At 38.7% G+C, this 57671-nt stretch carries 56 protein-coding genes, 2 pseudogenes and 1 riboswitch; of the genes and pseudogenes, 31 read left to right on the top strand and 27 right to left on the bottom strand.

The features are described from left to right. Positions 1-68 precede the first annotated feature (68 nt). A complete protein-coding gene (locus NG743_RS11265) occupies positions 69-1382 on the top strand; it encodes a pentapeptide repeat-containing protein (protein ID WP_027402890.1) in 1314 nt (437 codons plus the stop codon). A 29-nt stretch (positions 1383-1411) separates the two neighbouring features. On the opposite strand, the gene NG743_RS11260 is transcribed toward NG743_RS11265, so the two are convergent. Beyond that, positions 1412-1744: a HepT-like ribonuclease domain-containing protein gene (locus NG743_RS11260; protein ID WP_027402889.1), complete on the bottom strand. Its 333-nt coding sequence runs from the start codon at positions 1742-1744 to the stop codon at positions 1412-1414. Further along, on the bottom strand, positions 1731-2039 hold the full coding sequence (locus NG743_RS11255) for a nucleotidyltransferase family protein (protein WP_027402888.1): 309 nt from the start codon (positions 2037-2039) through the stop codon (positions 1731-1733). Before NG743_RS11255 ends, NG743_RS11260 begins: the two co-directional genes overlap by 14 nt. A gap of 1283 nt (positions 2040-3322) precedes the next feature. Between NG743_RS11255 and NG743_RS11250 the strand changes: the two genes are divergently transcribed. Together NG743_RS11250 and NG743_RS11245 are read left to right on the top strand one after the other, a co-directional pair. Further along, positions 3323-4510 (top strand): C1 family peptidase, encoded by a 1188-nt coding sequence (locus NG743_RS11250; protein WP_193962197.1) that lies wholly within the window; start codon positions 3323-3325, stop codon positions 4508-4510. A 321-nt stretch (positions 4511-4831) separates the two neighbouring features. Then, positions 4832-5206, top strand: coding sequence for a protease inhibitor I42 family protein (locus tag NG743_RS11245; protein WP_257121997.1), 375 nt, complete (start codon positions 4832-4834; stop codon positions 5204-5206). A 78-nt stretch (positions 5207-5284) separates the two neighbouring features. Here NG743_RS11245 and map read toward each other — a convergent pair whose 3' ends face one another. Together map and NG743_RS11235 are read right to left on the bottom strand one after the other, a co-directional pair. Further along, on the bottom strand, positions 5285-6052 hold the full coding sequence (gene map, locus NG743_RS11240) for a type I methionyl aminopeptidase (RefSeq protein WP_027402885.1): 768 nt from the start codon (positions 6050-6052) through the stop codon (positions 5285-5287). 11 nt (positions 6053-6063) lie between these two features. Then, a complete protein-coding gene (locus NG743_RS11235; RefSeq protein WP_027402884.1) occupies positions 6064-7062 on the bottom strand; it encodes a Gfo/Idh/MocA family protein in 999 nt (332 codons plus the stop codon). A 682-nt stretch (positions 7063-7744) separates the two neighbouring features. On the opposite strand from NG743_RS11235, the gene NG743_RS11230 reads away from it, so the two are divergent. From NG743_RS11230 to NG743_RS11195, 9 genes are all read left to right on the top strand, one after another. Beyond that, the gene (locus NG743_RS11230; RefSeq protein ID WP_257121996.1) at positions 7745-8716 is read left to right on the top strand and encodes a sterol desaturase family protein; all 972 of its coding nucleotides are present in this window, start codon (positions 7745-7747) and stop codon (positions 8714-8716) included. A gap of 161 nt (positions 8717-8877) precedes the next feature. Beyond that, positions 8878-15279, top strand: coding sequence for a non-ribosomal peptide synthetase (locus tag NG743_RS11225; protein WP_257121995.1), 6402 nt, complete (start codon positions 8878-8880; stop codon positions 15277-15279). A 236-nt stretch (positions 15280-15515) separates the two neighbouring features. Beyond that, positions 15516-16529, top strand: coding sequence for a DMT family transporter (locus NG743_RS11220; RefSeq protein ID WP_228043835.1), 1014 nt, complete (start codon positions 15516-15518; stop codon positions 16527-16529). Positions 16530-16588: 59 nt separating this feature from the next. Beyond that, a complete protein-coding gene (locus tag NG743_RS11215; protein ID WP_051424353.1) occupies positions 16589-17008 on the top strand; it encodes a class II aldolase/adducin family protein in 420 nt (139 codons plus the stop codon). 263 nt (positions 17009-17271) lie between these two features. Further along, complete coding sequence (locus tag NG743_RS11210) at positions 17272-18657, top strand: MFS transporter (protein ID WP_257121994.1); 1386 nt, start codon at positions 17272-17274, stop codon at positions 18655-18657. Positions 18658-18768: 111 nt separating this feature from the next. Continuing rightward, positions 18769-18849 carry a four helix bundle protein gene (locus NG743_RS26690; protein ID WP_306459850.1) on the top strand — a complete coding sequence of 27 codons (81 nt, stop codon included), beginning with the start codon at positions 18769-18771 and terminating at the stop codon, positions 18847-18849. A gap of 16 nt (positions 18850-18865) precedes the next feature. Beyond that, positions 18866-19108: a four helix bundle protein gene (locus NG743_RS26685; RefSeq protein WP_306459841.1), complete on the top strand. Its 243-nt coding sequence runs from the start codon at positions 18866-18868 to the stop codon at positions 19106-19108. A gap of 190 nt (positions 19109-19298) precedes the next feature. Further along, a complete protein-coding gene (locus NG743_RS11200) occupies positions 19299-19604 on the top strand; it encodes a ferredoxin (protein WP_027402881.1) in 306 nt (101 codons plus the stop codon). A 292-nt stretch (positions 19605-19896) separates the two neighbouring features. Next, positions 19897-20196 carry a ferredoxin gene (locus tag NG743_RS11195; protein WP_257121993.1) on the top strand — a complete coding sequence of 100 codons (300 nt, stop codon included), beginning with the start codon at positions 19897-19899 and terminating at the stop codon, positions 20194-20196. A gap of 75 nt (positions 20197-20271) precedes the next feature. Here the strand turns inward: NG743_RS11195 and NG743_RS11190 are convergent, their stop codons facing one another. Next, positions 20272-21849 (bottom strand): SpoIID/LytB domain-containing protein, encoded by a 1578-nt coding sequence (locus NG743_RS11190; protein ID WP_027402879.1) that lies wholly within the window; start codon positions 21847-21849, stop codon positions 20272-20274. A 1040-nt stretch (positions 21850-22889) separates the two neighbouring features. On the opposite strand from NG743_RS11190, the gene grpE reads away from it, so the two are divergent. Beyond that, on the top strand, positions 22890-23558 hold the full coding sequence (gene grpE / locus NG743_RS11185; RefSeq protein ID WP_027402878.1) for a nucleotide exchange factor GrpE: 669 nt from the start codon (positions 22890-22892) through the stop codon (positions 23556-23558). 203 nt (positions 23559-23761) lie between these two features. Then, positions 23762-24088 (top strand): STAS domain-containing protein, encoded by a 327-nt coding sequence (locus NG743_RS11180; protein WP_027402877.1) that lies wholly within the window; start codon positions 23762-23764, stop codon positions 24086-24088. A 142-nt stretch (positions 24089-24230) separates the two neighbouring features. Here NG743_RS11180 and NG743_RS11175 read toward each other — a convergent pair whose 3' ends face one another. The 8 genes from NG743_RS11175 to NG743_RS11140 all read right to left on the bottom strand — a co-directional run bounded on the left by NG743_RS11175 (position 24231) and on the right by NG743_RS11140 (position 29674). After that, positions 24231-25367 (bottom strand): PP2C family protein-serine/threonine phosphatase, encoded by a 1137-nt coding sequence (locus NG743_RS11175; RefSeq protein WP_027402876.1) that lies wholly within the window; start codon positions 25365-25367, stop codon positions 24231-24233. 7 nt (positions 25368-25374) lie between these two features. After that, complete coding sequence (locus NG743_RS11170) at positions 25375-26148, bottom strand: DUF1350 family protein (protein ID WP_257121992.1); 774 nt, start codon at positions 26146-26148, stop codon at positions 25375-25377. 85 nt (positions 26149-26233) lie between these two features. Further along, on the bottom strand, positions 26234-26920 hold the full coding sequence (locus NG743_RS11165) for a hypothetical protein (protein ID WP_257121991.1): 687 nt from the start codon (positions 26918-26920) through the stop codon (positions 26234-26236). A gap of 129 nt (positions 26921-27049) precedes the next feature. Further along, the gene (locus NG743_RS11160; RefSeq protein ID WP_027402873.1) at positions 27050-27241 is read right to left on the bottom strand and encodes a hypothetical protein; all 192 of its coding nucleotides are present in this window, start codon (positions 27239-27241) and stop codon (positions 27050-27052) included. A gap of 99 nt (positions 27242-27340) precedes the next feature. Continuing rightward, a complete protein-coding gene (gene hisF, locus NG743_RS11155; RefSeq protein WP_039203271.1) occupies positions 27341-28114 on the bottom strand; it encodes an imidazole glycerol phosphate synthase subunit HisF in 774 nt (257 codons plus the stop codon). 700 nt (positions 28115-28814) lie between these two features. After that, positions 28815-29042, bottom strand: coding sequence for a hypothetical protein (locus tag NG743_RS11150; protein ID WP_257121990.1), 228 nt, complete (start codon positions 29040-29042; stop codon positions 28815-28817). A 13-nt stretch (positions 29043-29055) separates the two neighbouring features. Continuing rightward, positions 29056-29469 (bottom strand): hypothetical protein, encoded by a 414-nt coding sequence (locus NG743_RS11145; protein WP_035082501.1) that lies wholly within the window; start codon positions 29467-29469, stop codon positions 29056-29058. Further along, positions 29462-29674, bottom strand: coding sequence for a hypothetical protein (locus NG743_RS11140; RefSeq protein ID WP_027402869.1), 213 nt, complete (start codon positions 29672-29674; stop codon positions 29462-29464). Before NG743_RS11140 ends, NG743_RS11145 begins: the two co-directional genes overlap by 8 nt. A 13-nt stretch (positions 29675-29687) precedes the next feature. On the opposite strand from NG743_RS11140, the gene NG743_RS11135 reads away from it, so the two are divergent. Both NG743_RS11135 and NG743_RS11130 read left to right on the top strand, forming a co-directional pair. Then, entirely contained in the window at positions 29688-29921 is a 234-nt protein-coding gene (locus NG743_RS11135) for a hypothetical protein (protein ID WP_027402868.1), read from the top strand. A gap of 431 nt (positions 29922-30352) precedes the next feature. Continuing rightward, positions 30353-31600 (top strand): L-lactate MFS transporter, encoded by a 1248-nt coding sequence (locus tag NG743_RS11130; RefSeq protein ID WP_027402867.1) that lies wholly within the window; start codon positions 30353-30355, stop codon positions 31598-31600. 167 nt (positions 31601-31767) lie between these two features. Here the strand turns inward: NG743_RS11130 and NG743_RS11125 are convergent. Continuing rightward, a pseudogene (locus NG743_RS11125) lies at positions 31768-32685 on the bottom strand (hypothetical protein). Positions 32686-32733: 48 nt separating this feature from the next. On the opposite strand from NG743_RS11125, the gene NG743_RS11120 reads away from it, so the two are divergent. Further along, positions 32734-32967, top strand: coding sequence for a DUF433 domain-containing protein (locus tag NG743_RS11120; RefSeq protein ID WP_027402866.1), 234 nt, complete (start codon positions 32734-32736; stop codon positions 32965-32967). A gap of 15 nt (positions 32968-32982) precedes the next feature. On the opposite strand, the gene NG743_RS11115 is transcribed toward NG743_RS11120, so the two are convergent. From NG743_RS11115 to NG743_RS11095, 5 genes and pseudogenes are all read right to left on the bottom strand, one after another. Then, on the bottom strand, positions 32983-33429 hold the full coding sequence (locus NG743_RS11115; RefSeq protein WP_035082499.1) for a type II toxin-antitoxin system VapC family toxin: 447 nt from the start codon (positions 33427-33429) through the stop codon (positions 32983-32985). An 11-nt stretch (positions 33430-33440) separates the two neighbouring features. Further along, positions 33441-33701: a hypothetical protein gene (locus tag NG743_RS11110; protein ID WP_027402864.1), complete on the bottom strand. Its 261-nt coding sequence runs from the start codon at positions 33699-33701 to the stop codon at positions 33441-33443. A gap of 176 nt (positions 33702-33877) precedes the next feature. Then, a complete protein-coding gene (locus NG743_RS11105) occupies positions 33878-34558 on the bottom strand; it encodes a hypothetical protein (RefSeq protein WP_257121989.1) in 681 nt (226 codons plus the stop codon). Between the two features lie 183 nt (positions 34559-34741). Beyond that, positions 34742-36288 (bottom strand): annotated as a pseudogene (locus tag NG743_RS11100) (group II intron reverse transcriptase/maturase). A 522-nt stretch (positions 36289-36810) separates the two neighbouring features. Further along, a complete protein-coding gene (locus NG743_RS11095) occupies positions 36811-37125 on the bottom strand; it encodes a PDDEXK family nuclease (RefSeq protein WP_257121988.1) in 315 nt (104 codons plus the stop codon). Between the two features lie 338 nt (positions 37126-37463). Between NG743_RS11095 and NG743_RS11090 the strand changes: the two genes are divergently transcribed. Together NG743_RS11090 and NG743_RS11085 are read left to right on the top strand one after the other, a co-directional pair. After that, positions 37464-37694 (top strand): hypothetical protein, encoded by a 231-nt coding sequence (locus NG743_RS11090; RefSeq protein ID WP_027402862.1) that lies wholly within the window; start codon positions 37464-37466, stop codon positions 37692-37694. Further along, positions 37684-38031: a type II toxin-antitoxin system PemK/MazF family toxin gene (locus tag NG743_RS11085; RefSeq protein WP_027402861.1), complete on the top strand. Its 348-nt coding sequence runs from the start codon at positions 37684-37686 to the stop codon at positions 38029-38031. Before NG743_RS11090 ends, NG743_RS11085 begins: the two co-directional genes overlap by 11 nt. A gap of 460 nt (positions 38032-38491) precedes the next feature. Here NG743_RS11085 and thiC read toward each other — a convergent pair whose 3' ends face one another. From thiC to NG743_RS11070, 3 genes are all read right to left on the bottom strand, one after another. After that, positions 38492-39865, bottom strand: a complete 1374-nt coding sequence (thiC, locus tag NG743_RS11080; protein WP_027402860.1) for a phosphomethylpyrimidine synthase — start codon at positions 39863-39865, stop codon at positions 38492-38494. A gap of 7 nt (positions 39866-39872) precedes the next feature. Beyond that, positions 39873-39969, bottom strand: a riboswitch (TPP riboswitch). 217 nt (positions 39970-40186) lie between these two features. After that, complete coding sequence (locus tag NG743_RS11075; protein WP_035082792.1) at positions 40187-40624, bottom strand: DUF2726 domain-containing protein; 438 nt, start codon at positions 40622-40624, stop codon at positions 40187-40189. Further along, a complete protein-coding gene (locus NG743_RS11070) occupies positions 40624-41265 on the bottom strand; it encodes a hypothetical protein (protein WP_193963301.1) in 642 nt (213 codons plus the stop codon). The genes NG743_RS11075 and NG743_RS11070 overlap by 1 nt, the downstream gene beginning before the upstream one ends. Positions 41266-41508: 243 nt before the next feature. On the opposite strand from NG743_RS11070, the gene NG743_RS11065 reads away from it, so the two are divergent. From NG743_RS11065 to psbN, 5 genes are all read left to right on the top strand, one after another. Then, complete coding sequence (locus NG743_RS11065; protein ID WP_015078232.1) at positions 41509-41934, top strand: GxxExxY protein; 426 nt, start codon at positions 41509-41511, stop codon at positions 41932-41934. A 379-nt stretch (positions 41935-42313) separates the two neighbouring features. Then, entirely contained in the window at positions 42314-42517 is a 204-nt protein-coding gene (psbH, locus tag NG743_RS11060; RefSeq protein ID WP_027402858.1) for a photosystem II reaction center phosphoprotein PsbH, read from the top strand. A 157-nt stretch (positions 42518-42674) separates the two neighbouring features. Further along, entirely contained in the window at positions 42675-42929 is a 255-nt protein-coding gene (locus NG743_RS11055; protein WP_027402857.1) for a TatA/E family twin arginine-targeting protein translocase, read from the top strand. A 2-nt stretch (positions 42930-42931) separates the two neighbouring features. Beyond that, positions 42932-43576 carry an aminoacyl-tRNA hydrolase gene (pth, locus tag NG743_RS11050; protein WP_027402856.1) on the top strand — a complete coding sequence of 215 codons (645 nt, stop codon included), beginning with the start codon at positions 42932-42934 and terminating at the stop codon, positions 43574-43576. A gap of 123 nt (positions 43577-43699) precedes the next feature. Next, positions 43700-43837 (top strand): photosystem II reaction center protein PsbN, encoded by a 138-nt coding sequence (psbN, locus tag NG743_RS11045; protein ID WP_027402855.1) that lies wholly within the window; start codon positions 43700-43702, stop codon positions 43835-43837. A gap of 77 nt (positions 43838-43914) precedes the next feature. Here psbN and NG743_RS11040 read toward each other — a convergent pair whose 3' ends face one another. After that, complete coding sequence (locus NG743_RS11040; RefSeq protein WP_257121987.1) at positions 43915-44901, bottom strand: glycosyltransferase family 2 protein; 987 nt, start codon at positions 44899-44901, stop codon at positions 43915-43917. Positions 44902-45010: 109 nt separating this feature from the next. Between NG743_RS11040 and NG743_RS11035 the strand changes: the two genes are divergently transcribed. Continuing rightward, positions 45011-46210, top strand: a complete 1200-nt coding sequence (locus NG743_RS11035; protein WP_027402853.1) for an argininosuccinate synthase — start codon at positions 45011-45013, stop codon at positions 46208-46210. A 308-nt stretch (positions 46211-46518) separates the two neighbouring features. Here NG743_RS11035 and NG743_RS11030 read toward each other — a convergent pair whose 3' ends face one another. After that, entirely contained in the window at positions 46519-47148 is a 630-nt protein-coding gene (locus NG743_RS11030) for a DedA family protein (protein ID WP_027402852.1), read from the bottom strand. Positions 47149-47736: 588 nt separating this feature from the next. On the opposite strand from NG743_RS11030, the gene NG743_RS11025 reads away from it, so the two are divergent. Then, entirely contained in the window at positions 47737-48093 is a 357-nt protein-coding gene (locus NG743_RS11025) for an STAS domain-containing protein (RefSeq protein WP_027402851.1), read from the top strand. A gap of 64 nt (positions 48094-48157) precedes the next feature. On the opposite strand, the gene ruvB is transcribed toward NG743_RS11025, so the two are convergent. Both ruvB and NG743_RS11015 read right to left on the bottom strand, forming a co-directional pair. Next, entirely contained in the window at positions 48158-49258 is a 1101-nt protein-coding gene (gene ruvB / locus NG743_RS11020; RefSeq protein ID WP_027402850.1) for a Holliday junction branch migration DNA helicase RuvB, read from the bottom strand. Positions 49259-49639: 381 nt separating this feature from the next. After that, positions 49640-50776 (bottom strand): cob(I)yrinic acid a,c-diamide adenosyltransferase, encoded by a 1137-nt coding sequence (locus tag NG743_RS11015; RefSeq protein ID WP_027402849.1) that lies wholly within the window; start codon positions 50774-50776, stop codon positions 49640-49642. A 377-nt stretch (positions 50777-51153) separates the two neighbouring features. On the opposite strand from NG743_RS11015, the gene fraC reads away from it, so the two are divergent. From fraC to NG743_RS10990, 5 genes are all read left to right on the top strand, one after another. Next, positions 51154-51690, top strand: coding sequence for a filament integrity protein FraC (fraC, locus tag NG743_RS11010; RefSeq protein WP_193963405.1), 537 nt, complete (start codon positions 51154-51156; stop codon positions 51688-51690). Between the two features lie 41 nt (positions 51691-51731). Further along, on the top strand, positions 51732-52748 hold the full coding sequence (fraD, locus tag NG743_RS11005; RefSeq protein ID WP_027402847.1) for a septal junction protein FraD: 1017 nt from the start codon (positions 51732-51734) through the stop codon (positions 52746-52748). A 16-nt stretch (positions 52749-52764) separates the two neighbouring features. Beyond that, on the top strand, positions 52765-53544 hold the full coding sequence (locus tag NG743_RS11000) for an ABC transporter permease (protein ID WP_027402846.1): 780 nt from the start codon (positions 52765-52767) through the stop codon (positions 53542-53544). A gap of 131 nt (positions 53545-53675) precedes the next feature. Then, positions 53676-54317 carry a phosphoribosylglycinamide formyltransferase gene (purN, locus tag NG743_RS10995; protein WP_257121986.1) on the top strand — a complete coding sequence of 214 codons (642 nt, stop codon included), beginning with the start codon at positions 53676-53678 and terminating at the stop codon, positions 54315-54317. A gap of 128 nt (positions 54318-54445) precedes the next feature. Then, a complete protein-coding gene (locus tag NG743_RS10990) occupies positions 54446-55888 on the top strand; it encodes a phosphoglucomutase/phosphomannomutase family protein (RefSeq protein WP_193963409.1) in 1443 nt (480 codons plus the stop codon). 348 nt (positions 55889-56236) lie between these two features. On the opposite strand, the gene NG743_RS10985 is transcribed toward NG743_RS10990, so the two are convergent. Next, positions 56237-57223 (bottom strand): metal ABC transporter solute-binding protein, Zn/Mn family, encoded by a 987-nt coding sequence (locus tag NG743_RS10985; protein ID WP_257121985.1) that lies wholly within the window; start codon positions 57221-57223, stop codon positions 56237-56239. Positions 57224-57671 lie beyond the last annotated feature (448 nt).

The following is a 57671-nucleotide window of genomic DNA, read 5'->3' as shown; positions in this document are numbered from 1 at the left end:
TACTGTGAAGACAGGTGTTTTGACAGCGATTAAATTGATAATGAGACGATGGGAGGAAATTAAAAAATATGAGTATTGAACCTGACTCATCCAACTCAGAAATAAATCAAAAAGATGAATTAGAACCTGGTGGTAGTGATCAATCATTACTAACAGCAGGATTAGGAAAAAAACAAATATTCGGACAATCTGCATTCAAGGCGAACATGAGCAAGGGGGCTGCGTTTCTTGTGGAAAGTAACTCCAGTTTGCAAACTGCTATTACCCCAAGAATTTTATTATTTACCAGTTTGGCGATCGCCACAACTATCATTAGTATTGTCATTAATAACTCATTTCTGGGGATTTTGGGAACTTTAGCAACCTTGATTTTATCACTGTTAATCCTGTTCCCCTGGCTGCAAAATATCATTCAAGAATGGTTTTCACCCCAAGATAGAAATGTATTCATTGGCTTAATAGGAGTAATAGTAGCAATAATTGGCTTATTCAGATTTACTAATTTGGGTAGTGGTTTACTGAGTTGGGGAAAAAGAGTTAACTGGGATGCTTCTGGAACTTTAGCAGAATGGTTTGGAGCATTGGGACAAATTGCCATTGCTATTATCGCCGTTTATGTAGCATGGCGACAATATGTAATTTCCAAAGACCTCACCATTCAACAAAACCTGCTAACTGTACAGCAAAACATTATTACCCAACAGCAAACCATAGATTCCTACTTTCAAGGAATTTCTGACCTAGTCTTAGATGAAGAAGGATTATTAGAAGATTGGCCACAAGAAAGAGCGATCGCTGAAGGACGCACCGCCGCTATATTTAGTAGTGTAGATGGCAGTGGTAAAGCCAAAATTCTGCGATTTCTCTCCCGTTCCAAATTACTCTCTCCCCTCCAGCGCGATCGCCGACTAGGAAGAGCTATTCTAGATGGTAGTGGTGGTTATGCCGAAGATCGTTTAGAAGGAGTGCGCGTCATTGACTTAGGTGTCATGTTAGCAGGTGCAGATTTAGCCGACAATGATTTACGCTGGACAGATTTAAGTGAAGCTAACCTCATTCGTGCTAATCTTAGCAATTGCGATTTAGTCAAAGCCAACCTTTCCCGCACAATCTTATATGATGCCAATTTAAGCAACGCCGACTTAAATGGAGTCCGCCTATTTTATGGTTTACCTGAACAGGCATCCCCCCGCAGTCGCAGCGAACCACCCAACTACGAAACAGGAGAACAGACCGGCGCAGTTATCGAAAATGCCGACTTCACCAACGCTCAAAGAATGTCCGAATCTACCCGTTACTATTGCTGTACTTGGTGTGGAGAAAAAACCAGACAGACAATTCCCGGTGGTTGTGAAGGGATTCCCAATAAATTAGGGAGATAAAATTTAGTATTCTTTAAGTTTCTAAATCTTTAATTGCCCTTTTCAACCTCAATTAAAAGTAAAGGTAAATCTTTAGTGATTACTTGCCAGACAATATCTAAATCAACATCAAAATACGCATGAACCATACGGTTTCTCATGCCGATGATTTGTCGCCAAGGTATTTTTAAATACTTAGATTGGCAAGATTCAGAAACATGATTAGCCGCTTCACCCATAATTTCAACTAATCTTACTAGAGCTAAAGATAGCATTCTATCATCATCTAAATCCTCTCTCCTGCGACTCTTTACAAAATATAACGCTTCCCTTGCCGAATCTTTGATGTGTTTTAGCCGAGTTAAATCATCAATTTTGCTCATAAATAACCATGGCTTCTATTAAGACTTGCTCACGAAAATAACGACTTAAATCGGCTGCTGTTCTTAAATCTATCTGCCTATTTATTATCCTTGATAACTCATCCTCCATCGTAATAATAGCTAAACCAGGAGTTTTTCCCGGTGCAAATTCTACTAAAACATCAACATCACTCTCTTTTGTAAAATCATCTCTTAATACTGAACCAAATAAAGACAACTTGCGAATCGAGTGACTTTGACAAAAATGATTAATTTCTTCTTGAGACAAATTAATAGGAAGAGTATTTTGTTTCATAAGAATACCCGGTAAGTGGGAAACGAGCGCGTCTTTAGACCTGAGAGGGAAACGACACGAGCGATTTTAACCGCTGTGGATATTAAAATTGAAGCCAGATTTTTGATTGGAACCTGGAAACCAACTCCCATTTCTGGGGTAATGTTAGCTAGATGCCTCCGGCACGCTGCGCGAACGACCTGTTATAAGAGCTTGCTTGAGCTTGCAACACTGTTCCAGTGACCTTAGAACTGTTTAATCACAAGCGACAGAGCAGGGAACTAGCTTCGCATTCCGGGGTGTCGTGACTCAAATAACGGCTACCCTTCGACTCCCTTCGACTTCGCTACCTCGACTTCGCTCGGCACAAGTCAGGGCAAGTCGCTCAGGGTGGTCTGGTCAGTACGGCTTGCTTGATTACTCTTGCAAGCCCAGTCCCTTTAGGGCTGGGTTACTGACCCTTAAAACTCCTGATTGATGATTTTATTTTCATAATAACTAGAATTTTGAATAAAAATCAACGAAAATGCTAAGTAGGTTGGCGTTGAAAATTGTCGTTATGGCAAGGCAAGAGGCAAGAGGGTTTGGGCGATTTTACGTTTCTTTACACAGTTTGGTTTTATTGTGTTCACCTACTTATATTAAATCAACCTTGTATAAAGTATTCAACTTAACAAGTATAGCCTTACTTGAACTTTAGTTGTATAGTTATAACGTTACAACTTACGCAAGTGCCACACCAAAAATCTGTTTATTTGCAGGATTTATGTAGTCTGACGCACCCTACCAATGTACCAGTTGCGTAATTCCTCAAACTTTCTCTTTGACCTATCTAAGAGGGTGTTTGAAAAGTTATGGTTGATGTATCAAATATTTTTTACCCCTCCCTAACCCTCCCCTTTACAAGGGGAGGGAACTGGATTTTTATTGTTACCCCCCTTTACAAGGGGAAAGGGGGGTAGCAATGTGATGAAAATTACGGAACACCACTTTTAAAACATCCTCTAACAGGAAATTGACAATTCTTAATATTCAAAAATCTTGGAACTAAACCTATAAACCACAGGTCAACGGCAATAAGTAATTGGACAAAAATATTTACAGTCATTGCGAGGGAAGGGAAGCAATCACAACCATTGGAATTGCTTTATTTCACTTCGTTCCATATGGCTAACGCCACGCAACGCTAACGCAATGACATTGTGTAATTAATTCTGTCTCACTACTTACCCTGTAATGGGTAAAAAAATCTTTAAAAAACAGAACTAAAACTGAACTAACAAGTTTAAGGAGCATTTAACTTGATGAAAAGTTCCAAATTTCTGCAAATATCTACTGCGGCTTTATTGAGTTTAGGAATCTTCCAGAACATAGCCCTTGCTCAACCAGTTAAAACCCAAATAAGAATCCCCGCATCTCAAACTGTAGATAAAAATTTATCGCCAATCAAAATCAATCCCCTTTATCTGGAGCGCGAACAAAAAGCTCCCTTAATCATTAAAAATCAATTACTGGAATTACGCCGGGATATCCAGTTAAAAAACCTCACCTTTCAAGTAGGTTACACCACAGCCTTAGATTATAAACTAGAGCAACTAGCCGCCACCCAAGCACCGGATGATTTACCGACACAGGCTAACATCCAAAACGCCGTTGCTGCACAAATCTTAAATCTTGATTCAGCCGAACGTGAGAAATTTGAACGGATCAATCCCGGCGTAATCCCTGAATTACAATTAATTAAACGTAATAGCTGTTTTGCCTCAGCCAAATCCTTTGACTGGCGGAATTTAAATAAAGTTACCCCAGTTCGTAACCAAGGAGGTTGCGGTAGTTGTTGGGCATTTGCTACCTTGGGAGCTTACGAAGGGAATAACCTCATTCGCAATAACTCCACTGCTGATGCTTCCGAACAGCAAATTATTAACTGGGGTGGTGCAGGTAGTTGTGGTGGGGGTTGGTGGTCCAAAGCATTTGATTTCCTCATTAACAAAGGCACAGCCACAGAAGCCACCGTACCCTACACCGCCACCAACAATCCCTACAATCCCAGCGTAGACGCTCCTTACCGTTCCATAGCCTGGGGATATGTTAAACCCAACGGCGGTATTCCCACAGTTGCAGAAATGAAACAGGCTATGTGTAAATATGGACCCTTAACAGTTGCAGTGCGGGTTACTCCGGCTTTCCAAGGTTATGTTAGCGGCGTATTTAACGAGCAAGCAAATGGTCCTATTAATCATGGTGTCACCCTCATTGGTTGGGATGATCAAAAACAAGCCTGGTTAATCAAGAATTCTTGGGGTACAGGTTGGGGTGATAATGGTTATATGTGGATTGGCTATAACAGCAATAGCATTGGTTATGGCGCAGCTTGGACTCAAGCTAGAAGCAATTTCTACAAGCTTTCTCCTGACTTGTTGAAAAAAATCACTCCGTTAAAAATCAATCCAGAATTAATTAAAGTTAATTCCAAAAACATCTCTCGATAATTGTTTTGACTTTAGCTGTCAACTTAAGCTCAAATCCCTACCACATTTCGTTCCTAGTCTCTGACTAGGAATGCAGTTGATGAGGCTCTGCCTCAATACTTGAAAAGGTAATAACTTGCGTTTTTACATCCATATATTACCTTTAAGCAAAAGCTCGATTTATTCCCTTGCGGAGTATAATCTCATTGAAGGCAGAGCCTTCTAGAATTCGTTCCCAGTCAGAGACTGGGAACGAGATGAAAAAAAATCACTCCTAACATCAGAAAGTGCTGTATGTCCCTTAGCAAGCGAGTTTTTTTAATTATTTCTCTGTTAACTAGCTTGACTATTATTTTTCAAGTTAGTAATGCGGCTAATCCTCCTATGTCTAAATCAGAAATCACTGTGAATGATGCTAACAATAACAGTCAGATTATTATTCAAAAAGGTAATATGATGATTGTTGAATTGTTAACTAATCCAGGAACAGGCTACAGTTGGCAAATTATTAAAAATGATCCTGACAAACTCAAACCTTTGGGAGATTCAGTATTAAAACCGTTAGAGACAGAAGTCCCAGGAGCATCTGAAAATCAGGTTTTCCGGTTTTTAGCCCAAAATTCGGGTTTAGCAGTGCTAGAACTTCATTATTTACGTCCCTGGGAAAGAAATATTCCGCCCTTAAAAACCTATCAAATCAACGTCCAAATTCGTTGACAGTAAACAGCGTTTTCTGTTTCTACCCCCTCCTTCTTCCTCCTGACTCCTGACTCCTGACTCCTGACTCCTGCAATATTAATTTTCTGGTAAAGTCAGAATTTCTACGCCATCTTCGGTGACAGCAATGGTATGCTCAAATTGAGCAGACAGGAGGCGATCGCTTGTTACCGCAGTCCAACCATCTCCAAGCATTTGGGCTTCATGAGTTCCTTCATTAATCATCGGTTCAATGGTAAACACCATCCCGGCTCTCAGTTTCTTCCCTCTACCCCTAATGCCATAATGGGGAACATCTGGTGCAGTATGGAAAATATTACTAATTCCATGTCCCACAAAATCCCGCACCACTGAAAAACCAAAAGATTCCGCATATTCTTGAATTGCTGCGCCAATATCTCCAATTTTTGCCCCTGGTTTAACCTCTGCAATTCCCAACCGCAGACACTCTTGAGTTACTTCTACTAATTTTTGGGCTGTGGGGGAAGGATTACCCACTAGAAATGTTTTTGATGTATCACCATGATAACCCTCAACAATGGGTGTAACATCTATATTAATAATGTCCCCATCCTTGAGAATTTGTTTAGCATTGGGAATACCGTGACAAATCACCTCATTCACACTTGTACAAATAGACTTAGGATAACCTTTATAACCTAAAGGTGCGCTCTTTGCTCCATGCTTCTGAGTCCATCTTTCCGCTTCATCATTTAATTGCAGAGTGCTAACTCCCGGTTTAACTAAAGGTTCTAGATGTTGTAACAACTTAGCCGCTAAACTGCCAGCACGGCGCATTTTTTCGATTTCTCGCTGGGATAAAATGACTATGGTTTCGGTTTTCATCAATTTTCTATCTACTCTTTTAAAAATATAGTTAATCCAGTTGTCGCTGCCCTGCTTGCAGCATCTGCTACCTTTAGAGTATACAAGCTTTGTTCTGGGGTGATATATAAAGGACTACCATCGCATAGATGATCTAATACCATAGTCGTATCTTTAGCAAATAAACCCCGACGAGTACCCACTTCAATCAACTTTGTTCCGGCTGCTGACACTAGCATTCCCGTATCACCATCGAGAATTATCTCCCCTTTTTCACCTTGAACTTCTAATTTACGTTCTGATTGCCACAAAGTTTCACCTTTGCCATAAATTACCTGTGCCAGTAGTCCACTTTCAAAGCATAATTGGGCTGAACATAAACAGGTTTGGTAATAATCAGGCTCAGTTTCCCAATATCGTTGGTGACAATTGACAGTGAGGACTTCACCAAACAAATCAATCAGCCGATTTAACCGAGATAACGCCCCAATTAGGGGGAAGCCAAACATATCATGATTATAAGTCCACTTCCGCGGGGCTGGATGCTGGGGATTCAGGGTGCTATAGCGAATATAAAACAAATCACCAATTTGGTCTAAGTGTTGTTTTAAAGTTTGATGCCAACCCCCCAATAATTCAATGTGTTCGACGTGCAAAAGCTTGTTTACTCTTTTTGCTAAAGCAATCAGTTCTTCTGCTTCTTTGACATCCACAGATAAGGGATATTCAACAATAACGTCTTTGCCAGATTCTAAAGCTGCACGGGTAATTTTACCATGATCTCGGTTAATGGTGCAGATGACCACCATATCTAAATCGTCTCGTTCTACTAGCTGTTGCCAAGAATCCATCGCCACAGTTGCATATTCTTGGGCTAAAACCGCTGTCCTTTCAAGATTACCAGCTATCGCTACTAAATCAGTTCGGGGATCTTGTTGCAATGCCTCAGCCCTGAGTTTAGCTGCATAGCCTGTTCCCACTAAACCCACTCTCAGACTGTGTGTGTATAAAGGTAGTTGGTTGTCGTACATGAATTCATCACCAGTTTTCAATGTTTCGGTTTAATGCCATTAATATTTTATCAACAAGCCGACATTAGGAAACATTTAACACCTCTAGTACCGCAGGGCGGAAGTCAAAAGGCAATAAGAGATCCCCCAATTCTTTTATTTATTGTGTCCACAAACTATAAATTAATGTCAGAAGTGGGGAATCTGTCCATGAAGCAGCGCTATTGTATGGAAAGTTGGCGTTGGTGAATTGAGGTATGAAAGTCGAAAATTCCATCTCTCAAACTCTTACTCTCTGCGCCTGGAGATCCTCTGCGTGTTCGCGCAGCGTGCCGTAGGCATAATAAAATCATATTTTTACTCAGCAACACCGGAAAGTTTTATGGCGATTTCGGTAATTTTGGAAACAATACCATAACTATAATACAGCGTAAGAAGCCGTATAAAGCTGATGATAAATAAGTAATTAAACGATTTTGAATTTTGATATCTGTTTTTTCCTGATTTTTAAGCTTAATTAGGGTTTGCAAATAATTAGGTTCTGTTATAAGTTTTACATGATATAGTGCATGGATTAGAAAATACCAAAAACAAGCTATACATTTTGTGTATAGAGTGCGGGCATATTTTACTTAAAACACCAAACTCCCGGATAATTTTTGCGATTATCTACTAAATTTCTATTTTTCCAATATCTAAGATAATGACACAAATACAAAATTTGCGGATTTTTTATCCATTTCTAGTGCCATTGACAAGTTCATCTCCGATTTATTGGTTATATATACTTTCGGCCTTGTTAATAGCTTTAATTATCTATAAATTAGGGTTATCTCAACAAGACAAACAGATAAGTTTAAGTCAGTATCTTTTTCCCAAAGAGGTTTATTTACATCCTTCAGCGATCGCCGAATACAAGTATTATTTTTTATCTTCCCTCTTAGAAATATTTGTAATATTGCCAATTATATTATCTCTACCAAATCTAGCAAATATCATTTGTGATTATTTAACAGAAATTACGCACTTAACAACGCCTTTTTTAATTACCCATCCTCAGTGGTATCATTATGTCACATTGAGTATTGTTGTAGCTTTGGCGGGGGATTTTGCCTATTATTGTTACCATTATTTAGCTCATAGAAGTTCATTCTTTTGGGAATTTCATAAAGTCCATCATTCTGCGGATGTATTAACTCCAATGACTGTTTATCGTTCTCATCCCCTTGATTTGCTTTTAAGTATGAGCGTGGCGACAGTAATACTAGGTTTTACTACAGGGATCTGGGTTTATTTATTTGGAAATCAAGTCTCCTATTTATCTATTTATGGAGTTAACTGGGAAATATTTCTATTTTATCTAACTGTCGCCAACTTACGACATTCTCATATTTGGTTGAACTACCCTCATGGGGTTAGTCATGTGTTGATGAGTCCTGCCCAACATCACATTCATCATAGTGTTGAGCCAAAGCATTATGATAAGAACTTTGGTTACATTCTGTCTTTTTGGGACTGGATATTTGGGACTTTATACGTACCGCAAAGTTATGAAAAGCTTGATTTTGGTCTATCAGATGGGGAATCAAGTTTATTTAATAATCCAATTAATTTATTAGTACAGCCATTTAAATCTATTTGGCAAAAATATAACCAAAAGATAAGTAGGGAGTAATTTTTTATAGCAGTTCCCATGCAAGTGAGGGACAAGAAGTAATTATGGAACGCAGATAAACGCAGATAAACACAGATAATTTTGTACCTCATTAGATTAGAAAACGCTATATCAGGAATCTAAATACAAATTCAATCAAAAATTAATTGGGAATTATAGTTATGAATAACATGAAATTAGATTTGAGTTCAGATTTATCAAGTACGACTACAATCATCAATGATTTGCCAGAAAATGGTGTTTGTATCCATGATTTATTTACAATTCAGGTAAAAACAGCACCAGATTCAGTAGCAATAATATTTGAAAATCAGCAACTTACTTACCAAGAATTGAATGCTAAAGCCAATCGGTTAGCACATTATTTACAGAGTATTGGTGTAGGTGCTGAGGTGATGGTAGGCTTATGTTTAGAGCGATCGCTCGATCTGATTATCGGTATTCTTGGTATTCTTAAAGCTGGAGGTGCTTATGTGCCTATAGACCCGGACTATCCCCAAGAACGCATAGCATTCATGCTAGAAGATACTAAGTTGCAATTTGTGGTGACACAACAACAATGGGTAGGATCTCTACCGAAAAACTCCACAATAATTTGCTTAGATACAGATTGGCAGAAAATTAAATGTCAAAGTTCCTATGATCCAGTTAGTGAAGTCACAGCCGAAAATCTCGCTTATTTAATCTATACCTCCGGTTCTACTGGGAAGCCGAAAGGTGTACAAATGCCCCATTCCAGTGTAACTGCTTATTTACAGGCGATCGCTAAAATATTACCAGTTAATCATCAAGATATTTATCTCCATACAGCATCTTTCTCTTTTACTGCTTCAGTCAGACAATTATTTTTACCTTTATCCCAAGGTGCAACCAGTATTCTTGCTACTCGTGAACAAACAAGAACTCCTTTAAGCCTATTTGAATTAATTCAAAAACGTGGTGTTACCATTTCTGACGGTGTACCTTCTGTATGGCGTTATGGACTAATTGCTTTAGAAAGTTTAGAGCAAAAATATACAAAAGCCCTGAGCGCATCAAAATTAAGATTAATAGTATTTGGTGGCGAATTATTACCCTATCAACTAATTAAAAAGTTACGCAACCTATTTAAAACACCACCCCAGTTTTTTAATATTCTCGGTCAAACGGAAAGTATTGGACATGGTTTTTATCCCATTCCAGACGACTGCAACCTTGAAGAGGGATATGTACCCGTTGGTAATCCTCTAAAAGACATTCAGCAGGTTTACGTCCTCAATTCCCAACTTGAGCCAGTAAAAATTGGTGAGTCTGGAGAAGTCCATATTGCGGGTTTTACCTTAGCACGAGGCTATCTAAATCGCACCGCAGCAAATGGGGAAAAATTCATTATCAATCCTTTTAATCCTCAACAACGACTTTTTAAAACCGGAGATGTTGCCCGTTATTCAATTGATCACAATTTAGAAATTCTTGGTCGGATGGATTTTCAGGTAAATATCCGAGGAATGCGGGTTGAACTGGAAGAAATTGAAGCAGTAATTAAACTTCATCCCAGTATTCAAGAAGCTGTGGTTTCTGCTAGAGAAGATGTATCTGGTGGTCAGCGACTAGTTGCTTATATCGTAGTCAATAGCCAAGATTTTAATTCGGGAGAATTACGCAATTTCCTGTCCAGTAAATTACCAGATTATATGATTCCCCATACCTTAATGGTCATGGAGAAATTACCAGTTTTACCCAATGGAAAATTAGACCGTAACAGTTTACCCGAACCTGATCTATCGGCAATTCAAAGTAAATTTGTCCCTCCGCAAACACCTACACAGGAAATCATTGCTAAAATCTGGGCGGAAGTTTTAGGCATTGAAAAAATTGGTATTCATGATAACTTTTTAGAATTGGGTGGACATTCCCTATTAGCAAGTTTAGTTATATCAAGATTGCGTGAAGCACTATCAATAGAATTATCTATTGCCAATTTATTTGCCGCGCCAACAATTGCCACATTTAGTGAACAAATTGGATCTTCTGCCCAGAATATACTGCCAACTTTAGAACCAGTTTCTCGAAATATTGAATTACCACTTTCATTAACCCAGCAGCGGTTTTGGTTTCTTGATCAAATGGAAGGGGCAAATCCTGCTTACAATATTGTCAGAGTCTTAAACCTACAAGGATCACTTAACTTTATAGCACTTGAAGGGGCGATCGCCACAATTATTAATCGTCATGAAACCCTGCGGACAAGTTTTGGAATTGCTGATGGTAAACCTATTCAAATTATTGCTGATAAATTAGCATTCACCTTACCTGTAATAGATTTACAGGAATTAGCAGAAGATCACAAAACGACTGAAGCACAAAAATTAATTACTCATGAATATCTTCGCCCTTTTGATTTAGCTGAATCATCTTTATTGCGGGTGACATTGATGCGATTAGGGGAAAAATCCCATCAGTTATTAATAATCATGCACCATATCATTTCTGATGCTTGGTCAGTGGGGAATTTTCTCCAAGAATTATCGGTTATTTATTCAGCATTAACAGCGGGTTTACCTTCTCCCTTACCCCAATTATCAATTCAGTATGCAGACTACGCTTATTGGCAACGACAATGGCTGGAAAATCAACCCGCGCTTAATTACTGGAAACAACAATTAGCAGATATTCCCGCAGTCATTGAATTACCTACTGATCGATCACGAACAGCAATGCAAACCTTTCGCGGGGATCTCCAAAAATTTCAATTTGATTCCCAACTTACTCACAAACTTAAAAACCTCAGTCAAAAATCGGGTTCTTCCCTATTTATGACACTGCTCACCGCTTTTGTGATCTTACTTTCCCGCTACAGTGGTCAGGAAGATATTGTTATTGGTTCTCCCATTAGTAATCGCAATCGTGTCGCGTTAGAGCCATTAATTGGCTTCTTTGTGAATACCTTGGTTTTACGGACTCGTCTTGAAGGAAATCCCACATTTATAGAATTACTCCAACAGGTGCGACAGGTATCACTTGATGCTTATGCTCACCAAGATATCCCCTTTGATCAACTTGTAGAAACCCTCCAACCTCAGCGCCATCTCAGTCATAGTCCTTTATTTCAAGTTATGTTTGTATTGCAAAATTCTCCAATTTCAAAACTGGAATTAAGAGATTTGCAAGTGACCCAAATGGAATTAGCAAGAGCCACTGCGGGAGCAACTTTTGATTTAACTATATCAATGCAGGAAAAAGATTCAGCATCAGGAACTGAATTGATAGGTGCATTTGAATATAATGCTAATTTGTTTAATGCTGATACTATTGCCAGGATGGTTGAGAGTTTTCACACCTTAGTTGAGGCAGTTGTGGCAGATCCTCAAGCGCAAATTAGGACATTACCTTTATTAACAGCATCCCAAGAACATCAGTTATTAGTTGAATTGAATCATACGGGAACTGATTATCCCCAAAAATCCATTCATCAATTATTTGAGGAGCAAGTAGAAAAAACACCTGATGCAGTAGCATTAGTATTTGAAGATCAGCAATTAACCTACCAAAAATTAAATTTACAAGCTAACAAACTAGCTCATTATTTGCAGTTTTTGGGTGTAGAACCAGAAATATTAGTAGGTGTTTATTTAGAACGTTCTTTGGAAATGATAGTCGGATATTTGGGAATTTTTAAAGCTGGTGGTGCTTATGTGCCACTTGATCCTAACTATCCCCCAGAACGCCTCAATTACATGGTGGCAGATTCACAAATGTCCATCATCTTGACTCATTCTTCCTTACTCCCACATTTATCATTAACCCTAGAGCAATCACAAACTAAAATTATTTGTTGGGATAAAGATTTTGAAATTGAAATTGCCAGTCAGAGTTCCCATAATCCTATTCATAATTTCACCCCTGAAAATTTAGCTTATGTCATCTATACTTCTGGTTCTACAGGGCGACCTAAAGGCGTACTAATTCAACATTCAGCACTATTAAATTTAGTCTTCTGGCACTTAAATAATTTTGAAGTAAAATCATCAGATCGAACTACACAGTTAGCAGGAACAGCCTTTGATGCTGCTGTCTGGGAATTATGGCCTTATTTAGTAGTTGGAGCTAGTATATATTTAATTAAATCAGAATTTCTGTTGTCAGCCAAAACACTTCAAGAGAAGTTGATATCACATAATATTACTATTAGTTTTATTCCTACACCCTTAGCCGAACAATTATTTCTTTTATCCTGGTCAGAAAATACAACTTTGCGAACTATGTTAACTGGTGGAGATAGACTTAATTCTTATCCATCACATAAGTTACCATTTAAGTTTTTTAATAACTATGGTCCCACCGAAAATACAGTAGTTACAACTTCTGGGCAAATTTTACCAGAAGCATCAGATAGTAAATTTCCACCTATAGGTCGTCCTATTGCCAATACTCAAGTTTACATTCTTGATCCCTATCTTCAACCCCTACCTATTGGCGTTTATGGAGAAATCTACATTGGTGGACTAAGTTTAGCCAGAGGGTACTTGAATCGTCCTGACTTAACATCTGAGCGATTTATTGCTAATCCTTTTGTGGAAAATAAGCGACTTTATAAAACTGGAGACTTAGCACGCTATTTACCAGATGGAAATATTGAATTTCTGGGACGGATTGATCATCAAGTCAAAATTCGGGGTTTTCGGATTGAACTAGGAGAAATTGAGACAGTATTAACCCAACATCCTCAAGTTCAGCAGGTAGTAGTCATTGTCCGCGAAGATCATCCAGGTAACAAGTATTTAACAGCTTATATTGTTAGCGCCACAGAAACATTAACCAGTAGCGAATTACGTCAATTTCTGAAAGGAAATCTGCCTGAATATATGATACCTGCGGCTTTTGTCATGCTCAAAGCCTTACCTCTGACTCCTAATGGTAAAGTTGACCGGCTGGTTTTACCACAGCCAGAAACAACGAATTTAGAGCTAGAAACCACTTTTGTTGCCCCTGAAACTGCGTTAGAAGCAAAATTAGCCGAAATCTGGTGTACGGTATTACATCGGCAGCAGGTAGGCATCTATGATAACTTCTTTGAATTGGGGGGACACTCTCTCTTGATTACATCTGTAATATCTCGTATTCAAGAACATTTTTCCATAGTTCTGCCCCTGCGTTCTCTATTTACAGCCCCGACTATCGCTGAACTTAGTCAAGTAATAATTGCACATATACTGGATTCCATAACAGTTGATACCTTACCACCGCTTGTCCCGCAAGCACGAGACACCTGTATCCCCCTGTCTTTTGCCCAAGAGTCTATCTGGTATTTACAACAATTAGCTCCTGAAAGTTGCGCCTACAACAGCTTTTTTATTTTACGTTTCACTGGCTCTCTTTCTGCAATTGCGTTGGAGTCCAGTTTTAATGAAATAATTCGTCGTCATGAAATATTACGTACAGCCTTTAGTGTAGTAGAGGGTCAACCTGTACAAATAATTACTCCATCCTTGACTATCCCATTGGAGATTATAGACTTACAAAACCTACCTTTAATAGAGCGAACGTCTGAAGCAGAAAGACTAGCTGCGCTGCAATATAATCACCATTTTGATCTGGCTTTAGTCCCCCTCATGAAAACAACTTTACTGCGACTAACTCCAGAAGAACATTGGTTGACAATCAATATGCACCATATCATCACAGATGGCTGGTCATTTGGTCTGTTGTTGGAGGAGTTAGGAATCCTCTATGCAGCTTTTGTCAATGGTTTACCTTCACCCCTACCCGAATTGCCTGTTCATTACGCAGATTTTACCCTCTGGCAACGGCAATACTTTAATGAAAAGGTTATAGAAAAGCAATTGGCTTACTGGCTACAAAAACTAACTAATACTTCACTAGAATCTGATCAGATATCTAGCAATCAGCTACAGTTGAGTAACAAAAATAGTAGCGCAGCTATTTATTCTGTGGTTCTGTCGGCGAGTCTTGTGACATCAATCGAAGCCCTCTGCCGTTCTCAAAGGGTCAGCATCTTTGCGATTATTCTCACTGCTTTAAATATACTTTTGTTCAAATATAGTAGTAAGAACGATATTTTAGTCGTCGCAACTATTGGTAATCGGAGTGCGGTGGAAACTGAAAAAATGCTCGGTTGCTTCATCAATGATGTCATTTTGCGATCGCATCTTTCCTGGGAGCAAACTGGACTGACTCTTTTTGAACAAGCCCAAGAAACTCTCACAGAAGCTATTAATCATAAAGAAATTGCTTGTCAAACAGTCATTGACACTATCACCAGCAAACAACCATTGAATATCTCGGCAGCCCTGGCTATGCTACCTCCACAAAATTGGCATAATTGGATGTTAGATGTTGACTTTGTATCAATTAAGCGCGATCTCAACTTGTGGGATGGAGAAATTCCTTTAGAAATTTATGTTTCTTCACCTTCAGTAAATAATCCCACTATAGAAATTAAAGTCTTGTACAGCACGGAGTTATTTACAAATGAAACCATCGAGTTTCTATTTAGCTATTACCAGCAAATTCTTCAGCAGCTTGTTCAAGATCCCACTAGTCAAGTTTGTGAATTTGAATAATAGAACCTTTATAGTTCTCACATTTATCGTAGGTAATGGCACAAAATACTATATTTTTATGATAAATTAAATTTTAGTAAATTTTTGACTTAGAATAGGTGTGGTTAATATATAGTCTTTTGATTACACAAGGATCACACCAAAAATCTGTTGTAGGGTGCCTCAGACATCAATAATCTGTTTATTTGCAGGTATGCAGTTTGACGCATCCTCGTAATGTGCCAGTTGCGTAAGTCATGTCTTTCATACAAAAAAAGGATCTACTGGCAAAATATATGGTGCAGGAATTTAGTACGGCATTGAAACCCACCCTAAACAATACACTTCCATTGGCTTTCTTATCATTATTACTGGGAGTTTTCATTTTATCTTTTGCGGCAATTTTCACTCGACTGGCAGAAAATGAACTGAGTCCGTCAGCAACTATTTTTAATCGCTATTATATAGCTACAGTAGTTTTATTTGTTTGGCAAGCAGTTCAATCTAGAATCAACAATCCATCTAAACCCAATCAAGTCATTGAATTACGAGACTGGGGAGTTTTTCTTTTATCATCAATATTAGGGACTGCTGCTAGTTTTCTTTGGGCTTTGTCATTAACTCAAACCAGCGTTGCTAGTTCTAATTTGCTCCATAATGTCACCCCTATCTTTGCCGTATTAGGTGGTTGGTTGTTCTTATGTCAAAGTTTTGACTATAAGTTTTTATTAGGAATGATCATAGCAATTGTTGGCATAGCTATCATTACTAGTGGAGATTTTCAAGCTGAGGTTAACTCCCTTTATGGTGACTCTTTAGCTCTCCTATCTGCTGTTTTTTATGCCTTAAACTATCTAGCCAGGGAAAAATTACGCTCCAAATTTTCAGCATCTACTATATTATTGTTTACTTGCCCATTAAGTGGATGTTTTACTTTCCTCATTGCATTAACTAGTGAAACACAACTATTTCCAAATTCCTGGGAAACCTGGCTGGCAGTAATTTGTTTAGCAGTTCTATGTCAAATTATCGGACAAGGATTGCTAACTCATAATCTTAAACAATTTTCTTCAGGTTTTGTTACTCTCTTGATGCTTCTAGAGCCTTTGCTAACAGCCTTATTTGCTTTTTTAATTTTTGCAGAAAAGTTAAGTGTTCTCAACTGTTTTGCCTTTATCCTCGTTTTAATGGGTATATATATAGCAAAATTAAGCATTGGCTCAGGAAAGGTAGAAGAAAAAACCAATCTTGATATTCAGAAAACTGCATAAATAAAAATTAAGGTAAGGAAATTTTGCAAACATTTTAATTTTTAGATCACCAATCCACAATGAGTTTACCCACTCCACCCCGTTGTCCTGATCCCAACCGAATACCCCTGGAAGGGATGGCAATTGCCACGCAAAAACAGGGTTTACTACCCCTGCATCAATCCATGATGGAGTTAGATGGGCGTGTTGCCCGACACCAGTTTGAAGGGATTGCCACGGATGATAATCTCTCAGAACGGGATCGGCTTGTGCGTGATTTGGGTGACAAGCCCTGTATAATCCTTTGTAATCACGGACTCCTAACCGTCGGACGATCTGTGGCCGAGGCCTTTTACTGGATGTGGTATCTCAATCAGGCTTGTCGAATTCAATTGGCGGCGCAAAGTTCAGGTGCGGAATTATTCATTGAAACCCACGCAGGTGGGTTTTGCCTGTGTAGACGCGGTTTCCAACCGCCCGTTTTACCCCTACAAATTTAGGTTATTTGAATCCGAATTACCAAAATTTCGCGGATCAGCACTTAGTTAGGATTTGCTGATAGAAGCGTGGCGTAAGCCATAAAAGTCTTCTTTTGATGGTAGGTGACAGGTGACAGGTGACAGTTTTAGCCAGTTGGTATAGTTCAATTTTATACCCTCCAAAAAACCTTGCACTTTTTCAGCAAGTAATAGTAAGGGAAAAATAAGAAATAAATGCTACACTGAACTATAGGCTTTGTCACTTACGGATAATCACTATTGCCATGTTAGAAAACAGCCCACCAGAGTTGAAACAACAACCCATATTTGGATCATCTTTATTGAGGTGGACTGAGTATTTTTCCAGTCAATCAGGAGAGATGACTCAAAGCATGAGCGTTTTTATCTTGATCTGGTTTGGTCAAGTGTTGTCTCTGGTTGGCTCGCGGACAACGGGTTTTGCGCTCAGTATTTGGATTTATCAACATACGAATTCCACAATTCAATTTACACTGCTGATTCTCTCCACAACCCTACCGACAATTTTGATCTCCCCCATTGCCGGTGTGGTTGTCGATCGCTTTCCTCGGCGCTGGATCATGATTATTAGTGATTTCTGTGCAGGTTTATGTACCTTACTAATTGCTTGGTTATTTATCAGTAATCACTTAGAAGTTTGGAGTCTGTGTCTAGTCAGCGCGATTAGTTCCAGCTTCAATGCTTTTCAAGGACTAGCCTATTCCTCCGCCACCACATTACTTGTGCCGAAATCACAGCTTGGTCGTGCCAGTTCAATGACACAGATCAGATTGGCGATCGCTGAAATTCTCTCCCCTGTATTAGCAGCAGCTTTATTAGCAACTGTACAATTGTCAGGAATTGTCATCATTGATTTATCTACATTAGTCTTGGCCTTAATCTGTTTGCTGGTAGTTAAATTTCCCGAAATTTCGTCCACAGAAAATCCTGATGCCGAAACCAATTCATTTTGGCAAGAAATCACCTTTGGCTGGAAATACTTAGTAGCACGTCCTGGACTACTCGGATTAGTCATGTTCATTGCCATTATCAACTTTCTCGTTGGTAGCGCAGAAGCTCTGACTACACCCTTAGTGCTTTCCTTTGCTTCCGCTCAATCGCTAGGGACTATCTATTCTATTTCTAGTTTTGGACTATTACTAGGCAGTGCCGTGATCAGCATTTGGGGCGGGCTAGAACGCCAGATCAATACCATATTTGTATCCATGACATTTTTGGGCATCTCCTATGTATTAGCCGGGTTGACGGCTTCCACAGTTATATTTACGATCGCCAATTTCTTGATATTTCTGATGTTTCCCATTATCAATGGGTCAATTCAAGTCATCTATCAAAAAAAAGTAGCACCAGAAGTTCAGGGAAGGGTCTTTGCTTTTCGCAGTGCCGCTGTTCAGGGGTTTTTACCACTGGCCTACCTGACCTGTGGAGCATTAGCTGATCAATTTTTTGAACCAATCATGGCGAAAGATGGGGCTTTAGCCAATAGCATTGGCCAAATTATTGGGGTTGGTCATGGTCGCGGCATGGGTTTAATGTTTATCATCCTGGGTCTGTTTTCTCTAGTCGTCACCTTGATTGCCTACTTATATCCGCGTTTGCGCTGCGTAGAGAATGAACTACCTGATGCCTGAGTTCGGTGTTAGGAGTTAAAATTTAAGAGAGAACTTTAACTTTTGCTGTCAGGATTGTCAAACTTTGTCGCTTTCTCCATGATTTGGGTGGCGTAGAAAAAAAAAAAAAAAATTCTCTCATCTCAACTCATTCGTAGTGGTACTTCCATCGGTGCGAATGTAAGAGAAGCTCAGTCAGCACTTCAGCCATAAAGACTTTCTCCATAAAATGGAAATTTCTTTAAAAGAAGCCCGCGAAATGGAATATTGGCTGATTGTTTTAGTTGAATCAGAAGCTATTAACCCAGAAAAGGTCAAATGTCTTAGGCAACAAATTGATATCATTATCAGAATTTTGGTAACTATCACGAAAAAAGTCAAGGAAAAACACCAAACTCCGAACCCCGAACTCCGAACTCCGAACTCAGGTCTGATGCACTTTGACATCTATCCACCTACGGATTTTATATAACAAAAACTTATTGGTAATAAGTAACTAAATTTCATTACTAATCGGGGTCAATTTTCTGTCATAAATTTTAACTTTTCCCTTAGTATCAGAATTGAAGCAAATTTAAACCAGCGGCTAATCCCATCAGAATAGCTGTAGTGTTTCCTGAAATATCACTTATACTGCCGATTTCACAAGAAAGGATAATTAAATGGCTACTTACAAAGTTACTCTAATCAGCGAAGTAGAAGGTATTACTACTACTACAACTATTGACTGTCCCGACGATACCTTCATTCTAGATGCAGCAGATGAAGCTGGACTTGACTTACCCTACTCCTGTCGCGCTGGTGCTTGCTCAACCTGTGCCGGTAAAATTATTTCCGGTACTGTTGACCAATCAGAGCAGTCTTTCTTAGATGATGACCAAGTTGAAGCTCAATATGTATTGACTTGTGTTGCTTATCCTACTTCTGATGTCACCATCGAAACCCACAGAGAAGAAGACCTTTACTAAGTTTTAGTACAAAAGTCCACTCTACAAAGGAGATTGGGAATTGGCTACTGAGTAAGACTTTTAGCAATTGCCCAACCAATTGTTCCCTTTAATTTTAGTTCCCGGATCATAGAACTCTAAAGTCTTGGAACTAGACTAACCTCACAAAGTTAATTTTCTGTCACCCCTTGTAACCTTTTCCTGGGGATCAGAACTCAAGTAAATTGAAACCAGCACCTAATCCCATCAGAATAGCTGTAAAATTTGCTGAAACATCACTTATACTGCCGATTTCACAACAGAGGATAATTAAATGGCTATTTTCAAGGTAAGACTATTCAACGAAGCCGAAGGTTTAGACCAAACTATTGACTGTCCCGACGATACCTTCATTCTAGATGCAGCAGAAGAAGCTGGACTTGACTTACCCTACTCCTGTCGCGCTGGTGCTTGCTCAACCTGTGCCGGTAAAATTATTTCCGGTACTGTTGACCAATCAGAGCAGTCTTTCTTAGAAGACGACCAAGTTGAAGCTCAATATGTATTGACTTGTGTTGCTTATCCTACTTCTGATGTCACTATCGAAACCCACAGAGAAGAAGACCTTTACTAAGTTTTAGTAAAAAAATCCACTCCAAAAAGGGGATTGGGGATTGGCTACTGAGTAGGACTTTTACCAATTCCCCAATTACCTTTTTCCTTGAATTTTAGTCCCCGGATAATAAAACTCCAGAATCTTAGAACTAGACCAACCCAGTTTGGCTAAATTCTGAGCGCCTGTTTGACTTAAACCTACTCCATGTCCTAAACCACCACCAATAAAAGCATATCCCCACAGATTAGTTTGACCTTTATTCAATGGTTGAATGTAGAAAAGCGTGCTAATGGGGGCAGCAAAGGCACTGCGAACTTCATCTTTTTGTAAGGTAAAAACACCAATATCTGTTTTCACAGCCAGTTTTAAAATCCGTCCACTGGAACTGCGCCGAACGACGGACATGGCTTGAATTGTTTTGAAATTGCTATAGGGACTTTTTTTCGCTTGTAAGAACTTTTGCAAGTCTTTGGTAATTTTATTGATGTCCGTTTCTCTATGCCAACGGAATACATCCCATGTACTTTCATTAAATCCGGCTTTAAGATTGATAAATTTCTCAAAGTTCCGATCATCTGCTAGATTCTGATGTGATAAGTTCCAAAGATTTTGATTAGCAGCATCTATGACCGGTTTTAAATAGGGACGATCTTCTCCATTCCAGATATCACTAAAGTTAGCGGTAACACCACCTGTAGTGGAAGAATACAAAGCATCAACTATTTCGTTATTATAAGTGAGGATCTGACCTCTGGTCGAGGCGATCGCCTGATCTGTATTTTTAGCAATTCCGCTCAGTCCTTGATAAACTTGACAGTGAGTGTCAGCACATAACTGATAATTATCTACCGCAAATCTGCGAACATTTCGCAAAGCATAGGTGCGAGCAATAATCGCTTGTGCTTCTAGGGCTGCCATTGGCGCATCTATGCCAATTTCATGGGGTAAAACTCCTCGTACATAGGTTTCCAAGGGGACGGTGTTCACTAAGGTATAATTCCCATAGGCGTTAGGCTGCAAGGTCACTTTTCCGGGATAAACACCCTTTGATTCGACTTTGTTATCGGTACTGACTTTGACCAATTCCCTACCCGCCGTTACTTCCAGATAATTGGGACTATAATTTTTACCATTTACTACCCAAGTAATTTTTGGGACTTTTGATAAAACATTGGTTGCTAGGTAAGCATTTTGATCACCGGATGTTTCTATACTTTTTAATAGTAAGCGGCGAATTAAGGGAGTGCTGTAAACCGCCCGTTTTGCCCATACTTGCCAGCGTTCTGGTTGGGATATTTCCACTTCTATACCCAGGGAACGCCAGTGATTAGCGTTATCTTCGGCTGTTTCAAAGGTGCGAAAGTCACCCAGCACTAATACTTCCTGAACCACTGTTTGGGTTAAGGGCTGCATGAATGTTGCTAACTGGATGGGTTTGTCTGTGACTAGGGTTTGCTGTTGACTACCTACTGCAAATTTTAATGTTAAGCGATCGCCCTTGGTGGCAGATAATTCTAACTTGTCTGTGGGTTTAGCCCCAAATCGTTGGACAATACCAATTTGCAATTTTACATCCTGGTTTTTGCTTACGGGTTCTGATGCGGCAGTCAATCCCAATAAGCACAAGGTTGTTATTAATCTGTAGGAAGAACGCCAAATAAATATTTTCATGCAAACTAATTCTGATTGCCCTTATATTGTCGGAGAGGTTTTAAATTAATTAACTCAATTTACAAAAGAAGGGAACAGGGAACAGGGAACAGGGAACAGATAAGAAACACTCATTTGCACCAGTTTAGAGCTTCAGTCAAAAAAAAGATGTTTTTAAAAGATGCGTAGCACGAAAAAAACAGTGTCATTATTTCAATCTCATGTTTAAAAACATGAGTTTTTCCTGTTCCCTGTTGCTTGTTCCTCTGAATCATGATAAGAAGATGCAGGGCGGCAGGAAGAATCACAAATTACCAATCTCAAGTTAGATAATTAGCAACTGGGAATATTATATATTTTTCACTTATGCGCTTCTATAATACCATTACGTCTTTTCTTCGGCACAATTGCAAATAAAACTCATTATGAGTATGATTTATTTAGTGATGACGACAATTTTTAATGACAACCTGCTGCTGTATAAGCCAACTATCTCAATGCGGCTTAATTATTTGATTCTATTTGATTCTATAAGTAGGGGAAAAGCAAAAGCTTAATGGTGTCAACTTAAGCTCAAATCCCTACCATATCTCATTCCTAGTCTTTGACTAGGAATGCAGTTAATGAGGCTCTGCCTCTAAGGGATCACCAAAAAATAAATTACCCAATTTTGTGGGATGGGCATCCTGCCTGTCCTTGGTAATTAGCGGGCAAGACTTGTACTGAGCTTGTCGTTCGCGTAGCGTGGCGTTAGCCATAGTATGCCCGCACCACAAGAAACTTTTGGGGATTTTTTTAATTGGAAGTCCCTTAATATCATTGAAGTCAGAGCCTTCTAGAATTCATTCCCAGTCAGAGACTGGGAATGAGATGACTTGAGTTCTTTGCAGGATAGAGGTTTTACGTTAAGTTGACACCAATGAAGCTCTTGCTCTACCCCCTACAAATCTAGGTTTTTCGTAATTTTCCAAAAGTCCATATTTCAACCATGTTGAGTATAGAAGAATAGTTTAACTGGAAAAAAGGTATAATAGCTAACAATATCTTATATCCCATATTTTATGGCGCAAGTTGACTTGACTGATAATTTGCGAAATTTAATGCAAAAAGTTGGTTGTGATAGTTTTAACGCTTTAAGTCGTGCTGCTGGTGTTTCCCAATGGCAAATTTTGCAGTTGCGGAGGGGGAAAATCGGACAGATGCGGATGGAAGTATTGGTAAAACTGTCAGAGATTTTACAAATATCTTGGATTGAGTTGGTAGAAACTTTCAGTGTTAATGGTTTATTTTCAAGTGTCAACAACACCCATTCCTCTCATAAAAACATAAACTTATTAAGGCAAATTACGGATTTACAATCTGAGTATGAAAGATTAACATTATCAATGTTAGAACAACGAGAAGTATTACAACAGGAATTTCAGCGGTCGAGTTTACAAATATTAGAATCCTTACTATTACAATGGCCAATAGCAGCACGTAGAGCCAGGGAGGATCATCAGTTATCAGCGGTGAAAATACTACCTTTGGTAGATAAACCCCTAGAGACATTATTACAGACTTGGAATGTGCAAGCGATCGCCGCTGTCGGCGACCAAATTCCCTATAATCCACAATTTCATCAATTATTAGAGGGAACAGCACAACCAGGAGAAATCATTAAGGTACGTTATCCAGGTTATATGCAACACGACCAGCTTTTATACCGAGCTAGAGTCAGTCCCATATAATTATTTGTTGTATTTGTTGCGACTCAATCTCCCAAAAATGCTCTAAAGGATCACTATTTTGGGTTATAAGAAACTGGAATAAATGCCTGATGAAAAATTGCTCAATATTTTTGTGTACAAAATGTCTTTATTCAATTTAACGTTAAGATATACTAATAAAATCAAAATCAGAACCTTATTAAATAAATCAAAATTAGCATATTATGAATCAGCAGGTGAAAGTGATTTCCATTAGTGGGAGCTTTAATGCCAATAGCTCTCAAAACTTTCGAGAAAGTATTACAGAAGTAATGGAAAGTGGAATGTCCATTGTATTAGTTGATTGTCATAATGTTACCTTTATGGATAGTTCTGGATTAGGCACTCTGGTTTTAACATTTAAAGCTTTACAAGAATTAGGTATAAAGATGGTAATTTGTTCAATTAATGAGCAAGTTAGAATGCTATTTGAATTAACTGGGATGGATAGCAAATTTACAATTGTTCCTAGTCAAGAAGCATTTGAAAATCTTTTGCTTTCTGCCAAGTAGGTTAGCATTGAAAAGTGTCGTTATAAGAAGGCAAAAGGTAAGAGGTAAGAGGTAAGAGGCGAGAGGCGAGAGTGAAGAAGCTTTGGGCAATTTTACTTTTCTTTACACACTTTGGTTTTATTGTGTTCTCCTACTTACTTGATCAATCAAATTTAACTTGAAGAATAGATAAATCATCTTCAAATATCTCTTTGGAGTTTAAGTTAATTAGGTAATCCAGTATATAATCAAGTTGATTATCAACAGAATATTGTAAGCTAATTAAAATCTGAGTAAACCCTTCCAAACTCCAAAGATTACCATTTGATTGAGTGATTTCATAAGCACCATCACTAAAAATATAAAGGGTACTAGATTTTTCAATCTGACAATAAGCATCAACATATTTAGCTTCAGGAAACATCCCCACCGGCATTCCTGGAGTTTTTAATCTTTTTACTTCTGTGTTAGTAGGAGAGTTACCAGAAATGATAATAGCTGGTGGATGTCCAGCACTAGAGTATGTTAACTGCCGACTAACTCGATTATAAACTCCATACCAAATCGTAAAATATTTATCATTTTGATAATTTATTTGAAAGGTATTATTTAAAGCCGCTAATACCTCGCTAGGTTGATAGTAATTTAAATCTTTGAGAGCGCGGGAACGTAAAAGATTTAATACAGAAATTGAAGGCAGAGTTGCTTTTAGTCCATGACCAGCAACATCTAGTAGGTAAATAGCTAAAGAATCAGCGTCCAGCCAATTATAGTCCAAACAATCCCCACCAAGTTGCCTGGATGGCAAAAACTTAAACTGAATACTCAGGGGGTTATTTATAGGCCGGGGTAAAAGGGATTTTACATATTCTGTAGCTTCGGATAATTCTGTTTCTAAAAGTAGCTTTTGGGTCTGTAAATCCTGACTTAATTGATGTAGACGTAACCCGGCTCTAACTCTTGCTTGGAGTTCGTTTTGTTCGATAGGTTTGGAGATAAAATCATCAGCACCAGCATCTAATCCTTTAACTCTATCTGCGACTGAATCTAAAGATGTTAATAAAATAAAGAATGTGGTAGATAATTTGGGATCTTTTTTAATGACATTACATACTTCTATCCCAGTTAATCCCGGCATAATCCAATCACATATAATTAAGGCTGGAGGTGAATCCAGCGTCCTTAAAATCCCTTCTTCTCCCGTACTCGCGGTAATAACTTGATAACCTTGTTTTTCTAAAATTCTTTTGAGGAAAATTTGGATGGATCGGTCATCATCAATAATTAGGATTTCAAACATGAGATTATTAAGAAAGGGGATTTAACCAAAACAATATAACTTGTTTTAATTGATTTAAATCTCGATAAACTTCTTGCTTTAACCATTGTCCTAAAGCATCAAAGGGACTAAAGGAAGTTCCTGGCTGCCATTTAACATCTTGTCCTAAAGGTGTGGTATGAGTGCCTGATAAAGTTTGTGTTGTCACCATATCAGGAAAGAGTTGTTGTAAAATTATTTTTAAGTTTGCTGATTGATCTAGGCTATCTTTATTAAATCTTATTAATAAATTTCGCCGAATCTGATAGCTGTCTTGGACTATTTGGTTGGTTTGTGCGGGTGTAGGTGTAAATTCAATGTCTAATTGGGAATTTAACTGGGAATTTAACTGTTCTACTAATGGTATGGCTTCACTGGCGGCAAAGTTATTAAAGGATATTAAAATATTACCAGCCCTTTGGGTTGGAAACAGGCTACCAATTAGTAAATGCAGTTTACAACCCATGCTATGTCCGACTCCATAGGTGGGAAGATAAATTTTGCGGAGTTTTCCAGAGTCTTGTAACTTTTCTAGGGTATATTCAAATTTACGGAGGACAGATTTAGCGATCGCTGTATGATCTAATGTATTCACAAAAGGTGTAGCAATAATGACATATCCTTGATCCGCCAAGTTTTCCAGTAACCAACGATAAGTTAAATGTGGTAAGGTGGCGACAAATGCACCACCTAAAAAATGAATAATCCCGATAGGATTACGGGGAATAAGTACCCAATTGCCTCTAATTTCTTGCCAGTTCATTTCCAAAGTTTGTATAATATAAGACTTTACGATTTGCTGACTTTATCTCATTCAATTGCATACCGCTATAAATATATATAAAGTATTAACTCTGACTTTGCAACTTTTTCATTTCCTGCTGTACATCTAGGGAAATTTGCAGGGCTTCATTTAATAATTTACCATGTTCTGTGGCTTCTTCAGTAACTTGCATTGATGCCAAAGTGGCTAAATTATTAGTAAATAAATCAGAATTGGTGATAATAAAACTTTTATTTTCTCGCAAAATTCTCTCTGTTTTTAAAGCGCGGATTAAATCATTTCTAGTTAATTCGAGTGCTAGTAATACTTTTTCTCTTTCTTGTATACTTACTCCTAAGTTGCCAACATCCTCAATTTGGTCGTTAATATGTATGGCTTTAATCACGGAATTATATCTTTCTACATCATTTAGTAAAATCCGCAAGGAATTGGTCATATTCTGCTTCAGAAACTTCATTTTACCTCTCCATAATAAATATAATAATATTTGAATACTCCCACTTGTCCATAAAATGAAAATAATTAATGATAGCCAAGATGATAGTTTTACTAATAGATAAGTACAAACAGAAATGGTAATTCCCGCGAAAGCCACAGTAGCAATTTCTGTTTTTCGAGCTTTTTTTAGCAACCTTATACTGAATTGCTGGATAATATCAGTAATAATTATTAATTTATTATCAACAGGTAAGTTAGTCGCATCTTGAAGTTGATCATGACTAATATCCAATCCCTGTAAATCATCGCGCACAGTTGCTAAATCCTTAACTACTATTGATTTAGTCTAATATAACAACTGGATTTCCAGAATGGCAATTACCAATTACCAATTACCAATTACCAATTACCAATTACCCATGACCAATTACCAATTACCAAACTAAGTTACTTGTAACAAATAGGTCATACAGTTTCCCATTAAAAAATAAACTACTAGCATTGCTGCTGCGGCTAATGCCACCAGTATACCAGCCAGCATGAAGGAAAATTCTTTATGATGATAGGCTTTTTCCATTAGGTGTAGCGACCATGCTACAAGTGCGACATCAAAGATTAAAATAGGAATCAACATATTTCTTAATATTTCTTCATAGAAGTACGATTATCTTAACACTGTTTTGGATAACTGTGTTTTACCTTCAATAGATGCAGTTGGTCGCTGTATTTGATATCAAGTAGGAAGACGGACAGGAACATGGCGTTCTTGCAAATAAGTTTTAATTTGTGCTACGCTTAGTTTCCCAAAATGTAACAAAGACGCTAAAAGTGCAGCTTCGGCTTTACCTTCCGTTAAAGCAGTGTGAATATGTTCACAATTCCCTGCACCACCAGAAGCGATGACGGGGATTTCTACAGCATTAGCGATCGCTTTTGTCAAGTCCAAATCATAACCAGCTTGAGTTCCATCAGCATCCATACTCGTCACCAACAATTCTCCAGCCCCCCGTTTTGTTACTTCCTCCGCCCAGCGAAGGGCATCAATACCAGTATTTTCTCTGCCACCGCGAACGTATACATCCCAGCCAGGATTCTCAGGATCAAGTCTACGTCTAGCATCAATAGCCACAACAATACACTGATTGCCAAAGCGATCGCTGGCATGATTAATTAAATCTGGATTTCTGACCGCCGCAGAATTAATACTAACCTTATCAGCGCCTGCCCTTAACAAACCTTTAACATTTTCTAAGGTTTGAATTCCACCACCCACAGTCAGGGGAATAAAGACCTGTTCAGCAGTCCGGTAAACCACATCAATAATTGTGTCTCTGTCTTCATGAGTAGCCGTAATATCTAGAAACACTAACTCATCTGCACCGGCTTCATTGTAAACCTTGGCTAGTTCTACAGGATCACCCGCATCCTTGAGATCCACAAAGTTAATTCCCTTCACAACCCTGCCCGCCTTGACATCTAAACAAGGTAAGATTCTTTTAGACAACATAATGACTTTTTCACTCCCGGTAATTGCTAGGAATTTTAATTGTAAAGGTAATTGGGAAATAGATGACAAGAGAGGATCAATATATAATGGGTCTTGTCCAGACGAAAAGCTAACTAAATAACTATACTTTGAAACATATAAAATAACCATACCTTGAGGATGTCTTACCAAATTTGAGAGGATGTTAGTATTGAGTACATATTGATAGGTCAATGAAGCGCAGTGCGATCGCACTCCTCAAAATCATCCTACAAGCGATCGCCCTATCTACGAGATGCTAACATATACTAAACACGGGTGAGATTTCAACTTTTGCCAAATGACAAAGAACCCAGATGTGTAGGGGTAAAGGGGTAAAGCAAGAGCTTCATTGGTGTCAACTTAAGCTCAAATCCCTACCACATCTCGTTCCTAGTCTCTGACTAGGAATGCAGTTGATGAGGCTCTGCCTCTAATATTATTGAAGGCAGAGCCTTCTAGAATTCATTCCCAGTCAGAGACTGGGAATGAGATGATATTTTTAATGAAATGCCTACACAATAGGGCTTTCAATGATTTTGAACCAGGTTTTCCATAAAAATAACCGAAGAACCTAATTTTCTAGAATCAATTCCTTGAAATAACATTTCTGCATCTTACAAAAATGGTTCTCGCTCTAACAAGTAATCTAAAATAATATTAGTATCAATGAGAATTTTCATTAAAGATACTTCTCCACTCGATGTTCTTCTAACATTGCTTTTATCTGTTCATTGGTTGGTGCTGGTTGATTGGTTTTTAATAAACCTTTCATTTGTTTAATAATGCTAGTCCGTTCTGATTTTTGACTGGGTTGATTTTGCAATGATTCAATGATTGCACGGACGAGTTCTAAGCGATCGCTTTCTGGTAGTTGAAAGGCTTGCTCTTTCAGTTTTTGTAGGGACATAGAGGTTATTTTACTACGATTTAGGTTTAATCTCAAATTCCAGTTGGGAACGATAGAAAGAAACATCAAATTCCATAAAAAAGTTAGTTTGTCCCAAAATTAAGGGTGCATTTGGTTTACTCACCCATGCAAAAGCCAATCTAACTGAGGGAAATTCACCTATTTCAGCATTTGCGAAAAATGGCATTGCTGCTTGACTGATATTACCTGCTAATTGGATAATGGCTTTGCTTTCATCCCATACTCCGCCTAATTGAAGACCTATTTCATAAGGTAAAACGTTGATAGTCGCACCACTATCTACTAAACCAATTGCTTCTACTATTTGATCTCCTCGACGCAAAACTAATAGAACTCTTGGTAAACTATCAAATTCGTTTTGGCTGGGGTGGCTTGTTGAATACTTAAACGCATAAAATTTAATCATTATAAATTGATTGATTTAGTGCTTCCATGAGAATTTCTCCTGCACCAAAGTTATTATAAGGCGTTGGTAGGTGATATGTTTTAAAGGGTTCTAATGGAGAAATGTCTTCAGCAGTGTCCAAATCTTCCGCAAGGATGCGAATTAATTTGAGTTTTTCTGGTGCTGAAAGTTGTTTAATTGACGGAAGTAACTCGGTTAATGTCATATTTTCCTACTGGATGTGTTTGAGATATGTAGAGTCAGAATCATCTTATTCTATTTTATCTAATAGCGATACCTTCGGTGCGCTTCGCTATCGCACTCCCCAAAATCAAGGTCGTCCACCGGAAAAGGCAATTCTTGCCAGTCGTCTGATTGACCGTCCACTTCGTCCTTTATTCCCCTCATGGTTGCGGGATGATTTGCAAGTTAGTAGTTTTGCTTTCTTTGAAGTTCCACAACGAAAACAATGAAAGGCGATCGCTTCTTTAAATCGAAACTGGTGTAAAGGACCACGAGGAGAATATTCCTTCTCAATTTGTGATAGAATAGGTTTCACTAAATTACCTCAGTAACAGTTATATTTTTGTTTAATTGATTAGATTGTTACCAGTTTCAACCTAATAAAGATTTTTAACGACAATTATCTTAACCTTCTGCTACAGGTGCTTTCGCCAAAAAATAATGAGCAGTTTGGGAAATTCCGTCAAACTGCCAAAAAATATATCATTACTAACTTTCCTCACTACTCAATCTTTGTAACAACTCTTCACGGGATAAATTAGGATAAATTACCCAAAGAAAGAAGTAACTGAGTTGGTGTTAATTTAGCCAAAAAGTGAGATACTAGAAAAAAATTATTTCCCTTATTCACATAACAACACCCTTATTCACATAACAACAAATGGAAAAAGTACAATTGTTCGGTATGCCTGCTGAGAAAGGGCGATGGATACTGATACCTCTAAGTATCACTATCCTGCTGTGCTTGGGTACAGTTTATTCTTGGAGTATTTTTAGAAAACCTTTAGAAAAACTTCTCAATGTAGGTGCCACTGATAGCCTGTTGCCATTTACTGTGCTGTTGGTTGTCTTCGCAATTTTAATGCCAATCACTGGCTTTTATATCAATCGTTTTGATACTCGTCTGATTACAGGTGTTGGTGGGTTAATTACGGCATTAGGTTATATTCTCTCTAGTTTGGGTGGCAATATTCCCACACTAACTATTACCTATGGTGTAATTGCTGGTATGGGTGTGGGTATCGCTTACGGTGTACCGTTGGCTGTGGTAGCTAAGTGGTTTCCCGATAAAAAAGGTTTGGCTGTTGGTGCTACTGTGATTGGGTTTGGTTTGTCACCTTTAATTACTGCACCTTTGGCAAAGTTTCTGATAGATGCTTTTGGAGTTCGGCAAACTTTTGTAATTTTAGGTATTGCTTTTGCAGCTATTATTACCGCTATTTCTACTATCCTCACAACTCCTCCTCAAGGTTGGCAACCGGAAGGATGGACTCCACCTGTAACTATTCAAGCAAATTCTCATACTAAAACTTCAGGATCAATTCTTCAGACTTCCGGTTTTTATGGCTTGTGGTTTTGTTATAGCATTGGTTCTTTTGCCGGACTGGCAGCTATTGGTATTTCTAGTCCTCTAGCACAGGAAATTATTAAATTAGATGCAGCAACAGCCGCAAATACAGTCTCTCTGTTCGCTGTCTTTAATGGTGCAGGGCGGTTATTTTTTGGGTGGTTCACAGACAAATTTACGCCAAAATTGGCGGCAATTGTTTCCTTTGTTTTGATTTTGATTGCCTCGATTATGATGCTGAGTGCTGGAAAGGGAAGTGTACTCACTTATATAGTCGCTTTTTCGCTATTTTACTTCGCTTTGGGGGGTTGGTTAGCGATCGCTCCTACTTCCACTTTAATCATATTTCAACCCCAAGACTACGCCAAAAATTACGGTATTGTCTTCACTGCTTACGGTATGGGGGCTTTGGGTGGAACTTTATTAGCTGGCAAAATTAGGGACATTTTCGGCAGTTACACTAATTTCTTTTATCCAACTGCGGGATTAGCAATTGTGGGAATTATCTTGGCTGTATTCACGCTGAAACGCAATTCTACCAATGCCGATTTAGTAACATAATTTGTTCGTTTTCGACATCCCCTCTTGGCTTGTGCTTTCCACAAGGGGATTGCGGGAAAGTACCCACTTCAACTTCCTATATCAGTTTATTACAAATAACCCATAATTAGATTTTAGATCCCCGACTTCTTGAAGAAATCGGGGGTCTTGTTGTTTCGTAAATCTCCTCAAACTTCCTCATTCCCCAATCTTTGCAACAACTCCTCACGGGATAAATTACCCAAAGCAAGAAGTAACTGAGTACGTTCAGAAATAGGAAATTTAGCAATCTTTTCCACCACACCAGATAACTCAGCATCTAAACTACCAAAGCGCCCTTCCAGAAGAGAAGTTATCAAATAAAGTTCTGCTTCTAGCTTACCTTCTTGTTTTCCTTCTTGCTTCCAGTCTTCTATTTGTTGTAAATAAGCCGGTGATAAGTTCATAATTACTTCCTCTTCTTCCCTACTTAAATTATCTCTCAATTCTAAATTCTTGCGCCAGTCCGCTAAAATTTCTAACAAATTCTCTCGAAAAGGGTTATTTTCTGGTAACTCAGTTAACTCCTCTACCGCTCTTTTTTGTGTTCCTCCTTTCCCCAAAACTCTCAACCATAACGTATCTTCATTTTCTAGTAACTGATGAATCACAACTATTGCTGTTTTCAGAATATTCGGCAGAAAATAAACACCTTGAACCCAATCCTATACAATTTCATTTGCACCTAAACCCGCAATCATCCGATCTGAAAAAGTTGGTGTTAAAATCCATAAAATCGGTAATTCTGATTCAGCAATATTTCTGTTTTCGCGTTTTGCTTTCCTAACTACATCACCATGAACGGCATATAATTTAAGTAAACAACTGCGAATTTCTATTTCTGATGGTGGATTGCGAAAAGGCTCAAATAAACATTGAGTTTTTGCCATCTTCCCTAATAAACCTAAAGGGAGATTTTCCTGAATTTGAGCAGAAAATGGTTCAAACCAAACATCAATTTCTTGAATTTCACTTTTAACCTTTTCGTTTTTTTTAATCGTTCCTAAAGGTGTTAATAATTCCTGTAAATATTCTTTGGCGAATTGGTCATGAGATTGTCGAGTCATTTCATTATATCAAAAATAATGGTACAATATTCTTTATGAAAATCACTAATTAACTCAATGAACGAATTATTAACTCGTATTACACAAATACCTGGTCAATGTGGGGGTCGTCCTTGCATTCGCGGCATGAGAATTAGAGTTAGCGACATTTTAGAAATGTTAGCAGAAAATGTCAGCATTAGCGAAATTTTAGAAGACTTTCCTGATTTAGAACCGGAAGATATTCAAGCTTGTCTTGTGTTTGCTGCACGACGGACTGATTTTGTGCGGTTGACAGCATGAAAATTTGGAGTGAATCTATACCCATGATTCCAGGGAAAAAGGCTGTACTTGATGAATACGTTGAAAATCGCTATCAGCAGAAACGAGAGTGAGATTGTGTTGAATAGCTGTCGCTGCTATCCAAAGATCATGGTCACTAAAGCCCAAGTTTTCAATGCTGAAATTACGACGTTTGCTTTTGTCTTTGGGAGCAAAATAATTAAAAACTGATGATTTTAGACGACTGTAAATAATGGCAGTTTCTTCATCAATAAAATACAAATCAACGTCAGACAAAAAAACTCGAACTGCACCTAAATTTTGAGATTTTAGTGCTGATTTTTCTGTCATATATAGTAGTTCTGCATAAGTGATAATGCTAACGCCAATGGTAACAGACGAGCAAGATTTTAAGGTATCCGTAACTTGAGGATTACCATTAATAATGTAGCTACAGTGATTAGTATCGAGCAAATAAGACATAGTAACAGAAATTAAAACTGCGTTTGGGAACGGGTTTCTTCAACTAAACGCAGACAATCTTCAAGATCATCACCATGCCAAGTTCCAGCATAATGTAGTAAATCACCTGCTTTTTTACCTCGCTTGATGGGGGAAATACGACGTAATGGGCGTTGATTTACGGTGCTTTTTTCCTGAATAGAGTCGAGAAAATCACTAACTAAGGAAAGCTGTTCTGGTGGTAGTTGGGATATCTGTTGTTCAATCTTTTGATGTAGTTCTAAATAAGTCATCTGTACCTCGTTTTGATAGGAAGAATGGGGATGATTCTATTTTATCTCTTTATTTTACAGCGATTCCTACGGAGTGCTTCGCTATCGCTCTCCTCAAAATCTCACTATAAGCGATCGCACAAATTACTTTGTCAGTACAGCCAAAATACTAACTATCTGGTGTATTAATGGCTAGTTTAAATCGTCTCGGTTGGTGTGATTTGTGATAACTCTTCCAACTTTTCCCTTCGCAAAGTATGCAATGTTTTATTTGTAGGCTGATGAATTACCCACTCATAAATGTTAATAGCTGACCATCTCTTAATTTTCTTTCCCCAATTGTTATAAGTCATTTTTTGATTTTGATATTTAACATAGGTATCATCAATAACTGTTGCAATTTCTCTTTCATTATCCTTAATATATAAAGAATCACCTGGATCTACCAATTTCCAGCTTAGTATATCTATCATACGAGGTAGCTTTTTCTTAGGTTGGATTGCTATACCAGATGTAGATGATGAATTACTTGTTTTAGGTTCTGCAATTTCAACATAATATTCCTCAATTTTTAGGGGTGGTATTACTTGCTCTACTTGAAAAAAATATTGTTTTTCGTATTGTATTGGAGAAATAGCAATGCAACGAATATTAATATTATTTTGAGCTAACCAAGCACAGGCAGATAGAGTTTGATCATCGAATGAAGAAGCAATCAAAATTATACATTGGTGGCGGTTTAGAGTTTCCTGAGCCTGGTTATCTTCCAAAAATTTAGCAAGCATACGAGTTGCCTTCTCTGAAGCTGTTAGACCATTATCTAATGATTGCTTAAACTCAGCCTCCTCTTGATGACGCTCAATATATGGAGCAAACAATTTTTGGACGATATCTTGTTGGGTTTTGATTAGAGCATAGTTAGCTGCATATCGGATAGCTTGAAACTCAAATGCTTCTTTGCGTTGAGAAATATCAGGTAGAGTCGAGGAGGGATATTATTCCCTGCCCCTCTCTGTTAAATCTGGGCGTGCAACTTTCACTGCACCCAGCTTCCGATGTTCTTAGCTTTCGCTTTTGCTGATATGAATATAATCGTGGCAGCTTTCATGAATTGCTAGAAGGTTTTTAGGTTTACCATTCTTATGGTTTCCATCTATATGATGTAAATGTACCTTCTCATCACTGAGCATTTTTAAACCACAATGACCACATTTATGGCTTTGCCGTTTGAGGGCTTTAGAGGTATGGTTGTCATAGAGCTTGCTGTTACGCTCGCTCCAATAACTCAAATCTCCGTCATAGGGTGATTTCTCACCTTTAACGTTGATGTATTTGTTTTCGGAGTAAGGAACTGATGGAAACGCTTTATCTAGTAATTCCTTGCTAGTGTAGCGATTCTGTTTGGTTTCCTTGTTGAATACCCTGTAAGCTCTGTGTTGAATGTGGAATAACGAGTTGCGTGACCCTTTCATCTTACAAAAGCGGTGGTAGTTCCTCCAACCTCTAACTACAGGGGCTAATTTCTCAGCCTTAGTGATAGCACCATAATTCGAGTTGTTGACGATGTGTTTTACTTTCTTGCGAAAAGCTTTGAAGTTATCCACTGATGGAACGCATTTAAACTTCCCGTTTTTCTGGACTTTAAAGTGCCAGCCGAGGAAATCAAACCCACCTGTCGCGGCGGTTAGCTTGGTCTTTTTCTCACTGACTTTCATTCCCCGCTCTGCTAAGAACTGACTGATTTTGTCAAGTATAACGGTAGCATCGTCTTGAGGTCTAAGTATTATCACCATGTCATCCGCATATCGGACTGATGGTTCTATTACGTTGTTTCCGGCATCTTTATATCTGTGGATACTTTCGATGCCGTTTAAGGCGATGTTAGCTAATAGTGGACTTACTACCCCGCCTTGAGGTGTTCCCTGTTCTGGGAATTGAGGGTTAACTCCGGCTTTGAGACAGCGGAATATTCCCTGTCTTATGCTATAAGGAGCGATGAGTCTATCCATGATGGCGGTGTGGTTTATCCTGTCGAAGCATTTTTCGATATCGAGTTCTATAACTCGTTTATCTATTCCTTTTCGTGTAGAGCATAGGTTGTTGTACAGGTATTTCTGTGCGTCATGCGCTGAACGACCCGTCCTAAACCCATAGCTCCTGGCGTGGAAAGTTGCAACGCGCAAGCTGGTTCTAATGCGTATTTGACAAGGCATTGGTAAGCTCTGTCTGCAATAGTGGGGATTTTCAGCATCCTCATAGTACCGTCCTTTTTGGGGATTGGTATTTCTCTTAGTTCCTGGTGTTTCCAGTTGCTAACAGATGCTTTTAGCAGTTCATTAAGCTCGAAGTGTTCCTTAAAGGTAAGGGACTTTTTGCCATCAATTCCTGCGGTCTTTTTCCCAGCGTTTAGCTGTGATACTTGACGAATAGCCAGTAATCTTGCTGCGGTTGATTTCAGAATCAGCTTCTGTAGTGACTGCGCTTTCCGCTTATCTCCAACTTGAACCGCTTTATACACGCGTCTTTGTAGGCGGAATAGGTTACGGCGGAATTTCTTCCAGGGCAACGTCTTCCAAGATTCACTAGAGTTTTCTCTGTGTCCAATCATGCTCTGCTCCAATTTGTGTATTCTGAACACCTCAGACCAATTACGGTCTGTCCTACCCGAATTGAAGGGATTCCGCTGCTCGTCCAGCCTACTTATGGGGTTCGACCGCCCCTAGACCTTCAATCCGTTTTTATTCGTTCCCTCGGTTGATTAATAGTTCCGTTAGGTGTAGCCATCTCAACCACTGGATTCCCTGGACTCTGACCGCTATTTAAAAAAAGATGCGGCGGGATTTCGCTCCAGTGAAGTCAGGTTTTTGAGTTGTGTCCTGCTTGCGTGTAGGTTGCTTTTCTAGGCTCTGTTTCACCGTGGGAACTCCCCATTAACGCCAAGTGTCACCCCACAACGGATGTCTGATTGCGTCCTGTTCCTAGCTTCGACCTCCCGAAACCGAGTCGGGTCATCGTAGGCAGATAGGGAGTCATACCTGAGTCTGGTAGATGGGACTTTCACCCATATCAGACCGAGAGTTCAACCTTTCTCCTTAATTGGGTTAGGTTGGTTAGTTTATGTACGGACTGATTACCGTGATTCAACTAACAACGAATCGCACTCTTTATCACGCTTTAACTCAATCAGAACAATGTTGCCTTTTCCATCAATTCCAACTAAGTCAGCACGACCTGCCGCTTTATTTCGCACCTGTTGACCAATAATAAGAAGAGTTTCTTCCCCATCAGGGAATAAAATTTCTACATTTTTACGAACAAATTCCTCTAAATCTGCTTCAGTGAGACCAATCTCTTTCATTGTTTGCTCATAAATTTCTTCACGAGTAATGATTTTTTGACCGTCTTCTTCTTGTATTTTAATAGGGAAAATATTTGTACCTGGCATTTTAATAACTCCAATAACAGTTAATAACAAATCATTAGACCAAGATTGATAATATCACTTAATATTCCAACTTATGGCTTTTAATTCCTAAAATATTCTTACCAGATTTAAACCAGTAAGGATATTTAAGGAAAATTATCTTAACCTTGCGCTACAGGTTCTTTAGCCAACCTAAAGGTGTTAATAATTCCTGTAAATATTCTTTGGCGAATTGATTATGAGATTGTCGAGTCATTTTATTATATCAAAAATCACACTAAACATCAAAATATTATATAATAATTATGTTACTACCAAAAGCATAGTTTTAAAAGTAGTTTACCCCAAAAATTAAACTAATGTTACAGTCAATCGAAGGCATTTACAAAGACGGGAAAATTGAGCTAACCGAAACTCCAACAGGCATAAATACAGCGCGAGTAATTGTAACTTTTCTCGATACCAATGCTTCCGTAGATTTGTCATCTCGCGGAATTAATGAAGAACAAGCCGCAAAATTAAGAGCTAGATTACAATGTTTTGCACAAGATTGGGATCAACCAGAGATGGAAGTTTACGATGCCTTATAATCGTGGTTCAGTAGTGCTGGTTTTGTTCCCAGACTCAAACTTAAAAACTGCTAAACGTCGTCCTGCTTTAGTTGTTCAATCTAACAATATTGGTACTGGTTTATCGCAAACTATTATAGCTATGATTACTAGTAATGTTTCCCGTGCTGGACACCCTAGCAGAGTATTTGTGAATATAGCAACACCAGAAGGAAAACAAACAGGATTAATTACTGATTCTGTGATTATGACAGATAATCTAGCAACTGTTTTAGATACAGAAATTGATAAAGTTATTGGTTTTTGGTCAGAAATGTCTTTAGTAGATGCAGCACTCAGACATACATTAGAAATTTAACTTGGTGTTTTGTCTAAAATCGCAATTTGCGTCAACTTCTGACAATTACTTTACCTGATGCTTTGGAACAATTACAGCAAGGAGAAATGATTGTGGAAATTAGTAATAGTAGGTAAATAATTACTTTATCTCAAAGCGATCGCACTAATTCAATTTAACCAACCAAAAAGTTAGATATTTCCGCATATCTTCGGTTTTTGCTTCTGTAATGGATGATATCAAAAATGCGTACAAAATAATACATGATAACATTATTATTCCCGCACTGAGATATATCATATTTGGCTGCCAACGTTGATTATGAATAAACCATGCTTGGCAGAAAACTAGCAATGGAAGATGTACAAGATTGAAAACCTTTAATTGCCGGAAATAATTTCAAATATTTCATTAGATCCTCCGATAGTTATTTTTAGATCTCCGACTTCTCTAAGAAGTCGGGGATCTGGTTGTTCAGTATTTAACCTTGCGCTACAGGTTCTTTAGCCAAAAACTTCTCCAATTCAGTCAAAGCATCAGCATCAACCTTAGTCTGCATTGGACAGAACTTAGGACCACACATGGAACAAAACTCAGCAGTTTTATAGATATCTGCTGGTAAAGTTTCGTCGTGATATTCCTTCGCTCTTTCTGGGTCTAAAGATAACTCAAATTGACGATTCCAGTCGAAATTATAGCGAGCTTTGGAAAGTTCATCATCCCTATCTCTAGCACCAGGGCGATGTCTAGCAATATCCGCTGCATGAGCCGCAATTTTATAAGCAATTAAGCCATTACGCACATCTTCAGCATTAGGTAAACCTAAATGTTCTTTAGGAGTCACATAACACAACATCGCTGTCCCATACCAACCCGCCATAGCAGCCCCAATGGCCGATGTAATATGGTCGTAACCAGGCGCGATATCTGTCACTAAAGGACCAAGAACATAAAAAGGTGCTTCCGAACACTCTTCCATTTGCTTGCGGACATTAAACTCAATTTGATCCATAGGAACGTGACCCGGACCTTCCACCATTACCTGGACATCATGTTCCCAAGCTTTGCGGGTGAGATTTCCCAGAGTTTTCAGTTCTGCCAACTGAGCTTCATCTGAGGCATCATGGGTACATCCGGGGCGCAGGGAGTCGCCCAAACTGAAAGAAACATCATATCTTTTGAAAATCTCAATGATGTCGTTGAAATGGGTATAGAGGGGGTTTTGTTTGTGGTGATGCAACATCCACCGCGCCAAAATTCCGCCACCACGAGAAACAATCCCTGTAATCCGGTTTCTCACTAAAGGTAAATGTTCAATCAAAATTCCCGCGTGGATAGTTTGATAGTCTACCCCTTGCTGGGCGTGTTTTTCGATGATGTGCAGAAAGTCATCAGCAGTGAGATTTTCAATTGTGCCGTGAACACTTTCTAAAGCTTGGTAAACTGGAACAGTCCCAATGGGAACAGGTGAAGCATTGATAATTGCGGTACGAATTTCATCTAAATTACCGCCACCTGTGGATAAATCCATAACGGTATCAGCACCGTATTTTACCGCCAGGTTGAGTTTATCAACTTCTTCCTGCAAGTTGGAAGAATTGGGAGAAGCACCGATATTGGCGTTAACTTTGCACTTAGAAGCGATACCAATAGCCATTGGTTCTAAGTTAGTGTGATTAATATTCGCAGGGATAATCATCCGTCCCCGTGCAACTTCGGCGCGAATAAGTTCAGGCGGTAGGTTCTCCCGCTTGGCTACGTATTGCATTTCTTCTGTGATTACACCCTGACGAGCGTAGTGCATTTGCGATACGTTCTCTTGTCCACGTCTCTTGGCTACCCATTCTGTACGCATATCCAAATTCCTCAATAAACAGCTTCCCTCCGCTGGTATTATCCAGACTCAGGTGTTAAGGGTTTGATCTCAGCTTGTTTTCCCAAGCACCCCTAGCATGGTGTAGATTGTAGCATTTTGGTGATGATTGGAGGGAGGGGGATGATAAATCGTGAAGATATGGGGAAAGGAGGATTTGTAGTTGGTTACACAAACCGCCTATGGTTGAAACCCCAGGCTAATAGCGAAAGTCCGTTAAAACGGACTCATATCTTTTCTTTTTTCAGTCGTCTTGAGACGACTTTTGTTATTAGCCTTGCACTTCAGTGCTAGGCGGGTAAGTTAGCAATAGTTTCTAATTAAGGCTTTGGCATTTTCGCGTTTTTCGCCTGTGAATAAATTAAATATTACTTCTTCATTTTGATAGTAAAGATGTAATAATCCAAAGTCTTTAATTCTTGAATAAATTAGGGGAACTCCTGCTAAGGTTAGTAAATGTAATTTTTTATTATCACGCTCTCTTGCGTCATGAGAATCATGATATGTAGATTGAAATTCCACAACTAAACAAGGTTTATAGTCTTTGTTTGTGATCAGAGCGTCTACACTGGAACTAAAGAAGAAGTTTCTGAGTTTAATATCAAGGCTGCTACCTAATTCACAAAATGAGCATAAGCTTACCTGTGTATGAATTTTATAATTTTCATCTATGCAGGTTTGCAGAAACTCTAGCATTCTTTCTTCGTAAGGATTAACAAGTCTTTTGGGTTTTACAGACATTAGTTTTTCTCCATTAATATTTTTGCAAAGTGGTAAATAAATTCTTCTAAAACTTCTCTTAATTTAATTTTGGTTTGCCAAGTATAAGGAAAAAGTTGATCTTCTTCTAAATGTACCCAGATTCCTCTTTCTTCAAAACCTATAGGAGGTTCATAATCAACAACGGTTTTAAAATAACCAATGACTTGATCATTTGTCCAGAATCCTTCATTAGCTATTTCTTCTAAAAAAAGGTCTGAATTACTTGGTAAAACCCAATATTGATCTATGAAAGGATATTTACATTCATAATATGTTATATTTAAACACAGTAAATATGGTTCCCATATATCACGAGGTAAAGAAATATATAAACCATCTTTTCTCTGTGTGAAAATTAACTGATAGCGTTTAGAACCTTTTCCAGGATTTTTAATTCGATAACCTATATATTGAGATGTTCGCTTCTCTTCAAACTTCTCATAAAAACCCAGTTTAGCTAACATACTGATAGCTAAAGACAGCAAATCTTCCCCACCTTCAATTACCTGAATATTTGTTGAAACCAAACGAGGAACGCCGTTTTCAACCTCAAAGCGTTGGATGACATCGTAGATAATTTTTGACATTGCTTTTTTCCAAAAATCTTCTTTAAGGTTCATGGAAATATCTTAACCCCTATTTTCTAAAATCACAAGAGTCTTGGCTAAGGTTTTTGGATTTTATGGAAAAGGCTAATTTTCGGGCTTTTTCTTCAGAACACAGTACATATTGCTTATCAGTGTGCAAGAAGAAGTTATAATGAATACGAACCACAGAGACGCAGAGGACACAGAGGTAAGAGGTTTGGTAGAGGTGATAATTGGGTTAATTTGGTAATTAGTTGTTTTTGCAAGGATTATGTGATGAAAACGAACCGCAGAGGCGCAGAGGACGCAGAGGGAAGAGAGTTAGGAGAGGAGATGAGTTGGCTTACAGGGGAGGTTATTGGGGCTGCTATTGAGGTACACCGGGTTTTAGGTCCTGGGTTTTTGGAGGAGGTGTATAAGGAGGCACTGGTTGTTGAATTTATGATTCGGGGTATACATCATGAGGTTGAAAAGTCAATAAGCTTGACATATAAAGGACATGATGTAGGTAGAGGTAGATTAGATTTTTTAGTTGCAGACTGTTTAGTTGTAGAATTAAAAGCTGTGCAAACCCTAGCCCCCATTCACGAAGCTCAACTTCTCTCCTACCTCAAAATAACCAAGCGCACTTTAGGACTCCTCATCAACTTTAATGTTCCCCTCCTCAAAGACGGTATCAAACGCATAGCCCTCTCTCTCTAACTCTTCCCTCTGTGTACTCTGCGCCTCTGCGGTTCGTTAATTCCTCCATAACCGTATCAGTCCAGCCAAAATCATGTATTTTTGTAAATGTGGCGAAAACCTCCAGCAATATCGCTAAACAAAGATCACAAACTGCGATAATTTAAGAACAGCTTTTGGATTCATCCATGTACCGTGAGACAACCGGGAAGTTATCCAGCATCGGATAACAGCTTGGGTAATTATTTGTGGCAAGCACACGAGTAATTATGAACTGTCAACCCTGTAATTAGACTAATCTAAACCAGGCAAGTTCAAACCAGGAATCCTTCGCCTGTAAAGGTTTAGGAATGTCTAAAAAAATTTAAAAAAGCTTTGGCAACTAATTCTTAGGTGAACTATGGCACAACGGACTAGGTTGGGAGATATTCTCAGACCCTTAAATGCTGAGTATGGTAAGGTATCCCCAGGTTGGGGAACAACACCTTTAATGGGTGTGTTTATGGGTTTATTTCTGGTATTTCTGCTAATTATTCTCCAAGTTTATAACAAGTCTCTGTTAATTCAGGATGTGGTTGTGGATTGGCGTAGTTTAGGCGGCTAATGGCTATCCAGTCATCAAGCTAACATGATTACCTACCCGGCTTGTCCGGGTTTTTTTATGATTCAAAAAAAATGCCTAAAAATAGCGATAAAATTAATCTAGATCCCAAAGCTATAAGGTAGTTGTGGCGGTTTTTCTGTATACAGGAGAGAGAAGAATGAATATATTTGGTATCGGCTTACCAGAAATGGGTGTCATTATGGTAGTTGCATTATTAATCTTTGGACCGAAGAAGTTACCAGAAATTGGTCGCAGTTTGGGGAAAACCATTCGCAGTTTTCAAGAAGCCTCTAATGAATTTCAAAGCGAGTTTAAAAAAGAATCTGAACAATTAAAAGAAACTGTGCAAACAACCGCTGAATTAGAACATAAACACATTGAAGCTGGAAAAAACCAGCCAGAAAATATATAAGGATGAAAGATGAACAAGTAAAACCAATGGTTTTGGTAATTCCCCAGCTAATTGTTGGACTGGGAAATCCAGAGCCTAAATATGATCAAACTCGTCATAATATTGGCTTTGCAGCTATAGATACCCTAGCTCGCGCTTGGCAAATCTCTCTAGCTGAAAATCGCAAGTTTCAAGGACAGTTTGGTGAAGGGAATGCAGCCGGTAAGGGTAAAGTCCGCTTGCTCAAACCCTTAACCTATATGAATCTTTCAGGACAAGCTATTCAAGCTGTGACAAATTGGTACAAAATACCGCCTGAATCAGTATTAGTAATTTATGACGATTTAGATTTACCTTTGGGCAAAACTCGCTTACGTTTATCCGGTTCTGCGGGTGGACATAATGGCATGAAAAGCATTATTTCTCATCTAAATACCCAAAATTTCCCCAGATTGCGAATTGGCATAGGTAAACCAAAGGGCGCAATAGATGGAGATAATTCTCATACTGTTTCTCATGTTTTGGGACGATTTTCCGCCGCTGAGAATAAAGTTATGTCTCAGGTTTTAAACTTTGTTGTCGAGTGTGGAGAATTTAGTTTCAAACAGGGAGTAGAAAAGGCAATGAATCTTTGCAATACCCAGAATTTTACTGGTATTGATTCTTGATGAGGGGTTGCTTGTTCACGGAAGGAGTTAGGAATCCTGACTCCTGACTTCTGGGACAATGTGCGATTAGTTAAATTTTGTAATATTCTATAAATATGGCTTTCATAATATGTATCTAAATTTATGGACTTAGAACCCGCTACGGTGCTTGGAATTGCCTTTTGCTCGGCATTGGTTGCTATTACTGGTATGGCAATTTATACATCTTTTGGACCTCCAAGTCAGGAATTAGATGATCCTTTTGATGATCACGATGATTAATAGGGTTATTAATTTAACATGATGGATCATGGTGGGCAATGCCCACCCTAACGAGCTAAGATGTATATAAACTTGATTTACTTACTTTTTGTTTCAGCATAAGCCGCATAAACACTCTTGACATTATACCAATTCAAGAAAATCCGGGCAATTTCCAAAGCCAATTGCGGTTTACCAATATTAATTACCCATTGTAAGAACGGAGACATAGTTCTTTCATTCAATAATCCGTTTACAGAAAGAATCCCCCATAATAGACGATGAAACCAGGTCATTTGAATCATCATTTTTACTTCCCAAGTAGGATGTTTTTGATAAAACAAAACTCCCATGCGTCCCCGTTGAATTTCTTGATCAATTAACTTGGGAATTTGCTGTAAACTAAATGGTGGATGCCAGTGATACCCAACAGCTTCAGGACATTTAATTAATTTTAAACCCAAGTTTTTTAACCTAACACCTAATTCTAAATCTTCCCAACCATAAAGTTGAAAACCATTATCAAATAACCCAGCTTCTTCTAACCAATGTTTGGGAATAGCCACGTTACCCGTAGCAAAGAAAGCAGCAGAAAAATCTGTAATTTTATAAGGTTCAGCCGTAGGATTGGTGAAGTTACAAGTATTAATTACAGCACCGTAAGTAAAAAAGCGATCGCATTGTGTACCGGAGGTATCGCTCCTTAATTTCTCCCTTCCCTGTACCAAAGCATTTGTATGAGCTTGGAGGAAATTAGACAAAACCACTAAATCACTATCAATAAAAATAATTGTGTCACCTTGCGCTTTTTCCACCCCTAAATTTCGCGCTGCTGCTGGACCTGCATGATTTTGTTCAAAACAGCGGACGTGGGGAAACTCATCTTTATGTAATGCTAACCAATTCAAAGTACCATCAGTAGAACCATCATCTACTAACACAACTTCATAGTCTTCTATATAAGTTTTATCGCTGAACTCCTGACTCTCCAAAGCGCGGAGGCACTTTTCCAAAATTGGTAAACGATTATATGTAGGAATGACAATACTAAAAAACACAGTTGCACCCAAAAAACTATTACCCATATTTAGGATAAAACAAATATAGCAAAGTCACAGTTGCATAAAAAAATATACGCTAGGCAAGTCAGATATAATAATGACTCATTCTTTGTTTTCCTAAGTGGAGAAATTCATGGGTCGCGCTAAAAAGGTTGTTCTAGCATATTCTGGTGGAGTTGATACTTCTGTTTGCATTCCTTATCTCAAGCAAGAGTGGGGAGTAGAGGAAATAATTACCCTAGCAGCAGATTTAGGTCAGGGAGATGAATTAGAACCAGTTCGAGAAAAAGCTCTTAAATCCGGTGCAAGTGAATCCTTGGTAGCGGATGTTAAGGATATATTTGTTAAAGACTACGCATTTCCGGCGATTCAAGCCAATGCGCTCTATGAAAACCGCTATCCTCTTGGTACAGCCCTGGCTCGTCCCTTGATTGCTAAGATACTGGTAGAGGCGGCTGCAAAATATGGTGCGGATGCGATCGCTCACGGTTGTACAGGCAAAGGCAATGATCAAGTACGCTTTGATGTTTCCTGTACAGCCCTCAACCCTAACCTGAAAATTCTAGCGCCAGCCAGAGAATGGGGCATGAGTCGGGAGCAAACTATCGCCTATGGTGAGAAATTTGGTATTCCTGCACCCGTGAAAAAATCCTCTCCTTTCAGTATAGATAAAAACTTGCTAGGTCGCAGTATTGAAGCTGGTACATTGGAAGACCCAGCAAACGAGCCACCGGAAGAAATTTATGAAATGACTAAAGCCATAGCTGATACTCCCAATGAACCGGAATATCTAGAAATTGGTTTCCAAAAAGGGCTTCCTACCACTATCAATGGCACATCAAAAGAGCCTGTTGAGTTAATTGAACAACTCAATAAAATCGTGGGAAATCATGGTATTGGGCGGATTGACATGATTGAAAACCGCTTAGTAGGCATCAAATCACGGGAAATCTACGAATCACCAGCCATGATAGTTTTGATTAACGCCCACCGTGACTTAGAAAGCCTCACCTTAACAGCCGATGTCACTCAGTACAAACGAGGCATAGAAGAAACCTATACCAAAATTGTATACAACGGACTTTGGTATAGTCCACTCAAAGCAGCCTTAGATGCCTTTATTCAACAAACACAAGAAAGAGTTTCCGGTGTAGTGCGGTTAAAACTTTTCAAAGGTAACGCTGTCATAGTTGGGCGCTGGAGTGATAATACTCTTTACACCCCAGATTTAGCAACTTACGGCGCAGAAGATCAATTTGATCACAGGTCCGCAGAAGGCTTTATTTACGTTTGGGGACTACCTACTCGTATTTGGGCGCAGGGCAACAAGTAAAAGGTAGGGGTGGGGAGTAGGGGGAGTAGGGGGAGTAGGGGAGTAGGGGGAGTCGGGGAGTAGGGGGAGTCGGGGGAGTAGGGGGAGTAGAGGGAGTAGAGGGAGTAGGGGGAGTAGGGGGAGTAGGGGGAGTAGGGGAGTAGGGGGAGTCGGGGAGTAGGGGAGTAGGGGAGTAGGGGAGTAGGGGGAGAAATTTCTGACTCCTGATAGCGCAGCGTGGCGTTAGCCATACTCCTGATAGCGCAGCGTGGCGTTAGCCATACTCCTGAACGGGCGCAGGCCCTGCGCCCCTACCTCCTAGCTCTTGCCTACTCTTCTGTTTGCTGCTTAACTTCGCGGGACTCTAACCAAATTGGTACAGCAATCACAGCAACTAAAATAAGTAACGCCAAAATTGCAAATTTACTTACCCAGGCTACCAATTGTTCTAGGGAAATAATTCTCCCCGCGAAAAAAGCTAATGTCACCATGACGCTACCCCAAGCAGTCGCTCCAGCTAAGTTATAAATCAGGAATTTGCCAAAGGGCATTTCCGCTATACCTGCAAGTGGTGAAGCAAAAATCCGCAATAAGGCAAAAAAGCGACCAAAAAATACAGCCTTACCAGCGTTTTCCGTAAATTGCTCTTTAATACTCAGCAGTCGGACTTCGGAAATGCGGAAAATCTTGCCAACTTGCAGCAGAAAAGGCCAACCACCAACTCTACCAATCCAATAGCCGCAATTGCCACCAATTACAGCACCCCCCACAGCGTTACCGAGAACCAGCCAGTAATTTAATTCATTACTACCAGCAAGGAAACCACCAACAATTGTTACGGTTTCGCCAGGAAGGGGAATGCCCAAATTTTCTAGCAATATTCCCAAAAAAATTGCTAAATAACCATAATTATGAGCAATTTCTTGGATGTTTTCTAGTGAAAGTAGCTCAAAAGACATCCAGCACCACCGAGTTTACAAATTTTTACCTTTACCATATCTTTGCTTGCTTTTGGCTAGGGTGTCAATCAAACCGCAATAGGAGGAGTCAGAAGTATGGCTAACGCCACGCTGCGCTATCAGGAGTCAGAAAGAAGAAAGAAGAAAGAAGAAAGAAGAAAGAAGAAAGAAGAAAGAAGAAAGAAGAAAGAAATTTCTCCCCCTACTCCCCCTACTCCCCCTACTCCCCCTACTCCCCCTACTCCCCTACTCCCCCTACTCCCCCTACTCCCCTACTCCCCTACTCCCCCTACTCCCCCTACTCCCCTACTCCCCTACTCCCCTACGAGTAATTTCAGGAATCAAACCAGATTGCTATAGATAATTTAGATAATGATAAGTTTGTTACCGAAATTAGCGGTAAATTATGCTTATACTAGAAGGACATATCAACAAATTATACGGCATAAATACTGAAAATTTTTTTCTCCACTGTCCTGCTGTTAATTCTCATAAACTTTGCGAAAACAGTCATTATGCGGTTGAATTATAAACAGTATGGATGTCAGTTTGCCCTTTCTTTTGTGTTTTAAATACTCAGTTAAATTTATGACTCTTACACAAGAACGCCAAGTGATTTTGTTCAAACCCCAAGGTAGTATAGACCTGGATAGTGGTACAGTCTTGAGCGAACAGATGGCTGCTATTAAACCTCAGCATCACCAACTCTGGGTTATAGATTTAGCAAATGTAGATTTCATGGATAGTTCTGGATTAGTCCCCCTCGTTAAGGGACTTACATCAGCGCGTCAAACTGGTTGCAAGTTAGTTCTCTGCAATGTCAAAGCTCCAGTTAAGTTGATTTTGGAACTTACCCAGCTTGATTCAGTATTTGAAATTTTCCCAAGTTACGAAGATATTTTTGCTCCTGTTACCAATCAACAGCCAGTAGTAACTGGAGTTTAGACTAAATTAGTATTTTTATATCTTTTAATATCCCCGACTTCTCTAAGAAGTTGGGGATATTAGGCTAGAGTAATGATAACTGTTCATTAGGGGGTTTAAAACCCATGTGTTGATAGGCTGCTTTAGTCGCTATTCTCCCCCTGGGTGTCCGACTTAAATAACCTATTTGCATTAAATATGGTTCATAAACTTCTTCAATGGTTTGGGTGTCTTCCCCCGTGGTAGCAGCGATAGTTTCTAAACCGACTGGACCACCATTAAAGTTTTCAATAATCACACTGAGCATTTTTCTATCTGTCCAATCTAAACCGCAAGGATCAACTTGGAATAGCTGCAATGCTTCCGCTGCAACAGTTTCATTTATTTCTATAAAAGATTTTACTTCTGCATAATCACGGACTCTTTTTAGTAGTCTATTAGCTATTCTTGGTGTTCCTCGTGAACGTTTGGCTATTTCTGTAGCCCCGTCTAAATTAACCGAAGTTTGTAATAATTCGGCAGTGCGAACCACAATTTGAGTAAGTTCGGCGACTTCATAAAAACGCAACTTTTGAATTAAGCCAAAGCGATCGCGCAATGGGGAAGTTAAAGCTCCGACGCGGGTTGTTGCCCCGACTAGGGTAAATTTAGACAAAGGTATACTTCTGATTCTGGCGCTAGAACCCTTACCTACTGTAATATCTAGGCGACAATCTTCCATTGCTGGATAGAGAATTTCCTCTGTCATCCGTGATAACCGATGAATTTCATCTATAAATAACACATCTCCTGGTTTCAGGTTCACCAATAACCCCACGATATCTCGTGGTCGTTCTAAAGCTGGGGCGCTGGTAATTTTGCAACTTACCCCCATTTCTGAGGCTAAAATCATCGCCATTGTGGTTTTACCTAAACCTGGTGGTCCATACAACAGCAAATGATCCATGACCTCATTCCTAGATTTAGCGGCTTTAATGGCTATATCTAAGACATCCTTTAAATCCTTTTGTCCAATGTAGTCAGCAAAGCGCTGGGGACGAATATTTTCTTCTGGTTTCCCTTGTTCATTAATGGCAGCTTCTGATTGCAAGAGATTTTCTGCGGGGGGTACTTTGGCTGATTCCCGTTGCTTTTTGGGTTCTCCGTTGGGTTCTGGAGGCTGTTTTTTGGAGGAGATAATCGCCATAATTTTCAGGGATTTCAGAAGTACAGAAATGGGGGTTTAGTTATTCATAGGTAAGATTCAGTATAGGATATTTGGGGTTCATTGAGAATATAGATATTTATTGAATTTTGTAAATTTACTATTAATGTAAGTTGGTAGTTAGGTAAATTGTCAGAAATGGCTAACGCCACGCTGCGCTATCAGGATGTCCAGGATTAAAGGATGAACAGGATGAAACCAGAGCTTTTATTACCATCATGATAGCCGTTATTTGAGTGAGGACGGGAAAACCCCGCCCATACAGCACTTACCGATGTTATGAAGTCCAATGACCCCAACCCCCTCCCCGCAAGCGAGGAGGAGGCTAAGATGTAACTCATATAACTGAAAACCGCTGTATCTTTAGAAATCAACTCCGCGCTTCAATTCTACGCCTTGATTTGCATAGTGTTTATGACAGTAAACCTCAGAGTGAATACTAGCTAAATCAAAATAAGCGGGTTGGTTTTGACAGCGACCTGTGATGATCACTTCTGTATCACGAGGTTTGCGTAGCAGGGCTTGAACAATGGGATCAACAGGTAACAATTCTAAATCAACGGTGGGATTGAGTTCATCGAGAATAATCGTTTTATAGACACCAGAGGCGATCGCAATTTTGGCAATTTCCCAACCTCTTTCTGCTTCTATATAGTCTAAATCTTGACGAGAATTCCGCCAAACAATGGCATCCCGTCCACAGCGTTGATGATCTACAATTTCTGGATAGGATTGTTGTAAGGCGGCGATCGCTGCGTCTTCAGTATAACCACTACCGCCTTTGAGCCACTGCATAATTAATACACGAGTAGAACCAGGATGATTGATGCCTCTACCAATTGCTTGCAAAGCTTTACCCAAAGCGCTGGTAGATTTACCCTTACCTGCACCTGTATAAATTTCAATGCCTTCAATGAAAAGTTCTGCGGCTGTGGGGTGGTGATGGGGTTTCATTTCCGAATGCAAATCCGCAATATCCAATAATTGTGGCGGTGCTGCGCGTCCAGTGGTGATGATTTCCAGTTCTTGGGGTTTAGATTTTAAAGTATTGACTACCTCATCCACTGACAGCAAACCCAAATCTAAAACCGGGTTAATTTCATCTAGGACAACTACTGAATACAACCCCGAAGCGATCGCCCCTTTGGCTACATCCCAACCCCGCGCAGCTTCTGTTCGATCAAAAGCTGTAATTTGATCATGACCAAAAAATTCGGCTCTCCCCGTGCGAACCTGATCAATTAAATGGGGAAAACCGCGCTGTAATGCAGCGATCGCTCCGTCTTCATCATAATCCCGTTCTGGCCCTTTCAAAAACCGCAACAATAAAACCCGGCTAGAATCACTAGGTGTATTGATTCCCAACCCAATAGAGCGCAAAACCACCCCTAAAGCCGCTTGGGACTTACCTTTCCCAATACCATCATAGACGTGAATTTGACCCGTAAGCCGCTCAGAACGGACTTGCGCTGTGCGAATACCGATACCGTTCCTTGTCATCTTTTGAAAAGCTATAAAGTAGCAATTCTCTATCTTAACGAAACTAGAATCTAGTGCGGCAGGGCATAAATAAATCAACTATCCCAAATCATTAAAAAGCCTATCCTGTCTTGGTTTTGACTTTTGACTTCCGCCCTGCGGTGGGCGGTTTGTATCTTTGCGTATTCAAGCTTGATAGATGTATTAATAAAATCAATCTAAATATCCTGTCACACTCGGATCATAAATGTCAGAACAATGAGATAATTGCCGATTATCCGTATTCTTTCAGTTATACTCTGTACAACTAAGTCAAAAAAACGTAATCTCCAGATCCCCGACTTCTTCAAGAAGTCGGGGATATAACTAACTCCTAAAATTTTCTTGTTGTTACCATTATGTCTGATGAATTATCACTACCCATAATCTTGCCTATTGGGGCGATATTTTTTGAAATATTATTCTTACTAACTGCCATTCCCATAGAAGCCTATGTTCTTCATAAATGGTTAAAGTTTGATAAAAGAACCAGCATTTTTTATGCCATTGCCTTAAATGTTTTTTCGAGTGTCATTGGCTGGATTGTGTTTTTCACAGTCGAACCAATGTTACCTATCCCGATCAAAGCCGAATTGATTAATTATGTATTTTTCAATAAGATTAAAGCTTCTAGCATTAGTACAATGATAATTGTATTATCATTTACTATTTTCATAGCGACTTTCTTAGTTAAATTTTTATTGATGAAGATCCTCATCATTTTTATGGGTGAAGGCGGAAAAAACACCCAGCCAGAAACCATTTCTTCACAGCAAAGAGCTAGTTATATCAATATAGCTAAGTTGCAGAATACTAATTTAATCACGGCAACATTAATAGCAAATTCACTCAGTTACAGTGCCATAACCTTTATCATATTAATTCGCTCTCGGTAAAATGATCAATATTCATCATTGCATTAATTAGAGGTAATCTCATGAACTTTTTATTGAAGGAAATAGGTGGCATATTTAAATATATTCAAGATTTATTTGCAGGAGTGCAAAAATTTCTGACACCAGCCAAAGCATACTCATGGCAAACATTTATCTATTTGAGTGTTTTTTCTTGGGGAATATCATATTTTGCCGTAGGGTATATTAGGGATATTATTGCCTTTTGTGGTTGGTTATTTTTATTAGCAGGAACAACTTGGTATACCACAGACGATCCTTTAAGAATTCCCGGAACTTTTATGCCAGTTGGGGCAGTAATCACAGGCTTTTTAGTGAGCGTCTTTGCCTTTGGACACAAAGAAGGTGTATTAACATCGAATACGATAGTTATTTGTCCAACCATAGCTGCCATAGTTACAGCCATACCTAATTTCTTTGAAGGCACAGGTGGAAAATCAGCAAAAGCCAAACTTCCTAAATTGCAAGATCGTCAAAAAGTTGTAGTTTTATTAGCTTGGTGTATGCTAATTAGTTGTTGGCTTCAGTTTTACTTTGTGATAGATAAATGGTTAAAAGAATATCCTAGTTTACGAGCAGATAATTTCCAGAAAAGTGCTTTTGTGATTAGATTAGAACCACCAGCACGAAAGCCAAAAACTGGTGATTTGATTTTAAATAAATTACAACCTTTAGTTAATCAACAACTTGCCAATAAACCTTGGGGTGAAGTAGAAAAATGGTTACTAGAAGCTAATCAGCAACTAGGCAACTTGGGAAGAAGAACGATTAATAGTAATTTAGGTAAATCTCAAGAAAGACTACTATGGCGAGTTGAACCCCGTGTAGTCAATATCAAGCCTGGATATGGATATAGGCTAGATATTTTGACAATTTGGGGTGGTCCAAGTGCCAACTCTCAAGGATATTACTGGAAAAAATCTTGTTTGATAGAACCATCTAACTCTGGTAAACAAACAGATAATAAAGATACCGTTGCCCGTGTGACTTGCGATCGCACAAGTAAATTTATCATGGGTTCTCCACCAGCACAACAATAAGGAAGAAGTAATTACTATGAATGTAATTAGAACTGTCGTCATGGCTAAGAATGTATTTCAGGAAGTGATCCGCGATCGCATTCTGTACATCATCGGTTTTTATGCTATCATCCTGGCTATTGCCTTCCGTGCCATTCCCGAATTTGCCGGCACCACCAGTAATAAAATATTTTTGGACTTTGGTTTGGCAACAATGAACGTCATTGGTTTAATTGTCGCTATATTTATCGGCACAGGATTAGTTAACAAAGAAATTGAAAAACGCACCATTTTAGTATTAATTGCCAAACCCATCAGCCGCAGTGAATTTATTGCTAGTAAATATTTAGGGTTATCAGCAGTTATCGGTGTCCTCATTACTGCAATGACAATAATTTATTTAGGATTCTTACAAGTTGGTCAAGTATCCTATCCAATTATTAGCATTTTTTTGGCTACGCTATTCTTATTTTTGCAATTATGTTTAATTACTGCCGTAGCCATTACTTTGGGCGTTTTTACCAGTTCACTAATAGCTACATCCCTAACATTTGCAGTGTATTTAATGGGGAATGTTACTCAAGATTTAGTGGCATTAGGTAAATTAAGTCAGAATCCTGGGATGGAACGCATTACCCAAAGTTTATATCTAATCTTGCCAGATTTATCTAGATTAGATTTAAAGAATGATGCTGTTTACGGTTTGCAAGCACTACCTGATCCAATCACATTAGTCGCCAATGCAGGTTATAGTTTACTTTACAGTTTTATGTTGTTAGCGATCGCCATTATTATTTTCTTAAGACGAGAATTTTAAATAACGTCTGAACTATGATTTGTTTGATTAATTTGATTTAGATGATTATTAACAAGATCCCCGACTTCTTAGAGAAGTCGGGGATCTGAAACTCTCGACTTTAAAAAATTTTGTGAAAATAATTATTGTCTATGATTTACGATTCCCCAATAAATACTACTGACAGTCTCATTTATCCTGATATTTATCATCACCAAATTTCCTCGAATCAGCCTTTGAAACTAGGAATTATGGCTTCTGGCAATGGTAGTAACTTTGAAGTAATTGCCCAAGCCATTGCCGATGGTAAAATTAACGCCCAAATTCAAGTTTTAATTTACAATAATCCCGATGCGAAAGCAGCAGTCAGGGCTAAGAATTGGGGTGTAGAATCTGTATTGTTAAATCATCGGGACTACAAAAATCGAGAAAAGTTTGATCATAAAGTTGCCCAAACACTACAGCAGTATGATGTAGAATTCGTGATTATGGCGGGATGGATGCGATTAGTCACACAAGTTTTAATTGACACTTTTCCTAATCGGATGATTAATATTCATCCCAGTTTATTACCGAGTTTTAAAGGCGTGCAAGCTGTAGAACAGGCTTTAGTTGCTAAAGTCAAAATTACTGGCTGTACTGTACATCTTGTTTCTTTAGAAGTTGATAGTGGCGAAATTTTAATTCAAGCGGCTGTTCCCGTTTTACCAGATGATACATCAGAAACACTACACGCGAGAATTCAAATCCAAGAACATCGGATTTTACCAATAGCAATTTCTTTGTTAAGTTAAAGGGAATAGGGAATAGGGAATTGGTAATTGGTAATTGGTAATTGGTAATTGGTAATAGAGGAAGAGTTTTATTACAACTGACAACTGACTAATGTTAAAATTCTCAGTGAGAAATTTAGGATATTTTTATGTCAGTTGTAACTAACCCAATCAAATTCGGTACAGATGGTTGGAGGGGTGTGATAGGTGAGGAGTTTACCTTTGAACGTCTGGCATTAGTCGCAACCGTAGCAGCCAAAGTTTTACATAATACTTACTTTTCCCAAGTGGGTAGCCGAACGATTATTATCGGTTATGACCGCCGATTTATGGCGGAAGAGTTTGCCCGTGTGGTTGCCAATGCTGTCACCGCAGTGGGTTTTGATGTCCTGTTTAGCGAAACCTTTGCCCCCACTCCGGCTTACAGTTGGGCGGCTAAAGAACTCAAGGCTTTAGGGGCATTAGTTGTCACAGCTAGTCATAATCCTGGCGCATATTTAGGATTAAAAGTTAAAAGTGCTTTTGGTGGTTCAGTACCACCGGAAGTTACTCAAGAGATAGAGGCTTTATTATCAGAAAAAGTTGCCCCAGCAGTGATTCCAGGTAAGGAAAAAACCTTTGATCCTTGGCCGAGTTATTGTCAAGCATTAGCCGCTAAAGTTGATATCGACAAAATCAAAGAAGCGATCGCAACTGGCAAGTTAACAATATTTGTGGATGTCATGCACGGGGCAGCGGCTGGAGGATTAGCCCGATTATTAGGGGAACAAGTTAAGGAAATTAATAGCGACCGTGATCCTCTATTTGAAGGTGGTGCGCCTGAACCTTTACCAAAGTATCTTTCCCGACTATTTACAGTTATGAAAACCCATCGGCAAACCCATAAAACCGGGTTAACTGTGGGTTTGGTATTTGATGGAGATTGCGATCGCATTGCCGCCGTAGATCAAGATGCTAATTTCCTCAGTTCCCAAATCCTAATTCCCATCTTAATTGACCATTTAACCCTGCGCCGCAACTTTCAGGGCGAAATCGTCAAAACTGTCAGCGGTTCGGACTTAATGCCCCGTGTAGCCGCATTACATAACCTTTCTATCCATGAAACAGCAGTAGGTTATAAATACATTGCTGATCGAATGTTAGCCACCCAGGTATTACTAGGTGGTGAAGAATCCGGTGGGATTGGTTATGGTAGCCATATTCCCGAACGCGATGCTTTATTATCGGCACTTTATGTCTTAGAAGCTGTGGTGGAATCGGGGTTGGATTTAGGTGAATATTATCGCTATTTACAACAACAAACTGGTTTTTCATCCAGCTATGATCGGATTGATTTACCTTTAGCAAATATGGAAGTCAGAGGGCGACTATTAAAACAGTTGCAATCCCAACCTTTAACAGAAATTGCGGGTAAAGAAGTCATCGGTTGTCAAACAATTGATGGTTATAAATTCCGACTAGCTGATCAAAGTTGGTTAATGATTAGATTTAGCGGCACTGAACCAGTTTTACGCCTTTATTGTGAAGCTGCAACCCTGGAAGAAGTTCATCAAACTCTCAATTGGGCAAAAAATTGGGCAGAATCAAATTAATTGATAAGAGACTTCCAAATAAAAAAATGTCCCAAAACTGATGCAGAAATTCTCTCTCTGTGTACTCTGTGCCTCTGTGGTTCGTTTCTTAGGATAATTTATTTCTTGGAAGTCTCTAACTTTAATTCCTAGTCGGTTTTAACCGACTAATTTCTAAAATGTTGTTTGGGTACTTTATCAGGTTTTGGTGATGATTTGGTTGAAACCGACTAATTTCTAAAATGTTGTTTGGGTATTTTATCAGGTTTTGGTGATGATTTGGTTGAAACCGACTAATTTCTAAAATGTTGTTTGAGTATTTTATCAGGTTTTGGTGATGAGTAGATAACAATTTTCAAGTATCAGTAATTATTGTCTCACCTGAAACTTCAAATATGTTCCTCCCAATCCTTCTACAATGATTCTTGTATTAGTTGTCATCATTTTTTGATAGGTTTCTCCGTCACTTCCTAGTTCACCTAGTCCGTCAATATAAAGTGGTTTTTGAGAAACTTTGACTTCCGCTGCTGTCGCTACAGGTGCGAGTAAATTGGAATTGGTATTTGTATCTGCAAAAATTGTTGGTACTTTAGCTTTTTGAATATCCTTAGCCAAATTTCTGACTTCTGTATCTGTCAATTTTCCCATATTTTTAACATTACCTAAATTGATTGAATAGGGGATATCATAAGCTTTGACATAATAAATCATGGCTGAATTTGTTGTAATTAATTTACGATTTTTATCGGGAATACTAGCTAGTCTGACTTTAATCCAATTATTGATTTGATTGATTTCTTGGGTGATTATTTTTGTATTTTTATTATAGATTTTCTTATTTTTTGGTACTAGTTTAATTAAACTACTATTAATTATCTCTACCATTTTGATAGTATTATTTGGATTATGCCAAACATGAGGTTCAACAATTTGTTTACCGTCTTTTCCAATTTTGATGAAATTTACACCGATAGTTTTAGCAACGGCAATTTTTAATTTAGGTTTTTTAATCTCTTCAATAATTTTAATTAAACCTGGTTCAAAGTTATAACCATGATATAATACTAAATTAGCATTTTTAATGGCTTGATTATCTTCTGGTACGGGTTTATAATTTATAGGATTTATCCCAGGAGGAATTAAACAAATAAGATTAATTGTATCTCCAGCAACTTGTTTTGTTAAATCGCAAATTACGCTATTAGTTGCTACGACAAAGGGCAAATTATTATTAATATTATTATTGGTGGTATTATATGGTGTACTAATAGTTTTATTTCCACATCCAAATAAACCCACCATTACACCTAAAATGATAGTTTTCAATAAATGTGAAGATAGTCTTTTTTCTAACATGATTTATTTTAATTGATGAATATATTAACAACTCCAGAATTTGAACCTTCTAATTTTAATAATTATAGCGGTATGCAATTGAATGAGATACAGAATTTACAATAAAAGCCTTATGGGAAGAGACTCTTACAGCAAATTGTCATCAAACCCGGAACAAGAACCCCACCCCCAACCCCCTCCAGTATCAAAAGCTTATCCTTTTCTTCCCCCCGCAGCGGGGGGATTTAGGGGGGTGCGATGAGGGGGCTAAGATGTACCTTATATGATTGGAAATTGCTGTATACTCAAAACGGCTTGATTGTTTGATTCTAAACGTAGGGGTTTAGCTCATGCTTTACCCCTACACATCTGGGTTCTTTGTCATTTGGCAAAAGTTTAAATCTCACCCGTGTTTAGTATAACTTCTGACTCTTACTATATATAAAGTAATAATGTAAGTTGCTAGTTA

This window comes from Dolichospermum heterosporum TAC447, from assembly GCF_024584745.1.
Taxonomy (GTDB): domain Bacteria; phylum Cyanobacteriota; class Cyanobacteriia; order Cyanobacteriales; family Nostocaceae; genus Dolichospermum; species Dolichospermum heterosporum.
This window is presented reverse-complemented; position numbering and strand designations above follow the sequence as displayed.

Bases quoted from the DNA above. Each gene is read 5' to 3' on its own strand.
- NG743_RS11145 (WP_035082501.1), bottom strand. From the start codon at position 29,469: ATGATTAAATTTTATGCGTTTAAGTATTCAACAAGCCACCCCAGCCAA.
- grpE (WP_027402878.1), top strand. From the start codon at position 22,890: ATGGCGCAAGTTGACTTGACTGATAATTTGCGAAATTTAATGCAAAAA.
- purN (WP_257121986.1), top strand. From the start codon at position 53,676: ATGATTTACGATTCCCCAATAAATACTACTGACAGTCTCATTTATCCT.
- NG743_RS11130 (WP_027402867.1), top strand. From the start codon at position 30,353: ATGGAAAAAGTACAATTGTTCGGTATGCCTGCTGAGAAAGGGCGATGG.
- psbH (WP_027402858.1), top strand. From the start codon at position 42,314: ATGGCACAACGGACTAGGTTGGGAGATATTCTCAGACCCTTAAATGCT.
- NG743_RS11065 (WP_015078232.1), top strand. From the start codon at position 41,509: ATGAAAACGAACCGCAGAGGCGCAGAGGACGCAGAGGGAAGAGAGTTA.
- NG743_RS11255 (WP_027402888.1), bottom strand. From the start codon at position 2,039: ATGAAACAAAATACTCTTCCTATTAATTTGTCTCAAGAAGAAATTAAT.
- NG743_RS11215 (WP_051424353.1), top strand. From the start codon at position 16,589: ATGAGTTTACCCACTCCACCCCGTTGTCCTGATCCCAACCGAATACCC.
- NG743_RS11190 (WP_027402879.1), bottom strand. From the start codon at position 21,849: ATGAAAATATTTATTTGGCGTTCTTCCTACAGATTAATAACAACCTTG.
- NG743_RS11070 (WP_193963301.1), bottom strand. From the start codon at position 41,265: ATGAACCTTAAAGAAGATTTTTGGAAAAAAGCAATGTCAAAAATTATC.
- NG743_RS11265 (WP_027402890.1), top strand. From the start codon at position 69: ATGAGTATTGAACCTGACTCATCCAACTCAGAAATAAATCAAAAAGAT.
- fraC (WP_193963405.1), top strand. From the start codon at position 51,154: ATGTCTGATGAATTATCACTACCCATAATCTTGCCTATTGGGGCGATA.
- hisF (WP_039203271.1), bottom strand. From the start codon at position 28,114: ATGTTGTCTAAAAGAATCTTACCTTGTTTAGATGTCAAGGCGGGCAGG.
- NG743_RS11235 (WP_027402884.1), bottom strand. From the start codon at position 7,062: ATGTACGACAACCAACTACCTTTATACACACACAGTCTGAGAGTGGGT.
- NG743_RS10990 (WP_193963409.1), top strand. From the start codon at position 54,446: ATGTCAGTTGTAACTAACCCAATCAAATTCGGTACAGATGGTTGGAGG.
- NG743_RS11095 (WP_257121988.1), bottom strand. From the start codon at position 37,125: ATGCCAGGTACAAATATTTTCCCTATTAAAATACAAGAAGAAGACGGT.
- NG743_RS11035 (WP_027402853.1), top strand. From the start codon at position 45,011: ATGGGTCGCGCTAAAAAGGTTGTTCTAGCATATTCTGGTGGAGTTGAT.
- NG743_RS10985 (WP_257121985.1), bottom strand. From the start codon at position 57,223: ATGTTAGAAAAAAGACTATCTTCACATTTATTGAAAACTATCATTTTA.
- map (WP_027402885.1), bottom strand. From the start codon at position 6,052: ATGAAAACCGAAACCATAGTCATTTTATCCCAGCGAGAAATCGAAAAA.
- NG743_RS11210 (WP_257121994.1), top strand. From the start codon at position 17,272: ATGTTAGAAAACAGCCCACCAGAGTTGAAACAACAACCCATATTTGGA.
- NG743_RS11195 (WP_257121993.1), top strand. From the start codon at position 19,897: ATGGCTATTTTCAAGGTAAGACTATTCAACGAAGCCGAAGGTTTAGAC.
- NG743_RS11135 (WP_027402868.1), top strand. From the start codon at position 29,688: ATGTGTTTGAGATATGTAGAGTCAGAATCATCTTATTCTATTTTATCT.
- thiC (WP_027402860.1), bottom strand. From the start codon at position 39,865: ATGCGTACAGAATGGGTAGCCAAGAGACGTGGACAAGAGAACGTATCG.
- NG743_RS11230 (WP_257121996.1), top strand. From the start codon at position 7,745: ATGACACAAATACAAAATTTGCGGATTTTTTATCCATTTCTAGTGCCA.
- pth (WP_027402856.1), top strand. From the start codon at position 42,932: ATGAAAGATGAACAAGTAAAACCAATGGTTTTGGTAATTCCCCAGCTA.
- NG743_RS11225 (WP_257121995.1), top strand. From the start codon at position 8,878: ATGAATAACATGAAATTAGATTTGAGTTCAGATTTATCAAGTACGACT.
- NG743_RS11220 (WP_228043835.1), top strand. From the start codon at position 15,516: ATGTCTTTCATACAAAAAAAGGATCTACTGGCAAAATATATGGTGCAG.
- NG743_RS11260 (WP_027402889.1), bottom strand. From the start codon at position 1,744: ATGAGCAAAATTGATGATTTAACTCGGCTAAAACACATCAAAGATTCG.
- NG743_RS11175 (WP_027402876.1), bottom strand. From the start codon at position 25,367: ATGTTTGAAATCCTAATTATTGATGATGACCGATCCATCCAAATTTTC.
- NG743_RS26685 (WP_306459841.1), top strand. From the start codon at position 18,866: ATGGAAATTTCTTTAAAAGAAGCCCGCGAAATGGAATATTGGCTGATT.
- NG743_RS11000 (WP_027402846.1), top strand. From the start codon at position 52,765: ATGAATGTAATTAGAACTGTCGTCATGGCTAAGAATGTATTTCAGGAA.
- NG743_RS11200 (WP_027402881.1), top strand. From the start codon at position 19,299: ATGGCTACTTACAAAGTTACTCTAATCAGCGAAGTAGAAGGTATTACT.
- NG743_RS11030 (WP_027402852.1), bottom strand. From the start codon at position 47,148: ATGTCTTTTGAGCTACTTTCACTAGAAAACATCCAAGAAATTGCTCAT.
- NG743_RS11160 (WP_027402873.1), bottom strand. From the start codon at position 27,241: ATGTTGATTCCTATTTTAATCTTTGATGTCGCACTTGTAGCATGGTCG.
- NG743_RS11040 (WP_257121987.1), bottom strand. From the start codon at position 44,901: ATGGGTAATAGTTTTTTGGGTGCAACTGTGTTTTTTAGTATTGTCATT.
- fraD (WP_027402847.1), top strand. From the start codon at position 51,732: ATGAACTTTTTATTGAAGGAAATAGGTGGCATATTTAAATATATTCAA.
- NG743_RS11110 (WP_027402864.1), bottom strand. From the start codon at position 33,701: ATGACTTATTTAGAACTACATCAAAAGATTGAACAACAGATATCCCAA.
- NG743_RS11170 (WP_257121992.1), bottom strand. From the start codon at position 26,148: ATGAACTGGCAAGAAATTAGAGGCAATTGGGTACTTATTCCCCGTAAT.
- NG743_RS11055 (WP_027402857.1), top strand. From the start codon at position 42,675: ATGAATATATTTGGTATCGGCTTACCAGAAATGGGTGTCATTATGGTA.
- ruvB (WP_027402850.1), bottom strand. From the start codon at position 49,258: ATGGCGATTATCTCCTCCAAAAAACAGCCTCCAGAACCCAACGGAGAA.
- NG743_RS11150 (WP_257121990.1), bottom strand. From the start codon at position 29,042: ATGTCCCTACAAAAACTGAAAGAGCAAGCCTTTCAACTACCAGAAAGC.
- NG743_RS11250 (WP_193962197.1), top strand. From the start codon at position 3,323: ATGAAAAGTTCCAAATTTCTGCAAATATCTACTGCGGCTTTATTGAGT.
- NG743_RS11075 (WP_035082792.1), bottom strand. From the start codon at position 40,624: ATGTCTGTAAAACCCAAAAGACTTGTTAATCCTTACGAAGAAAGAATG.
- NG743_RS11015 (WP_027402849.1), bottom strand. From the start codon at position 50,776: ATGACAAGGAACGGTATCGGTATTCGCACAGCGCAAGTCCGTTCTGAG.
- psbN (WP_027402855.1), top strand. From the start codon at position 43,700: ATGGACTTAGAACCCGCTACGGTGCTTGGAATTGCCTTTTGCTCGGCA.
- NG743_RS11090 (WP_027402862.1), top strand. From the start codon at position 37,464: ATGTTACAGTCAATCGAAGGCATTTACAAAGACGGGAAAATTGAGCTA.
- NG743_RS11025 (WP_027402851.1), top strand. From the start codon at position 47,737: ATGACTCTTACACAAGAACGCCAAGTGATTTTGTTCAAACCCCAAGGT.
- NG743_RS11140 (WP_027402869.1), bottom strand. From the start codon at position 29,674: ATGACATTAACCGAGTTACTTCCGTCAATTAAACAACTTTCAGCACCA.
- NG743_RS11085 (WP_027402861.1), top strand. From the start codon at position 37,684: ATGCCTTATAATCGTGGTTCAGTAGTGCTGGTTTTGTTCCCAGACTCA.
- NG743_RS11115 (WP_035082499.1), bottom strand. From the start codon at position 33,429: ATGTCTTATTTGCTCGATACTAATCACTGTAGCTACATTATTAATGGT.
- NG743_RS11180 (WP_027402877.1), top strand. From the start codon at position 23,762: ATGAATCAGCAGGTGAAAGTGATTTCCATTAGTGGGAGCTTTAATGCC.